Below are 50,154 nucleotides of genomic sequence, written 5' to 3'. Positions count from 1 at the left end.
CGCTTCCTTCGGACCGCCTTCCAGCGGACCCTCCGGGCTTCGTTCTTTCGTGTTTCCAGCTTATCAGATGTTTTCCGCTCCGTTTCCGGGGCTTCGTTCATCCGACTCGCTGGTGTCTTCCGGGGTTTGACGCCCTGTCCGACGTTTCAAACTCTAGCCGATCAGTGCTCCGAAAAGCGAATCGACCGCAATCCGATAAAACGAACACGCCGAATAAGAACCGAGCCGCGACGCAGAAATGCGAACGCAACCCAGCCCGAACCTGGGGAGTGGTGTTTCAGAGGATTGGCCGCCCCGGGACCGTCCGCGCCGATGCGTGTCCGGTGCTCCCTGCCGAGCGACTAGAGAACACTACTCCTACTCCGTGCCCGAGAACAAATGCCCCGGCCCGCGCCGCGCCCGGCCCGTACCGGGGCGCGGCCGGAGGTCGTCCCCTACTTGAAGAGGCGGTCGCCGCTGGTGGCCATGCGGTGGGTGGAGCCGTGGCGGTTCACCCAGTCTCGGACGAGGTTGACGGCGTTGGCGCACTGCCAGCTGTCGTCGTACTCGCGCACTCCGGTGAAGGCGCCGTAGCCGGCGATGATGCCGTCCACCCGGGCGTCACCCAGCAGCTTGTCGACGTACCAGGGGTCGTTGTAGGTGGTCGTCCAGGACAGCGTGGCCGCGAGCTGCCCGGAGGCGCGGTCCGCCGCTCCCTTCCTCAGTTCCGTGCAGGTGTTGTAGGTGGGCTCCGTGCAGTTGCCGAACCCCTTGGTGATGTCGCTGTCGCCGTAGTCCATCGCACGGTGGCCGGCCGGGAAGCCGGAGCCGGAACGCTCGAAGGCGCTGCGGACCGTGTCGCGGCTCCCCGTCGTCGTGATGCCCTCCAGGGGGCCGAGCTTGCCCTCCAGGCTCTTCCAGCCCCGGCCGCCGACGTCCGGGGTGTTGCCGCCGTGGTACTCGTAGAAGCCGTAGAGCACCTGGATCCCGGCGGCCGTCAGCCGCTGGGCCTTGTCCTGCAGCCCGGCGACGCTGCAGGTGCGGTTCGGCTGCTCCCCGCAGTAGTTCGGGTCCTTGATGTCCAGCCAGACCAGGGAGAGCCGGCGCCCCGCGTTGGCGTTGGAGAGAATGCGGTCGATCATGCTGTCGAAGCTGGGGCCCAGACGGTTCTCCCCGGCCGAGGAGCAGTCGTGGTAGGCCCGCCATTCGTTCGGGTTCCACCAGGCGCAGACGTCGATCTCGATGCCGTTGGCGCCATGCTTGAGGGCGGCGTCCACGCCCGCCACGGTGTCGACCCGGTGCGCGATCGCGTAGATCGCGTGCCGCTGGTCGGCTGCCGCTGCCGGGGTCGCGCCGACGGTGGCGACGCCGGCGATCCCGCACAGTGTCGCCATCAGCGCCGGTACCGTGCGCCGGAGGGCGGGACGCCTGAGGTGAGTGGTCACGAGAGATGCTCCTTCACGTCCGAAGTTCCTGAAGTGTGCATGCCAAGCACACCAACTGTACGTCGACGTACGGTAAATGACGGCTAAACAGCACAACTGGTGGTCGATCGTCTCTCCCCGCCCCACCCGGCACCCGGCACCCCACTCCGCACCCCGGAGGCCGTTCGCGGGACTCGAACGGACGGGCGGAGCTCGGACGTGCAGCAGAGTGCCGAGGACCGCCGTCCGCCCGATCGGTCCATGTCCCGGGCGACACGGGCCGGATCGAGGTGTCGGAGGTGCGGGTACGGAAGGCTGGGCCGTTCCCGGTCCGGGCCGCGCGGAAGGCGGTCGCGGTCGGCCGGGCGACCCGACACCGGGATGGTGGCATGACCGTTCAGGAGAGCCCGACCGTCGGCACGGCCCGGCGCGGCGACTTCGCCGAGCTGCGCCGACGCGTCCAGGAGGCCGGACTCCTCCGCAGGCGCCCCCTCTACTACGCCTGCCGGAGCACCGTCCTGCTGGCCGCCCTCGCCCTGCTCCTGGCCTGGTTCACCGCCCTCGGCGCGACCTGGTGGCAGCTCGCCCTCGCACCCCTGCTCGCCTTCGTCCTGGGCCAGCTGGCGCTGCTCGGCCACGACGTGGCGCACCACGCGGTGTTCTCCGGGCGCCGGGCGACCGACCTCGCGGGGATCGTCCTCGGGAACCTCCTGGTCGGCATGAGCTACGGCTGGTGGGTCAGCGACCACAACCGCCACCACGCGCACCCGAACCGCGAGGGCCGCGATCCGGCCGCCGACTCCATCCTCTTCGCCCGGACCGTCGAACAGGCCCGCCGCACACGGGGGCTGCGCAGGACCGTCGCCAGGCACCAGGCCGAGCTGTTCTTCCCGCTGCTCTCCCTCCAGGCGCTCGGCCTCGTCGTCGCGACCTGCCTGACCCTGGTCCGGGGTCAGGTCCGGTACCCGGCTCTGGAGCGGACCCTCGCCGTCCTGCACTACGCCATGGCGGCAGGACTCCTGCTCGTCGTCCTCACGCCACTCCAGGCGCTCGCGTTCGCCGCAGTGTGCGGGGCCGTGCTCGGCGTGTACCTGGGGTGCATCTTCGCGCCCAACCACAAGGGCATGCCGATGAGCGGCGCGGACGAGGCGCACGGCGACTACGTGCGGCGGCAGGTCCTGCCCTCCCGCAATCTCCGTGCGGGGCGGGTCGTGCACTTCGTGTTCGGTGGCCTCGGTTACCAGATCGAGCACCACCTCTTCCCGGCCATGCCGGTGGCATCGCTCGGCGCGGCCTCACACATCGTGCGGGCGTACTGTGCCGAGATCGGTGTGGAGTACTGCGAGGCCGGTCTCGCGGCGTCGTTCCGGGAGATCCTGCGGGATCTGCGGGAGGTCGGCCGCGCGGCGGGGGACGGGGCGGCAGTCGGGGCCCGAGCCGGGATCGCCCCCGCGATCGACCCCGAGGCAGAGGTAGAGGTAGAGGTGGACGCCGAAGCCGCCGCCGGTGCCGCCCGGTGAGCGGGGTCCGGTCCGCGGTACCGACCGGCCGTGCCGTACCGACCGGCCGAACCGCTCGGGCCGCAGGACTCCCGGCCTCCGACGACGGCCGGCTGCGCGTCCTGATCGTCACCGAGTCCTTCGCGCCGCAGCTCAACGGCGTCGCCCACAGCGTGCTGCGAACCGCCGAGCACCTGGCGGCCCGCAGCCACGCCGTGCTGGTACTGGCCCCGGCGGCGCGACCCCGGCGCGGTCGTCCGGGAGAGGCCGGCGAGCGGCCGCACGGCTACCGGGTGGCCCACGTCCCCTCCCTGCCGCTGCCCGGCTACCCGGAGGTGCGGATCGCGCTTCCCGGGCGCCGGGTGGCCGAGGCGATCGAGCGGCACCGGCCCGATGTCGTCCACCTGGCGGGGCCGTTCGTCCTCGGGGCCGTCGGCGCGGCGGCGGCCCGACGGGCCGGCACCCCGGCGGTGGCGGTGTTCCAGACCGACCTGGCCGCCTACGCCCGCACCTACCTGCCGCTGGCCGGAGACGCCGGGGCCCGCACGGCCTGGCGGATCCTGCGGCACATCCACGGCACCGCCGCGCGGACGCTGGCACCGTCCCGGGCCTCGCTCGACGCGCTGGCCGCGCAGGGCGTGCCCCGGCTCCACCTGTGGCCGCGCGGGGTGGACTGCGCGCGCTTCGACCCCCGCCACCGGGACGAGGCCCTGCGCCGCAGGCTGGGCCCGCAGGGCGAGGTGCTGGTGGGGTACGTCGGGCGCCTGGCCGCGGAGAAGCAGGTCGACCGGCTGGCGGAGGTCTCCCGGCTCCCGGGCGTACGGCTGGTGGTCGTCGGCGACGGCCCCTGCCGCAGCCCGCTGGCGGCGGCACTGCCGGACGCGGTCTTCCTGGGCCGCCGCACCGGACACGAACTCGCCCGGCTCTACGCCTCGTTCGACGTGTTCGCGCACACCGGACCGTTCGAGACCTTCGGGCAGACCGTCCAGGAGGCCATGGCCAGCGGACTGCCGGTGGTCGCCCCGGCGGCCGGCGGGCCGCTGGACCTCGTCGTCCCGGGACGGACCGGCTTCCTCGTCCCGCCCGGTGCGGGCGGGGCGTTCCGCACGGCGGTGGAACGCCTGGCCCGCGACGCCGGGCTGAGGGTGGAACTCGGCCGGGCGGGCCGGGCCGCCGTCACCGACCGCAGTTGGGAGGCGGTCGGCGACCGGCTGATCGGGCACTACCGGCACGCCATCGCGGAGACCGCCGGACCCCGGCGACAACGGGCCGGGCGCTGAACCGCCGGGCCCCGCACCGATCCGCCGACACCTACGGGCACCCGGACCACGCCGACCGTCCGACCGTCCGACCCGAGGAATCGAAGAACCGAAGAAGCGAAGCACCGAGGAACCGAGGAACCGAGGAACCGACCGCCGTGCACCCGCCCCTCGCCGCCGAGTACTCCCCCGTCACCGCTGCCGTCGCCGATGCCACCGGCGGCGCCCCCGCCGCCGACACCGCCGTCTTCCTGCACGGCCTCGGCGGCTGGACCCACAACTGGGCCGCCCTGATCGGCCTCCTGCGGACCTCGGTGCACTGCCTGGCCCTCGACCTCCCGGGCTACGGAAGCTCGGCGCCCCCGCCCGACGGCGTCGTCACCGTCTCCCGCCAGGCCGCCGCCGTCGCCGACCACCTGGACCGCGCCGGGCACCGCCGGGTCCACCTCGTCGGCAACTCCCTGGGCGGCCTGGCCGCCCTGCGGCTCGCCGCCCGCCGCCCGGACCTGGTGGCCACCCTGACGCTGGTGTCCCCCGTGCTCCCCGCCCTGCCGCCGGTCCAGGCCCTCCGGGTGTCCCTGCTCGCCCTGCCGGGTGCCCCCCGCCTGTACGCCCGGCTGCTGTCGGCCCAGGACCAGGACCGGCAGCTCGACGACCTCTACCGCCTGATCTACGCCGACCCCGCCCGGGTCGGCCCCGAGCAGCGGGCGACCGAGGCCCGCGAACGCCTGCGCCGAGCCGGGCTCCCCCACACCGCCGGCATGCTGCCGGCGGGCGTACGCGCACTCGTCCGCACCTTCCTGCAGCGGGGCCCGTCCTCGCCCTGGCAGCTGGCCCACCGGATCACCGCCCCCACCCTGCTCGTCTACGGCCGCGAGGACCGCCTCGTCCCCTTCCGGACCGCACCCCGCGCCTACGCGGCCTTCCGCGACGCCCGTCTGCTCACCCTTCCGGACACCGGCCACGTCGCCATGCAGGAGCGCCCGGCGCCCGTGGCCGCCGCACTCCGCGCACTGATCACCGAGGCGCGGCGAACGCCTCGGTGACCAGGTCGCATGGAGCTGAGCATCCCGACGACCGACTTCCGGTACGTCGGGAAGCGGAAGAGAAGAGCGGACACACCGGCCGCCGAGCAGGCGGGTAGGCGGGTAACCGGGCTCAGGTGCGCTTGAAGAACTCCACCTCCGCCAGGGCGATCGCCCGGCCGGGGCCGGTTCCGGCGGCCTCGCGGACGGTGAGCTTCACCTGGACGACGTCGCTGATCCCGGTCACCACGGTCTGCGGGCCCGGCTGGTCGTTGAGCGAGATCTGCTTCCGGTGCAGCTCCCCGTCCTTGGACGTGACCTCCAGGGACAGGACGATGGGACGGGCCTGCTGCCGGAAGCGCTCCGGGTCGGTGGAGTCGCCCGTGTGGACGATCAGGTCCACGAGCCGGAACGGGGTACGGAAGTCGAAGCTGATCGAGTCCCCGACCGCGGGTGCTCCCCAGGAGGTGTTGGTCAGGCCGTCGTCGGCGGCGCTCGCGGGACGTCCCTCCACGGCGGCGCTCGCCGAGGTCTGGGAGGGCGTGATCGGCGCGGTGCTGCCGAGCTTGTCCAGCACGTCCTGGAAGGCCTTCTTCCCGGCCGGGTACAGCAGGATCCCCGCCACCACCACCGCGACCAGCACGAGCAGGGCGATGGTGCGGCGCAGCGCGTTGCCCGAACCGCCCATGCGCACCCGGCGCCGGAACGGCCATCGGGTGCGCCACCACGGCAGCCTGGGCGCGGCCGCGGTGACGGTCAGCGGGGCCGCGCAGCGGCGGCAGAACTTCCGCTCGGGCAGGTTGGGCGTGCCGCAGCGGGGGCAGGGTGGGCCGTCCTGGGCGGCGTCGGCCGCCGCCGTTCTGACGACGGGGCGGGGCGCGACGGGCTTGGCGGGTTGCACGGCCACCGGGTCGGCCTGCACGGCCCGGGCCGGAGTCGCGGGCGCTTCGGGCGTCCGCGCCGGAACCGGGTCGGGTGTCGGTGCCGGGGGCGGTTCGGGCGTCCGCGCCGGAGCCGGGTCGGGCGTCCGCGGAGGGGCGGCGGCCGGGGCGGGGTCCGAAGCAGGGTCCGGGGCAGGGGCCGAGCCCGGGTCCGGGTCCGGCGACGGAACCGAAGCCGGCCGTACCCGGGTGGAGCTCTCGTGCGGGGGCTCGGTGGCCGACGGGGCCGGCGTCTCAACCGCGGGCGGAGTCGGCGTCTCGGTGTCCGCGGCGGGCGGCTGCTCCCTCCTGCCGCGCGTCACCCGTCGTGACACGTTCCGCCACGTGGACCCGGTGCGCGCGGTCTCGGGCCCGGGCGGCGCAGAGGGCGCAGCGGACGCAGGAGATGCAGCGGACTCAGAAGGCGCAGCGGACGCGGCCGGGTCGGCGGGCACGGCGGACGCCGCAGCAGGCGCCGGGGGCTCGGCAGGCGTCTCGGGCGCGGCCCCGGCCCCTGGCCCGGCAGCAGCCGCAGCCGCAGCCGCCGGAGCAGCGGTACTGTGCGACCACCCCAGGTAGGCGCCGCAGTTGCCGCAGAAGTCGTCCCCCTCCGCGTTGGCCGTCCCGCATTCGGGGCACACCGGCATCCGTCAGCCCTCCGCTCGCCCGGGTGGGCCGGGCAGGATCTCCACCCGGCAGGTCAGGTGGACCGGGCAGCCCGCCCTGACGACGGACAGCACCTGGTCCTCGTCCGGCGCCGGGCCGTGCAAGGGCCAGACCCGGACCAGTACGTCACCGCTCGTGGCGGGCGGCGGGGCGGCGTCGGGGGCGGTGGACCAGGTGGTGCCGCCGCCGTCCACGATCTCGGCGCCGGCGCCCAGTACCAGCCGCAGCCGCTCGGTGAGTCCGCGTCGGGTGCCGCGCCAGCGGTGCAGTTCCACGGCGCGCTCGACCACCGCCCGGCGCACCTCCATCGGCCAGGTCGGGTCGATGTCCACCGCGACCCAGGACGCCAGCCAGTCGACGAAGTCGGCCGGCGCGAGCCGGGGTTCGAAGTAGGCGGGCAGGCTGTCCAGGGTGGCGAAGACCGGGGCGAGGACGGTGTCCAGGCCGGCCGTGAACCGCTGGGCGAAGTCGTCGTCGGCGAAGAGCGCCGGAAGCAGCTCGCCGATCGGGTGCGGGCTGGGCAGGCCCGGGACGGCGGCCCTCATGACCTGCCGTCCTCGGCGGCCGCGGTGACCACGACCTGGTGCTGGTGCGAGAAGACCAGGGCGTCCGGCGGGACCTCGACGCGCTCGGCGGGCGCGCCCCGGCGGCCGGTGATCGGGTCGGCCGGGAACAGCCGCAGTTCCTCGACGCCGGCGACGGCGGCGACCCGCTGGAGGACGGCGAACACCTCGCCGTACTGGACGGCCCGGCCGAACGGCCAGCCCGCGCCGTCGGCGCCGCCGCGCAGCGGGTTGAGGTACCCGTACAGGGCGGCGAGCACCTCCTCGCGGACGCGGTCGGGGTCGGCGGCGCGGGTGGTGAGCCGGGCGACCACCGTCACGCCCTGGTAGGCGGGCGGTTGTACGACGATCCGGGTGCCGATCAGCCGTCGCTCGTCGAGGGCCGTGGCGACGGTGGCCAACACCTGCTCGTCGGGGATCAGTTGCTCGAACCGCAGCCGCTCGCCGTCGTCCGGGACGGCGTCGGGGACGACCAGCACCCGTACCGCGCCGGCCTCTCCGCCGGTGGCGGGCACGCAGCTGATCCGGGCGGCGGACGGCGCGGCCTGCCGGGCGATCAGTTCGAAGTCGCCGGCGGTGACGGCGCGTTCCTGCAGCCTCAGCTGGTGCGGGGCGCGCTGCTTGGCGTTCTCCACGGTCTCGCCGTCGACCCCGCCCCTGGCCGCCTCGCGGTTGTCGACCCGGGCGATGTACGGGACGGAGCTGCGCAGCACCGTGATGGTGCTGCGGGCGACGTTGCCCGCGGTGCCGCCGCCGGTGCGGTAGTGCGGGACGCGCAGCCGGGCGCCCTTGGGCGGCACCGCACCGAAGGCGCGCAGGCTGCCGTCGGGCTCCCGCACCGCGGGCGGGAAGAGGAACTCGCCGGTGGTCGCGTCGAGCACGACGTGCCGGTCGACGGGCGAGGACTCGCCGAAGTGCTCGACGACCGTCCAGGGCTCCCAGCCCTCGCCGGCCGCGACCTCGACCACCGGGGGTTCGCCGTCGAGCAGCACCGGTGGCCGGGAGAGCCCGAAGCGTTGGCCCGCGACGCCCTCCGAGGTGCCGAGCGGCGCGTCGGTGACGGTCTGCGCGTGGACGACCGTGGCGGTGCCGCCGACCGTGAAGACCTCGGCCCGGCGGATGGTCGGGGACTCCGAGTAGAACGGCTGGCCCGGCTGCGGTTCGGTGACCCGGCAGCGCAGCCAGCCGGCGCGTCGGCCGGCGACCACCGAGGCGGTGTGCCCGGCGGGCACGAACACCACGACCTCGCCGGGCCGGTTGAGGCCGCCCGTGGTGTCGCTGCCGGTCTCGCAGACGGTCCAGCGCGCGCCGTCCCACACCTCCCAGGCCAGCGGCGGCTGGCGCGGGTCGACGCCGACGCCCTCCACCCGGCTGTCCAGCCGGACGACCAGGATGCAGCGCGGCACCACGGCCGGCAGCGCGAAGAGCATGGCGTCCCCGACCACCGGGTGCGGTTGGAAGCACCGGACGTCCGCGCCGTCGGCCAGTCGGCCCGTGCAGTCGGTCTGCTCCCCGGAGGCACTGACGGTGAGCAGCCGGTCCAGCGAGCTGGGGACGATCGGGAGGTCGTCGGCGGTCGAGAAGACCACCGCGTCGTCGGTCTCGGTGCGCAGCGTGGAGACCTCGGTGCCCGCCCGCAGCAGGACCGTCTCGGGTTGCGGGGCGGAGAGCCAGAAGTCGATGTCGGCCCGGGCCGCGGCGGGCGGGAAGAGCCGGATGCCCAGCAGGTCGAGGAAGGCGGAGTAGTTCTTCTCCGGTACCCGGTTCAGCCGGTAGAGCAGCTGGTCGACCAGGTAGGCGAAGGTTTCGATGAGGGTGACGCCGGGGTCGGAGACGTTGTGGTCGGTCCATTCCGGCGCGCGTTGCTGGACGTACCGCTTGGCCTCGTCGACGAGTTGCTGGAAGCGGCGGTCGTCCAGGTTCGGGGAGGGCAGGGCCATCAGTTCTCGCCCCCGTTCACCGCGGCCGGGGACTCCGGGATGGTGTAGAAGGGGAAGACCAGGTTGCGGCGGTCGTTGGTGGCGCGCACGGTGTAGTGGACGTCGATGTAGAGCGTGCCCTCGTCGACGCTGTCGAAGGCGATCACCACGTCGTCGACCTCGATCCTCGGCTCCCAGCGTTCCAGTGCGATGCGCACCTCGCGAGCGATCCGTCCGGCGGTGGTGAAGTCGCCCGGCGCGAAGACGTACTCGTGGATGCCGCAGCCGAACTCCGGGCGCATCGGCCGCTCGCCGGGGGCGGTGCCGAGGATCAGCCGGACGGCCTCCGCGATCTCCCGGTCCCGGTCCACCATGCCGATGCCGCCGGTGGCGTTGACCCGCAGCGGGAAGGCCCAGCCCCGGCCGATGAAGCTGCTGGTCATGCGACGCCTCCGATCAGCACGTTGAACGCGCCGCTCGTGATTGTGGCGCCGCAGGTCGTCTTGTCGCCCATGCGGGCCGCGGGGAGGCCGCCGATCAGAACCACTCCCCTGGTCGCCGTGCCCAGGCCGGGCTCGACGAGGTTGGCGGGGCCCATCTCCACGTGCGGGACGCAGGCGTGGATGCTGCCGACCACCGCGGCGGGGCGGCCGCCGATCAGCACGGTCGCCACCCTGAGGGCGCCCGGCGGCGGGGTGGTGAGGGCGCCGCCGTGATCGGTGAGGTCGCCGGTCCGGGCTGCGGGGGGCATGTACGGTCTCCATTTCCGGTGGTGCCGGTGGGCGCGTGGCCGCCGGCTTCTCGCTGCTTGCTGGTTGCTGCTTGCTGGTTGCTGCTTGCTGGTTGCTGCTTGCTGGTAACTGGGTTACTGGTTGCCGCTGACTGCTGACTGTCGACCCGTGACTGACGTTCCGTCAATTGATGCGCACGAGCGCTCCCTTGACCACGGCCTCGGCGCCGCCGTCCACGGTGACCGCGGTCGTGCCCCGCAGGGTGACCGAGCCGCCGCGCACGTTCACGGTCCCGGTGCCGGCGTCGAGGGTGATGCCGGAGGAGTCGAGGCGCACCGTGCTCCCCGCCGCGCCGCCCACGCCGTGGACGGTCAGGACGATCTCCCCGTTCTGCTGGTCGAGCTTGACCTCCAGCTTCTTGTCCCCGCTCGCCAGCCGGACGCCGGAGGCGCCGCCCGGCACGTCCAGCAGCTCCAGGCGGTGGCCCGAACGGGACACCACGGAGCGGCGGTTGACCTTGCCGGAGCCCGCGTCGACCAGCGGTACGTCGTGCGGCGAGGGCCGGTCGACGCCGTTGTAGAGCCCGCCGAGCACGTACGGGCTGTCCAGGTCGCCCTGCTCGAAGCCGACCAGCACCTCGTCGTTGACCTCGGGGCTGACCACGCCGCCGCCCCCGTGTCCGCCCAACTGCACGGTGCGCACCCAGTCGGAGACGTACGTGTCGTCCAGCCAGGGGAACTTCAGCTTCACCCAGCCGCGCTGCCCGCCGCCCGGCTCCCGGACGTCGGTGACCACGGCGACGGCCAGGCCCGGCATCCGAGGACCGCGTGGCGGCGCGTTGCCGCCGGTGACCAGCCCGGCCAGGGAGCGGTCGGGCGACGCGCTGACCACCACGGTGGTCCGGTAGCCGCGGAACGGTTCGAGCAGGTGGCGCACCCCGGTGGCGGTGTAGCGACCCGAGAAGGCGGCGCCGACGTTCCCCAGGGCGACGGCGGTGCCCGCCCGCAGCCGCGGGTTGCCCTCGACGACGGCCTCCAGCTCGCCGAAGCCGGAGGCCACCGAGGCGGCCAGCGACCGCGCGACGGCGGTCGTCTCCGCCTGGGTGCGGTACGGGGTGTCGGCGACGGTCAGCCGGGCCCGGCCGGGGAACGCGGAGGCCACCTGCGCGGGACTCATCCCCGGCAGCACCGTCCGGGAGGTCACCGACGGCTCGGTGGCGACCAGGGCGCTCTTGGTGGTGACGTTCCAGCCGCGGGCCTCGACCGTGTCCGCGCCGGCGGCGCCGGTCAGCACGCCGCGCAGCTCCAGCAGGTTGCGGCCGTACTCCAGGACCATCGGGTTCTGCGGCGCGGGCGTGGAGGGCGCCGGCGCCCCGGAGGCGGGCTCGGGCCGGACGAACTCCAGCCGGCCGTCGTCGTCCACCCGCACCTGGGCCCCGCTCTCCTGCGCCAGGAACTGCAGGAACTCCCAGTCCGGGACGTTCGCCTGGGAGAGCTGCTGGTGGACGACCGGGAAGGAGTCGATCCGGCCGCAGGGCAGGCCCGCGCCCGAGGCGACCTCCCGGACGATGTCGGCCGTCGTCATGTTGCGGAACGCCTTCACCCGGCGCCCGCGCATCAGGCGGTGGGTGACCGCCGACGCCCGCACCACGGTGTACGAGCCGGTGGTGTCCACCTCCAGCTCCAGCGCGGTCACCTCGCCGGTGAACAGCCGCACCCGGGTGTTCCCCTGCACCGTCACCACGGACACCCGCAGCTTGGTCCCGATGGTGATCCCGGTCGCGGCGAGGAAGCTGTGGTCCGCGTCCCGGAAGCTCAGGACGGCGGTGTCCGGGAGGCCGACGCTCTCCTCGATGTCGCAGGACACCAGCTGGGTCGCCCAGATCGGCGGCAGCGGGCCCGGCGCCTCGACGACCGGATCCGCGGCGAAGGAGCGGCCGCCCCGGGCCTCGGGGGTGGTCATGACTGCCCGACCCGGGTGAGCTCGTCGATCCCCGGCACGATCAGCTCCGAGCCCGGCACCAGGGCCAGCGGGTCGTCGATGTCGTTGGCCTCCGCGATGGTGCGCCACGCCGTCGCGTCCCCGTACGCGCGCCAGGCGAGCAACGGCAGGCTGTCGCCCGCGATCACCCGGTGGGTGCTGCGGGCCTCGGGCGAGCCGGAGGTCGGGTTCTGGCCGGCCGGGTCGACGCTGGCCTCGTCGATGGTGAGCGAGCAGACCGCCCGCAGCGGACTGCCGTTGACGTCGAAGAGCGTGTAGGTGACCGAGAGGCCGGTCATCACCCCGTTGAACGAGGTCGTCTTCAGGGTGCCCCAGTCCAGCCGGATCCACGGGCTGGCCGGCGTCTTGCGGGCCAGGCTGGCCGCCGTGGGCACGCACGCCGTCATCAGCTTCTCCACCGCCCGCTCCACCGAGTTGTCGTGGGTCGCGGTCGAGTCCAGGAACACGTCGAGGGAGAGCGAGCGCGGACCGCTGCCGACGAACTCCGGCAGCGCCGACTCGCCCGCCATCCGGGACGGCGTGCGCCGCCACTCGGTGGTCTTGCGCAGCACCAGGGTCGCCGGGTTGAACTGGAGCCGCAGCTGCGCGAGCGTTCCGCCGGGCTGGGCGCCGACCGTCGACGGGGGCTCCATGATGGTCAGTTGGGCCCGGGTGACGCTCGCGGGGACCGCCGAGGACATCCTGGTGCTCCTTACGTGGGTGGGGCGGCTGGGTGGGGGGCAGCTGGGCCGGAACGGCTGTGCTGTGCGGGGCGCGGCCGAGTGCGGTCGGGTGGGACCCGCAGGATGGGGCCGCGGCGTCCTCAGGAGGGGCGCAGGCCGACGTGGGCGATCTCCAGGGTCTCCATCGCGGCCTGGGAGTTGGAGGGGTCGAAGGACGGCCCCTCCCAGCGCACCGGGACGATCCCGAGCACCTGCCAGCCGACGATCCGGCTCAGGTCGGGCCGCAGCGCGACGATCTCGCCGTCCTTCGGCTCGACCTTCCGGACGATCTCGCCCAGCCAGCGGGCGATCTTGGCGGTGTCCGCGGTGACCGCGCGGGTGAGCGTGATGTTCGACCAGGTGATGCGGCCCGGCAGCTGCCAGGCGAAGCCGTTGTTGCCGCCCTCCGCGTACTGCTCGATCTCGACCTGGGCACCGAGCCCCGAGCAGGTGGTGAACTCCCCCAGGTCGTTGCCGCCGATGGTCAGGCTGAAGAACACACTGGTCGCGAAGATGTTGTCGGTCATGGGTTCCGCATCCTGATTCCTGTTTCCCGTTCCTGTTCCTGCTTCGGGTTCTCGTTCCGGCTGGTGCCGGAGTCGGTCGGCCGCCGCTCGCGGTCCGCGCTCAGCGGCGCCCGTCGTACGGTCGCCCGCCGCGCTCCCTTCCCCTGCGCAGTTCGGTGCGCAGCAGCCGCCCGACCGGTTCGACCAGGCGCCGGGCCAGTTCGTCGAGGTCGGCCGGCCCGTGGCCGCCCGTCTCGACCGGCGGTCCGCCCGTCTCGGGCGGGGACGCCGACCGGGCGGGCCGGGCGGAGTGGGTGGGCTGGGTGGACTGCGGGGCGGGCTGCAGTGTGGTCGTCGGCGTACGGGCCGGCACGGCGGTCAACGGCACCCCGGTCAGGCCCGCCTGCTCCGCCACCCGCTGCAACACCCGCGCCGTACCGGGCGACGGCGGTGCGAACGCCCCCGGCACGGACGGTACGGACGGAGCAGATGGAGCCGACGGAGCGCTGAGGGCGCGCAGCGCCACGGGCGAGGACGAGGATGCCGAGGGAAGCTGCGAGGAGAACTGCGGGGCGGGCTGCCCGGGCCGGGAGGGCGCCGGAAGCCGTTGGAGCGACGCCGCCGTCGGCGGTGCGAGCCGGACCACGGGCGGGCGCGGCGCACGCGCCACGGCCGACGGCGCAGCGGAGCCACCGGGCGCCGGGCTCCCCGCGGACGCCGGTGCGACGGCACGCTGCACGGCCGGGAGATCGGCGCCCGGGCCGCCGGCCTGCGGCTGCGGTGTCGCCGACGGCACCGGGCCACCCGTGTGCGGCACGGCCGTGTCGGGGCGGCCCGGCCGGACACGCGGCGCGTCCGTCGGCCCGACGGCGCCGACCGGCGAGACGGAAGTGCCGTGCCCCGAGGAGGAACCGGACCCCACCCGACCGTCCCTCCGGCCCGACGAACGCCACAAACGCTCGCGACTGGGCATGGGCTCGGGCATGGGTATGGGCTGCGCCGCCGAACCCCCGTGCGCCGAAGGGGAATCGGAGGCAGCCACCGTCCCGTCTCCGCCGCGCGCCGACGGACGCCGCGCCCGCGAACGCTGCACCGCAGCCACGAGCCCGCGCACCACGCCCGGTCCGGACGACCGGCCCGGCACCGAACTCCCCTGCACAGAAGGGGAACCGGCCACGGCCTGTCCGCCGACGTGCGCCGCCGAACGCTGCGCCGCGCCGGCGACCCCGCGCGGCGCGCCCGCAGCGGACGGCCGGCCCGGCACCGGTGCGGCGCCCGAAACGCCGGACGGTGCCGGACCTCCCGGCACCACCGACCGCCCCGGCACAGTGCCGCCGTCGCGCGGGCCGGGCGTGTGCCGCGAGCGCGGCGCGGCGGCCGAGGATCCACGCCTCCGGCCGTCGCGCGGCGCCGACTCGGTGGCCGAACCGGCAGCCGGTTCACCGTCCGTACGCGGCTGGAGCGCCCTGGGCCAGACGGCCGGCACCACGGGCGGTGCGGGCGCGGGCGGCTTCGGGCCGCTGCGCGCGCCGGGAGCGGGCGGATTCGACGGGGTGGCGAGGGCGAACCTCATCGGGCGCTCGCCGATCAGTCCGCGCCTCGGGCCGCTGAGTGCCACGGCACGCTGGACGCCCCAACCCGCGGTCACCGGCCGCGCGGCCACCACCCGACCGGTTCCCGTTCCGACTCCGGCTCCGGCTCCGCTGGGAGCGTCACCCTGGCCGGGGACTCCGGCCGGGCGGGTCGGGGCCGCGGGGCCGACGGGCTGTGGCGAAGCGCCGGCTCGGTGCGCGTGACCGGTGCCGGACGGCGGCACGTCGGACCGTCCCGCTCCCCCGGCCGCCGGTCCACTCCCGCCGGGTCGGGAACTCGTGCGCGCGTCGGAACCCGCGCCGACCGAACCGCTCCGGGCAGGGGCGGTCGGCCCTCCCGGGGCATCGCCACCGGGCCGGGTGGCGCGCTGCACACGCGGCCCCTCGCCGGCCGCCGGCCCGCTGCCGGTGGCGGAGGCGGAGCCGGCGGGCATAGCCGAGCTCCCACCGGAACGCCGAACGGTCGGCGCTGCCGGCACCGCCGTACCACCGTCAACAGGGCGCCCCTGAGGCAGAGTTCGCCCACCGCCGCTGCCCCGAGGCCCAGCGATCGGCTCCGCAGAGCCGTCACCGGAAGCCCGAACGGCACGTTGCACCGGCATCGCCTCACCGGCCGGGGGCGTCGTGGCAGGCGCGGCCAGCGTGGCAGGTGTGCCCTGTTCGGTCGCTCGCCCGCTGGTGCCGCCGGTGGCAGCGCCCGCCGTCGGGCCGGTGATCCGTCGGACCGGTGCCCGCCCGCCGAGCAGCGGGGCGGTGCGGCCCGGCGCGGTGGCCGTCGGCGGCAGCGCGTCGAGGGGCGCACCCAGGCCCCCACGAGTGCGGGCGGGGGCCGGGTCCGGAGGGCTCTGGCCGACGCGCTCGGTGGTCGACGAGGACGACCCGGACGCCGGTGGTGCCTGCGAGGAGGAACCGGCCCCGGACGGCGCGCGCTGGACGGGTGCCGCGCCGGCCGCCCCGCGCTCGGGGCGCGACGGTGCCGTACCGCCCGGCTCGGCGGCCGTACGGGTGCTCCGGTCGGGGGTGGTGTCGGGCCGGCCTTGTTCGGCGCCGCCGCTCGCCGTGCCGAGCACACCGGCCGACACGGCCGGCACGACCGGCATGGCCGGCGCACCCGACGCGGCGTCGCGGTCCTGCGGTCCGGTGGCGATCACGGGCGAAGACGAAGCCGAAGGAGAAGGAGAAGGCGTACGCGAAGGTGAAGCGCTCGCGGGGAGGGAGGTCAGGGGCGCACCGAGGACCGGACGGGCGGGCCCGGCGGCGGCCGCCCGCTGGACGGCCCCTCCGGCCCGATCGTTCCGCGCGGACGCGGACTCAGGCGCAGACGCGGGCTCAGGCGCGAACGCAGGCGCAGGCGCAGGCGCAGCAGTGCGGTCCGCCCCCGTGGCCGTTCGTGCGGCCGTTGGTGCGGCAACGCCGCCCTGCTCGGACGAGCCCACCCCGACGGTCCGATCCGTGGCACGGTTCGGCGGTTCGGTGTCGGCACCCGCCGTCCGGTCCCGGCTCGGGTGTGCCGTCACCGGACGCGCGGACAGGGTCCGGGGACGCCGCGCCACGACCAGCGATCCACCGACGCGACGGGGCCGTACCGGGCGGGCCTGGCCCACCGCGTCACGCGACGGCGACGTCACGGCACCCTCGGCGGGCGTCGGCGCGCCAGCGCCGGCATCGCCACCACCGACGCCACCGTCCCGACCGTCCGCCCGAGCGCCGTCCTGACTGCCCGCCCGAGCGCCGGCCTGAGCCGTCGGCCGGCCGGCCCCGTCCGGGCGGGCCGCTCGCGCCGCCGACCGCACGGGAAGCCGCCGGACCGGGGCGGACCGTTGGACCGCCCGCGCCCGCCCGGTTCCCCCCGACGCACCCGACGCAGCCGATGCACCCGGTTCGCCCGGGTCCGTCGTCGGCTGCGCTTCGCCGGCCCCGGGCGCATCCGCGACCACCGGCATGGCGAGTCCGTCCCCGCCCCCGACGGCGGCGGGCGGCGCGATCGGTCGCGCCATCGCCCGCAGGATCCCCGCCGGGGCGGACGGGAGGACCGCGTGGCCGAGCGGGCCGCTCAGCGAGGGGTCCTGCCACGAGGCGAGCCGGGACCGGAAGCGCAGGCCGTCGCTGACGCCGTGCGCCGGCCCGGCCAGGGTGGGGACGAGCGACCGTACCGCGCGCCACCCCCCGTCGCCCGCCGTCGGGGCACGCCGAACGGCGCCGCCGTCAGCGCCGTGGCGGGAGCCGGCGTCCACGCCCGCGGCGCCGTCGGCAGCACTGCCGGCTGCAGCACCGCCCGCACCGCCGCCCGCCGCCTCACCGGTACCCCGGCGGCCGATCCAGTCCCGAAGCCCCATCCGACTCACCCGCCTTCGCTGACACGGGTGTTGATCAGCGCGATCTCGCGCACCCACTGCCCGCGTTCACGGTGGGTCAGGTCGAGGATGTCCTCCCGCTGCCAGTGGAAGTGGTAGGCGATGTACGCGATCTCCTCGTACAGCCGAGCAGGCGCGTACGTCACGATTCCCCCAGGCGCCCACCGGCGAGGTCGACCTCGAAGGCGCCGTCACAGTGCGGGCAGGTCACCGCGGCGCGCGTGTGGCCCTCGCTGTTGATCCGCTGGTAGAGGTCCTGGAGGAACGCCACGTCGGTGGCGTACATCCGCTCGACGATCCCGGTGTGCACGTCGGTGACGTCGCCCAGCCTGGTGATCACGTGGCTGAGCAGCACCACGCTCAGGTAGGCCGGGTTCTCCTTGACCCGCAGGTCGATCTGCGGCATCAGTTCGTCGCGGGCGGTGGCCAGGCGCATGGTGCCGTGCCGGTGGACGGTGCCCTCGTCGTCGACGTAGCCGAGCGGCAGCTCGAACTCGAACTCGGTGTGCGGCGCCCGCCGTTGGGGGCCGGACGGCCCGGAGAGCCCCGACGGCCCCGCGGGTTGCTGTGCCGGCGGCGCGGCGTGCTGCGCGGCCGGGGCCCGTTCGAGGAGTTCCTCCAGGCCGATCTTCCGCCTCACTCTACGCTGATCTCCTCGAACACGATGGTCACGGTCTCCGACGCGGCGCTGGACTCGCCGGCGGTGAGCGTGGGGCCCTCCCAGCGGCTCGCCCAGGCGTTGGTCAGCTGGATGCGCCGCAGGGTGGCACCGGTGGTGTCCTTGACCTCGATGGTGAGGTTCTGCCGCGCGGTGTTGATCGCCCCGTTGTTGAGGGTCTCCTTGATCCAGTTCGAGAACGCGCTGCTCTTGTCGAGGCCGCGGGTGATCGTCACCTCGCCGGGCATGCGGGCGCCCGGCTGCTTGCGGACGATCAGTTTCCCTTCCTGGGTCACCTGCTTGTACTCGACGACCTCCTGGTCGACCGTCAGGTTGCTGATCTCCTTGACGGACTCGACGTTGTAGCCGCCGAGTTGGACGCCGAAGATGTGTGTGGAGAGCGGATCGCCTTCAGCCATGGCTAGTTGTCACCTTCCGATGGGGTCCGACCGGGTACCGGGTGCGGGTGCCGGTCACTCGTTGACGAGGCTCGTGCTGTCGGAGAACTGGGACAGCCGGAACACCACGAACTCCGCCGGCTTCACCGGAGAGACCCCGATCTCGCAGATCACCTGGCCGAGGTCGATGGACTCCGGCGGGTTGTTGTCGCGGTCGCACTTGACGTAGAAGGCCTCGGCCGCGGTCTGGCCGAACAGCGCCCCGCGCCGCCACTCCTCGGTGAGGAACGCGGTGATGTTCCGGCGGATGCTGGACCACAGCCGGTCGTCGTTGGGCTCGAAGACGACCCACTGGGTCCCCAGGAGGATGGACTCCTCCAGGTAGTTGAAGAGCCGGCGCACGTTGAGGTAGCGCCAGGCCGGGTCGGAGGAGAGGGTGCGCGCGCCCCAGATCCGGATGCCGCGTCCGGGGAAGGCCCGCACGCAGTTGACGCCGATCGGGTTCAGCAGGTCCTGTTCGCCCTTGCTGAGGCGGATCTCCAGGTCCACCGCCCCGCGGATGACCTCGTTGGCCGGCGCCTTGTGCACGCCGCGCTCGGCGTCGCTGCGCGCCCACACCCCGGCGGCGTGCCCGCTCGGCGGGACCATCACGTTGCGGCCGCTCGCCGGGTCGAAGACCTTGATCCACGGGTAGTACAGGGCGGCGTAGCGGGAGTCGAAGCCCGCCTCGTCGTTGCGCCAGGTGCGCATCTGCTGGGCGTTGAGGCCGGGCGGCGGGTCCAGGACGGCGATCCGGTCGCCCATCTGCTCGCAGTGCGACATCACGGCCAGCTGGACGGTGCGCAGGCCCTCGGCGTCGATGTCGCCGCGCTGGTAGGCGCTCATCAGGTCGGGCACCGCGACCATGGTGATCTCGTCGATCGCCTCCAGGCCCGAGAAGCCGGTCCGGGCGGCGGCGTCGCCGACGTACTCGGCCGGGTCGAGGCGGGCGGCGGCCGCGACCGGCCCGGTGGCGGGCGCGGCGGCGGCGGCGAGGGCGTGGGTCCGGCGCTCGGGGCGGCTCGGCGCGGTGCCGGGCTGCTCGGCGACGGCGACCAGCTTGGACTCCCGCAGCTGGGTGACGACGTAGCCCTTGGTGCTCTTGCGGGTCGAGACGTCGTAGGTCTCGACGACTTCGGCGCCCCGGCGGACCAGGAGGCGGAAGCGGTCCTCGGGGACGTTCTCGCCCTCCACGTCGGCGACCTCGACGGACACCTCGCCGCTGGCGCCGGGCAGCGCCGAGAAGAGGAAGCCCGAGATCGCGACGGGCGCGGGCGCGCTCACGGCGGGGGCGGCGGCGCCGGGCGCCTGCCGGGCCGGGTCGCCGACCCGCACGACGTAGGCGGAGCCGCCGCCGTTGGCGAAGAAGCCGTACACCGCGTGGGCGAGGTAGGTGCCCTCGGTGAACCCGCCGAACCGTTGGACGTACTGGTCCCAGTTGGTCACCAGCGTGGGCTCGTGGAAGGGGCCGGTCTCGGCGAAGCCGACGAAGGCGGCGACGGCCGTGCCGACGCCCTCGATCGGCCGGGCACCGGACTGGACCTCCTCCACGTACACGCCCGGGGTGAGGTACGACGGCATTCCTGCTCCTTCGGGTGGCCGGTCAGTCGTCCCCGAGTCTGCTGCCCGGGCACCGTCCGGGGACATGTCCGCAGGTCCCGGAGCGAGGGCAAGAACGACTGCCCCCGGCGGGCACCTCCTCGGTACCCGCCGGTAGGGTCAGCCCCGCCCGGGCTCCCCGAGGACGCCCAGCCACGGCCCGAACTCGCTCTCCAGCACCAGCCGGCCGAGCTTGCGGTACTCGCCGACCACCGCGGCGACCAGCTGCGCCATGCCCAGCGGGGTGCCCGTGCCGGCGGCCAGGTAGGCCGCGGAGACCGCGCAGGCCCGGATGGAGCCGCCGGTGAGTTCGAAGTGCCGGGCGCAGAAGTCCAGGTCGAGGTCGTCCCCGCGGGGCAGCCGCGGACCCAGGCAGCGGTCCCAGAGCACCCGCCGCTGTGCCTCGTCGGGCAGCGGGAACTCCGCGATGACGTCGAGCCGGCGGGTGAACGCCTCGTCGAGGTTGGCGCGCAGGTTGGACGTCAGCACCGCGATGCCCTCGAAGGACTCCATCCGCTGCAGCAGGTAGGCCGTCTCCACGTTGGCGTGGCGGTCGTGGGCGTCCTTGACCTGGGAGCGCTTCCCGAACAGCGCGTCCGCCTCGTCGAACAGCAGGACGCCGTTCACCTGCGCGGCCTCGGTGAAGATCCGCTCCAGGTTCTTCTCGGTCTCGCCGATGTACTTGTCCACCACGGTGGAGAGGTCCACGACGTACAACTCCATGCCGAGCTCGGCGGCGACCACCTCGGCCGACATCGTCTTGCCGGTGCCCGACTCCCCCGCGAACAGGGCGATCACGCCGTTCCCGCGACCGCCGCCCGGGCGCATCCGCCACTGCCCGAGCACCTGGTCGCGGTGCCGGGCGCGCAGCACCAGCTCGCGCAGCCGGCCCGCGGTGGGCCCGGGTAGCACCAGGTCGTCCCAGCCGACGGCGGGTTCGATCCGTCGGGCGAGCCGGGCCAGGCCCGCGGCGTTCTGCGCGCGCACGGCGGCCCGTACGTCCTCGGCGCGCACCGGGCGCCGCTCGGCGGCCGCCGTCCTGGCGGCCACGGCGGCGGCCCGTTCCAGCTTGTCCTGGTCCACCCGGTAGGCGGCCACCGCCTCGGCCAGTTCCTCCGTCAGCTCCCCGGCCGGTTCCTCGGTCGGTTCCTCGGTCGGTTCCCCGCCCGGAGGCGTCCCGGTCCCGGCGAGCGCGCGGGCCCAGCGCTCGGCCCGGGCCTGCGCGTCCGGCGGCGGGACGGTGACCACCACCGGGCTCTCCCGCGACCACGCCGGGTCCCACACCTGCGGGCCGTGCACGATCAGCGGCACACCGGCCAGGGCCGCGCACAGTTCGCGCAACAGGGCTGCCCGCTCGGGCCGTTCGGGTTCCAGCCGGTCCAGCGGCCCGAGCACCACACCGCCCCCGCTCAGCCGGGCCTCGCGGGCGAGCACCCGGACGACGCCCGCCGACGGGTGGGCGGCCAGCGCGGCCGCGTCGACGACCAGGGCCGGCCGGCCGCCGGCCGCGAGGGCGGCCGCCGCCGGCGGTCCGGCGTGCCCGTCCCGGTCCAGCAGGTGCACCGGTCCGCCGTCCGCCGCGGCCGCGCGCACCCGGTCGACGAGCTCCGCGAAGGCTCCGCCGCGGGCGACCGCCCCGGGGGCGGCTCGTCGGGCCAGCCCGGTGAGCGCGCCGTCCGGCTCGTCGTCGCCGAGCAGATGGGCCGTCACCCGGTCCGGCACCCGCAGGGTGCGGGAGAGCAGCGGGCGCTCGGGCTCGGCGACCTCCAGCAGGCCGCCGGCGATCAGCGGGGCCCGGGCGGCGAACCGGAAGCGGCCGGCGCCGGCTCCGGACAGCCCGCAGAGTTCGAGCGCCAGCCCGACGGTCGGCCGACGCCTGGTCAGGTCGTCGTTGAGGTAGCCGTAGAACTGTTCGAAGCGGGTGTCGAGGTCGGGGGCGAGGGCCACCAGCAGGAGTTCGAGGTCCACCGGGAGCAGGCCGAAGGCCGCGCAGAGCCGGGCGAGCCGCGAGCCGGGCGGCGGCGCCGGCCGGTCGCCGGGGGCGTCGCCGCCGCGGAGGACCGCGCCGGAGGCCGCGAGGATCCGCTCCACCGCCTCCGGGCTGAGGTACTGGCCGCGGTACGGGTCGTCCGGGTCCGGGTCGTCGGCCCGGCGCTCGCGCACCGCGGTCCGGATCCGTTGCTCGATCCGGTGCAGCCGTGCCCAGAGCTGATCGGGGCCGGCCGACACGTCCGGGCTGTCCGGGCCGGCCGACACATCCGGGCTGTCCGGGACGTCCTGGCCTTCCGGAACCGCCGTGGCCACCGCCGCCGGCGCGGCCGGCGCGGCCGGTCCGAGGTCGAGGCTCATCGCGCCCTGCCCCGTGCCCGGCGGCCAGGCGGCAGCTCGCGGTCCCGGGGCGCGGCGAAGCCGTCCGGTCCGGGGTCCGTACCGCCGTGGTAGCGCAGTCGGCGGCCGGGTCCGTCCGCGGGTGCGGTGCCCTCCCGGGGGCCGGCCCCGGCCTCCCGGCCGGTGTCCTCGACGTGCACCACCAGGCCCTCGGTGACCGGCGGCCCCGCGGGGCTGTACCCGCCGGGCAGCGGGGCGAGCGCCCTGAGGTCGATCGACGGCCGCAGCTCCCCGCCGAGCGCGGACCAGACGTCCGAGACCGACGGCAGGCCGGTGTCGCGCCCGGCGATGTCGAGCCCGACGGTGAGTCCGAGCCGGGCGAGCGCGCCGGTGAGCGTCCGGGCGGGCAGCGCGTCCACGGCAGTCAGGCACTGCAGCACCTCGGCCAGCAGGCGGTGCTCGTCCTGCGGCCGGTTGGTCCAGACGGTGACCAGGTAGGCCAGCTCGAACCACCGGGGCGCGGCCCGGTGGCCGACGACCAGGCCGTCCTCGTCGTACTCCGCGACGGCGCCGGCCTGCCGCCGGTCGGTCTCCTCGCGGATCCCGTAGAGGAAGACGCTGACCGTCGGCGCGGTGCGCCGGGCGGCGAAGTCCCGGGTGGGCGCGTCGAAGACCACCTCGACCCCGCGTTCGGGCAGCCCGGCCTCGGCGAGCAGCAGCCGCAGCGCCTCGTCGACCTCGTGGATCACCGTCGCTCCACCTCCCCCGGCGGGCCGATATTGCCCTCCACCACGAGGAAGGGCGTGGTGACCGGCGAGAATCCGGGGCCGTCGGCGGTGATGGTCCGCGGGCCGGTCTCGTCCTTGGGGAGGATGAGCAGCTGGCCGGCGAAGGTCCCGTCGGCCCGCGGGTAGGTGGGCGCGGCGGCGGCGGTGATGCCGGGCTGCCAGGTGAACCGCACCGGCACGCCGGGCGGGAAGTCCACGCCGCGCACGGAGGTGACGAAGCCGGGCTTGCCGATCGGCGGCACCGCGACGATGCGGGGCTGCAGGATGCGCAGCGGGGTGCTCGCCCGGTGCGGTCCGGGGGTGGCGTCGGTGCCGGTGGTGGTCAGCTCCGCGGTGATGGTGGTCTGCAGCGGCGCCTCGGGTGACAGCACCACCCGGACCACCTGGCTGCCGCCGGGCGCCAGGTCGGCCAGGGCGCAGCCTCCGGCACGGCAGCCGGGCGGCAGTGCCTCGGTGGGCACTGCGGCGGGCAGGCCGAGGGTCAGGCGCAGCCCCGTCGCGAGGGCCTGGCCGGTGTTGCGCACGGTGTAGCTGACGGTCACGTGGCCGCCGACGTAGCCGGGGTTCGGCTGGGCGTCGACCGATACGCCGGGGCCGGCCTGCGGCGGTGCCGGGGCGGGCGCAGGTGGTGGCGGCGGCGGTGCGGGCGCAGGTGTGGTGGACGGTGTCGGGGCCGGGGTGGGCGTCGGGGTCGGGGTCGGGGTCGGTGAGGCGGACGGCGACGGCGTGGGCGAGGGGGTCGGCGGGTCGAGCACCGGCAGGAAGGTCCGGGCGGAGTCGTCCCCGGGGTTCGGGTCGGCCACCGTCCCGGTGACGGTCCAGCCGAACTCCTGCGTGCCGGTGCGGGTGCCGATCAGCCGGGCGGTGACCCGGACCACCGCGCCCGGTGCCAGGGTGCCGAGGTCGCAGCGCAGAGCGCCCGCGTCGCACTGCCCGACCGGGGTGGTCAGCGTGCCGAGCCGGGCGCCGGTGGGCACCGAGGCCGTGAGGACGGTGCCGGGTGAGGGCGCCGGGCCCTTGTTGGTGACGGTGATCGTCACGTCGGTGCCGCCGTCGACGGGGACGGCGGGGGTCCGCTCGGGTGCGCTCAGTGCCAGGTCGACGGACTGCTGGACGGCCGGTTCCTTCTGGCGTCCCGGCAGCCGCCGGTCGAGCGGGGTGAGCGTGCCGGCCGCGAGGTCGTAGACGGCCAGCCCCTCCGGCGAGTTGGGCGGCAGGGCGCGGCGGGAGGTGAGCACCAGCTGCGCGCCGTTCGCCGTCCAGGCGACGTCGCGGGGCTGGAAGGGGCCGGCGTCGGAGGTCTCCGGCAGCGGCCGGGTGCAGGCGTCCTTCTGCCCGCGCAGCGCGGCGGGCAGGAGCACGGTGCAGTCGCCGCCGGTGGGCGAGACGACCAGCACGCCGTCCCGATGGTTGTTCCCGCCGTCGCCGGCCTTGCGGTTGAAGGCGATGCGCCGGCCGTCGGGCGAGAACGCGGGGCTGTCGTCGATGACGTTGCAGCTGCCCGGGCAGGCCGTCCGGCTCAGGTCGGACTGCCGGGCGAGGTCGTCGGCGGGCACGGTCCACAGGTGCAGGTTGCCCGGGTTGCCGTTGATCACCTCGCTCCGGGAGAAGACGATCAGCTTGCCGTCGGGGGACCAGAAGGGCTGGCCGTCCGAGGCGCCCGGCTCGCCGGCCGGCGGCTCGACGGTGCCGACGATCGCCCCGGTGGACACCTGGGCGATCAGGATCCGGCCCGGGCGGGCCGGTTCCTGGCCGCCGCCCGGGGAGCTGCGGCTGAACACGATCAGCCGGCCGTCCGGTGAGACGGACGGGTCGGTGTCCCGGTCCAGCGGGCGGCGTCCGGCCAGGTTCATCGGGTGCGGGTTCGCGCCGTCGGCGTCGGCCAGCCAGATCCGCTGGATCCGCCCGGCCGGCGAGTCCTCGTAGCGGGTGACCACGATCTGCCGGCCGTCGGGCGTGTAGGCCTGCCGCTCGAACCACGGGTCGTAGCTGGGGCGGGGGTGGAAGAGCGGGTCGGCGCCCGGGGCGGGGTCGGTGTTGGTGTCGGCGGCCGGGTCCTCCCTGAGCACGCTGATGCCCAGGTCGCGCGGGTCGGCCCCGTCGGGGCGGACGTCCTGCAGGTCGGCGACGTTGGCGGCGGAGGCGCTGGTCTGCTCCACCACCGGCCCGCCGTCCTTCTGGTTGCCGAGCCAGGTCGGCGCGGCGATCAGCCGGTCGGTGCTGTAGAGCGGCTTGGGGTCGTCGCAGGAGCACGTGGGTGCGCGGTACAGGTTGACCACGGGCGGCGGCGGCGGGTCGGCCGGGGGGTTCTGGGGGAGGCGGTCGGCGCTGAGGAAGAGCACCCCGGTGCCGTCGGCCAGCCAGGCGGCGGAGCCGGTCTTCCAGGTGGAGCCGGTGCGGAGGAAGAACGCCTTGTCCCCGCCGGTGGGCGAGGTGAGCCTGAGGGTCCGGCCCTGGGCGCCCTGGTCCCAGGTGTAGACGATCTGGTTGCGGTGCTCGTCGTCGTTCAGCGGGTTCCAGGTCGGGTCGACGGCGTCGCCGTCGGTCACGTCGGTGATCTTGACGGGCGCACCGCCGGCGAACGGCCGCAGGTAGATCTGGCGGTGCGCCGGGTCGCCGGTGCAGGAGTACGCGACCCACTTGCCGTCGGGCGAGACGGTCGGGTGCGTCTCGTCGGCCGCGCCGTCGGTCAGCCGGCGCAGCCCGCTGCCGTCCCGGTTGACCACCCACAGGACGCTCTGGGACCTGCCGGGTGTCGCGGTGGGCTCCAGGGAGACGAAGACGACGGCCTTGCCGTCCGGGGCGAGCGCGGGCTGGGAGGTGTCCATGCCGGTGGTGAGCTTGTGCACCGCGCCGGCCGCGTCGCGCAGGTAGACCTGGGGCAGTTGGCCGTCCCGCAGGCTGGTGAAGACCAGCTCGTCGCCGCGGGCCGAGGGGTCCCGGTCGAAGTGGATCGGGCCGGGCCCGAACAGCGGGGTGCTGGCGTCGGCACCGGTCACCCGGCCGAGGCCGCGGTGGTTGGTGCCGGCGTAGACGATCCGTCCGGCGGCCGGATCGACCGCTGCGGCCGGGGCCGCGGGGACGTTCCGCCCTTCGGGGGCGGAGCCCAGGGTCAGCACGGCCGCCGCCAGGGCTAGCAGGAGCGCGACGGCGGCCCGGGCCGGCCGCCGGATGGAGCGGGGAGTGCCGGTGGCGCCGATCACGCTCGACCTCTCAGGATGGCAGGGGCGGTCTGGCCGTCAGTCTCCCCGGCCCGGGCACCCGGGAACAGAGCCCGGACACCCGAGCCGGGGGTAACGACCGGTGTCCCCGAAGGGCAGGCCGCCACGGCTCTCGGCCCCTCAGATCAGGCCGCGCCGCATGGCGTACCCCACCGCGTGCGCCCGGTTGCGCAGTCCCAGCCGCGTGATGATCTCGTGCAGAACGTTCTTGACGGTGCGTTCGGAGTAGGAGGTCTTGGCGGCGATCTCACTCGTGTCGAAGCCCTCGGCGACCAGCCGGAGCATCTCCGCCTCCCGGGCGGTCAGGGTCGACAGGGTCAGGCCCCGGCCGTCGAGCATGGTCCGTTGGAGCATCCCGATCCGGTCGAGCAGTTCGCCGAGCAGGTCCCCGGGCATCACCCCCTCGCCGTTGGCCAGGGCGGTGATGAGGTGCACCAGCCGGTCCTGGTCCGCCTCCGAGCGGCGCAGCACGGCGGCGACCCCGCACTCGACGATCGTCTGCAGCCCGCCGGCCTCGAACTGCCCCACCACCAGGCCTATCGCGCCCGAGGTGGCGAGCCGCAGCCGACGCAGGTGCTCGGCCACCGTCTCGGTCATGGCGTCGACGACCAGCAGGGAGACCTCGGCCTGCGCCGCCTCGCTCTCGCTCAGCAGCTCCACCTCGGGCCGCTGGCGCAGCTGTTGGACCACGCCGGTCTGCAGGATGAGGTCCTCGGCGTACACCGCGACGCGCACCTGGGCCGGCTTGCCGCGGGGGTGGGAGGCGGCCCCGCCGGCCCCGGAGGTACGGGCGGTGCCGAAGGGCCGGGGGCCGCCGGTCGAACGCAGGCCACCGGTGGACCGGCCGGCGGCGGAGGGCTGCGGCGGCACGGTCCGGCGGGCGGCAACGGTTTCCTCACGGCATGGACGGGCGGTGTCGGTCGACGTCATCGAACTGCTCCAAATCTCAAGGGTGACTGCGCTGGTGACGGCCGCTCGCGGCGGGGCGGGGCCGTCGTCGGTCCGGAGGGGCGGGCGGCCGGCTGCCGCGGGGCGGAGCCGACCGCGGGTCTTCGCGGTCCGTACTCCGCCCGGGCCGGCCGGGTCGACGGGTGCGTCCGGACGGTGCCGGGCAAGGACGGTCGGTCCGTGCGGGCAAGGGGTGTGCCCACAGCTTGCCCGCACGGACCTCTCCTCGGAGCGTGACGCGGCCCTACCGTCACGCTATGACCACATCCGCCGAACTCGGCCTGCCCGCACTGACGGTGGTGCCCGGTGGCGTGGCCACCACGACCCTGACGGTACGCAACGATCTCGACATCGTTGAGGCGTACACGCTGGAGGTGGTCGGCGACTGTGCCGCGTGGACGACCGTGGAGCCGGCCCGGGTCTCGCTGTTCCCGGGGACGTCCGAGACGGTGACGGTGCGCCTGGCCCCGCCGCGTTCGCCCGCAGCGCGGGCCGGCGACTTCCCGCTCGGCATCCGGGTACTGCCGGCCGAACGCCCCGAGCTGGTGACGGTCCCGGAGGCCACCGTCACCGTGACCCCGTTCCACGAGCTGCAGGCCGCCCTCGCACCACGCCGCCGTCGCGGCTGGCTGCGCGGACGCTACCGGACCTCGGTGCGCAACCTGGGGAACACCCCCGACACCGTGGCGCTGACCCCCGGGCAGGACGGCGAGGACCTGAGGTTCCGGGTCACCCCGGAACGGCTCAGCCTGCAGCCCGGTGAGTCCGGCGAGCTGCGCCTGCAGGCGCGCGCCCGCAAGCTGATCTGGTTCGGCAAGCCGACGTCCTGGCCCTTCGAGGTCACGGTCGGCCCGGAGGAGCCCGCGGCCGGCAAGGGCCCGGACGGCGCGGGCACCGGCGGCCAGGGCACCGGCGGCCGGGGCACGGACGGCAGGGCGGCGAACGGCCAGGGTGCGGACGGCAACGCCACGAGCGGCAGGGACGCCGCCGGGAACGGCCCGGCCGGGGCCGTCGCCCCTCCGGATCATCCGACTGTCACTCAGAAGCCGTTGTTGGACGGCGAGTTCATTCAACTGCCGATCCTCCCCAAGTGGCTGCTCGCTCTCCTGGCAGCGCTGATCGCGCTGCTGCTGGCCTGGTTCGCCCTGGTCCGCCCGGCGGTGCGCAGCTCCGCCAAGCAGGCCGCCGAGAAGGCCGTCGCCCAGCAGAGCGCCGCCCCCGCCCCGGCGCCGTCCGCCGGTGGCCCGGGCGGCGGCGCACCGACGGCCCCCTCCGCCGGGAACCCCTCCGCCGGCAGTCCGGGCGGCCAGGCCAAGCCGGGCGGCGGGCAGCCGGCCCCCGGCTCCCGCGGCGGTCCGGGCCTGGCGGTGCCGGGGACGGGACTGCAGAGCTCCGCCACGATCGACGTGCAGACCGCGAACGCCGCGAACGCCGTGGGCACTTACCAGGTGCCGCACGGCAAGGTCTTCGACATCACGGACATCGTGGCCGCCAACTTCCAGGGTGACCAAGGTCTATTGACCATCACGGCGGGCAATCAGACGATCACCACCATCGCGTTGGAGACCTTCCGCAACCAGGACTACCACTGGGTGACTCCCATCCAGGTCCCCGAGGACCAGACCGTGACGGCGAACGTGACCTGCGAGTCCCCGGGCACTCCGGCCTCGGGCAAGCAGGCGTCCACCTGCCACGAACTCCTCAACCTCAGCGGCACGCTGAGCGACATCAGGCAGGGGAACTGATTCGGTGTGCAGGACTACCTTCCCTTCCCGGGCGTCCGGCCCGGGAAGGGCGCGCCGGACGACCCAACGATGTCGACGAATCCCTCACGGCCCGTTCGTCCCCGATCTCTCCCCCTCCCGTATCTCCTCCCACATCCCGTGACCATGTCAACACCCAGCGGGTTCCGTCGCTGGTCCGGGCACCCGCCGACGACCCGCTCGGGCCGCACCAGCTCTGCCCGCCTGTCCCGGTAGGGCAACCGCGCCTGCCCCCGAGGGCAACCGGTCCGTCCCCCGCGGACGGCGAAGTCTGCCCCCGTGCAACGCTGACGGCCCGTCGGGCCGACCGTGGCGTGGTGCCCTTCCCGCACCGGGCGTCACCGGCGGCCGCACCCGGGCCGACCGGCAACCGCCGTAACCGCCGTAACCGCCGCCAGGAGGAAGGAACCCGATCGCCGTGCGCGCTCACGAACCCGACCGACGGGCCACCCGGGCCCCCTCCCCCGCCGCCACCCGCGCCGTCCGGTCCGGCGCCGGGGCCGGCGCGGCCCTCGCCCTGCAACGGACCATCGGGAACGCCGCGGTGACCCGCCTGGTCCAGCAGCGGCGCGCCACCGGCGGCAACGCCGACCAGGACGAACTGCCGCTCCAGCGCTCCCTGGTGCACCAGGTGCTGCGGACCGCCGGACGCCCGCTGGACGGGAGCACCCGCCGCGACATGGAGTCCCGCCTCGGCGCGGACTTCTCCGACGTACGGCTGCACACGGGCAGCACGGCCGACGCCTCCGCGGCCGAGATCGGCGCCCGCGCCTTCACCTCGGGCAACCACGTGGTCCTCGGCGCGGGCGGCGGCGACCGCCACACCCTGGCGCACGAACTCACCCACGTCATCCAGCAGCGCCGGGGGCCGGTCGCCGGCACCGACCGCGGCGACGGCCTGCGGGTCTCCGACCCGTCCGACCGCTACGAGCGCGAGGCCGAGGCCAACGCCGTCCGCGCCCTGTCGGCGCCGCCCGCCCGCAGCGACGGGCCGGCGGCGGAGAGCGTGACCGGCACGAGCCCGGCCGCCCAGGCCCGGGAGGCGGTGCAGCGGATGCCGCCGAAGCGCAAGAGCGGCACCACCGACACCGCCGTCGGGGAGGCCGAGCCCTCCGGCGGCGGCCGCCGCACCCGGGCCAAGATCCGCGCGGAGAACCTCGACCTCAACCGGCCCACCCTGGAGTTCAGGTCGAACTACGAGGGGCCGGCGACCCAGAAGCTGCACTCCTCCCAGGAGATCGGGTTCCAGCAGGTCGCACGCTTGAAGAACCCGCCGGGCGCCCCGCAGCGGGTCTCCAGCAACTACCACTTCTGGCAGGAGGTCTCCGACTCCAACGTGCAGATCATCGAATCGGAGTCCGGGTACGGCGAGCACCCCTCCGCCCGCGGGTGGGTCCAGGACGGCCCCTACCGGCCCACCTACACCGACGCGGTCATCACCGACAACCAGGACAAGATCGAGTTCAACGACAACCCCGGCTTCTCCACCACGGCGAGGATGACGTCCGGGTACTGGCTGAAGGCCTACAGCGTCTCGTTCCGCTGGAAGGTCGCCCTGAACACGGGCGGCCGCTGGAACAGGAACCTGCCGGCCTGGACCAGCCCCGAGGTCACCCACACCCTGGTCTCGGAGTTCGACCCCGAGAACCCCGACAAGGAAGCACCCATCAACGCCGTCCGGGCCGGGGACTTCGACTGGAACGTCGACCTGTCCGCGCTGGGCGACGGGTCCTAGGAGCTCGGCGACGGGCCCTGGGACGGTTCCGGCCCCGCCGCGGGCGATGGGGCCGGAACCGGCGTCGGGGTCAGAGGAACTGCTCGGCCCAGATGATCTTTCCGGCGGGGGTGTAGCGGACGCCCCAGCGTTCGGTGAGCCGGGCGACGAGGAACAGGCCGCGGCCGCCCTCGTCGTCCTCGACCGCGTAGCGCAGGTGCGGAGCGGTGCTGCTGCTGTCGGAGACCTCGCAGATCAGCGTGCGGTCGTACAGCAGCCGGACCGTGACCGGCTCGGTGCCGTAGCGGATGGCGTTGGTCACCAGCTCGCTGAGCACCAGTTCCGTGACGAAGCCGGCCTCGTCCAGACCCCACGCGGCGAGCTGCCGGGTGGCCTCGGCCCGGACCCGGGCCACCGCCTCCGGAGCCGATTCCACCGCCCACTCGGCGGTCCGGTCCGGCTCCAGCACGCGGGTGCGGGCGGCGAGGAGGGCGATGTCGTCGCTCTGCCGGGCGGGCAGCAGGGCGTCGAGCACGGCGTCGCAGAGTTCCTCGGGGGACCGCTCGGAGCCGCTCAGGACGCCCGTGAGGAGGTCCAGCCCGGCCCCGATGTCGCGGGTGCGGTCCTCGACGAGGCCGTCGGTGTAGAGGATCAGGCTGCTGCCCGGCGGCAGTCGCAGTTCCACGGCCTCGAAGGGCATTCCGCCCAGGCCGAGCGGCGGACCGGCGGGGAGGCCGAGCAGTTCCACCGTGCCGTCCGGGTGGACGAGCGCGGGCGGGGGATGGCCCGCCCGGGCCAGCGCACAGGTCGCGGTGCTGGGGTCGTAGATCGCGTAGAGGCAGGTGGCGCCGGTGATCGCGAGCTCGCCGCCGGCCGCGGCCGCCTCCTGGTCCAGGTGGGCGACCAGTTCGTCCAGGTGTCCGAGGAGCTCGTCCGGCGGGAGGTCGAGCGTGGAGAAGTTCTGGACGGCGGTGCGCAGCCGGCCCATGGTGGCGGCCGCGTGCATGCCGTGGCCGACCACGTCGCCCACGACGAGGGCGACCCTGGCGCCCGGCAACGGGATGACGTCGAACCAGTCACCGCCGACCCCGGCCTGGGCGGGCAGGTAGCGGTAGGCGACGTCCAGGGCGCTCTGCTCGGGCAGCGCGCGCGGCAGCAGGCTGTGCTGCAGGGTGACGGCCATGGTGTGCTCGCGGGTGAAGCGGCGGGCGTTGTCGATGGACACGGCGGCCCGGGCGGCCAGCTCCTCGGCCAGCGAGAGCTCGTCCTCCTCGAACCGGACCCGGTCCCGGCCGCGCCAGAAGCAGGCGACGCCCATCAGCACGCCGCGCGCCGTCAGCGGAACGGCGATCATCGACACCAGGCCGAAGTCCAGGACGGCCTGCGTGCGCTCGGCGTCCTGTCGGCGCCACCCGGCGTCGGTCTCCACGTCGGGAACCAGCGCGGAGTGTCCGCTGACGAACCCGGCCGCGTGCGGGGTGCTCCCGGCCCAGGTGACCAGCTCCCCCGGGCGGTACAGCGGCGAGTCCTCGCGGATGCCCGCGACGGCCACGCGCTGCAGCTCCACCGGGGTGCCGACCGTCAGGGTCCGCGGCTCCTCGCCGACCAGGACCTCCTCGGCGAGGTCGACGGTGGCGTAGTCGCAGAACTCCCGGGAGGCCAGTTCGGCGAGCTCCTCGGCGGTGCGCCGGACGTCCAGGGTGGTGCCGATGGCCATGCTCGCGTCGTACAGCAGGCTCAGCCGGCCGCGGGCGACCTCGGCCTTCCCCGCCAGGACGCGCAGCTCGGTGGAGTCCCGCAGGGTGGTGACGCTGCCGGGCGGGCCTCCCCCGCTGTCGGTGGGGCGGTTGTTGACGGCCAGCAGGCGGTCACCGACGGGCAGCACCTCGTCGGTGACCGCGCTGTCCGACAGCAGCAGCTCGGTCGTCCGGGGATCGAGGCCGAGGTCGGTGACGGCCCGCCCCTCCGCGTCCTCCGGCAGGTCCAGCAGCCGGCGCGCCTCGTCGTTGGCGAGCAGGACCCGGCCGTCGCCGCCGACGATGGCCACGCCCTCGCGCACCGCGTGCAGCACCGCGTCGTGGTGGTCGTACATCCTGGTCATTTCCTCCGGCCCCAGGCCGTGGGTCTGCCGCAGGAGACGTCTGCCCACCAGCGCCGTCCCGGCCGTGGCCAGGCCCAGCGCGAGGGTGCCCGCGCCCAGGACGACGGGCAGCTGGCGGTCGATCGCGCTGCTCACGTTGGCGACCTTCATCCCGGCGGACACGATGCCCACGACCCCGCCGTGGCCGTCCTCCACCGGGACGACCACCTGGTACTCCAGGCCGAGCGGGCCGTGCACCTGCTCGACGGTGACCAGGCCGTGCAGCGAGGGCCCGATGGTGCCGACGAACTTCTTGCCGATCTGCTCCGGCTCGGGGTGGGTGTAGCGGATGCCGTTCCGGTCGGTCACCACGATGAAGTCGACGTTGGCGTCCTTGCGGGCCGCCTCGGTGAGCGGCTGCAGCACCGCACTGGGGTCGGGCCCCTGCATGGTCGCCACCAGGCCGGGGCTGTGGGCGAACGCCTCGGCCGCGGCGAGCGAGCGGTCGCGCGCCGCCGCGAACCGGTCGCTGCGGGACTCCACCAGGAGCGCCACGACCGCCGCCACCACGAGCAGCAGCACGATCGTCACCTGCAGGAGGAACATCTGACCGGCGACACTGCGGATGCTCAGCACCGACCGCAGACGCCGTACCGAAGGGTCCCCCGGGACCGGGCGTGGATGCTGCCGCCCGCGACGACCAGTCGCGGCGCCCGGAGCCCGGGGGTCGGGATCCGTGTCTTTCGCCATACACCCATGGTCCCGCCCCGGCCGGAACCGGACACGGCTAGCGGGGCACGGCCCGGATCAGCAGCAACGCGACGTCGTCCGTGCGGTACTCGCCGTGACCGGCCCGGTCGACGAGGGCGTCGGCGAGCCGGTCGAGCGGTTCGCCGCCGTGCCGGGCCAGCGTGGCGGTCAGGTCGGCCAGCGCCCGGTCGAGGTCCGCCCCGGGCGTGTCGATGAGGCCGTCGGTGTACAGGGCCAGGGTGGTGCCGATCGGCAGGCCGATCCGGATCTGCGGGTAGTCGGCGGCGGGGTCGACGTTCAGCACCATGCCGACGAGCGGCTCCAGTGCGCGCGCCCGCCCGTTCGGGCCGTACAGCAGGGGCACGGGGTGGCCGGCGTCGGCCAGCCAGGCCTCGCGGCGGGCGAGGTCGACGCGCAGGTAGGCGCAGCTGGCCAGCAGCGAGGTGTCCAGGTCGGCCACCAGCCGGTTGGTGCGGGAGAGCACCGTGCTCGGATCGGCGTCGGCGGTGGCGAAGGCGCGGACGGCGGTGCGGACCTGGCCCATCAGCGCGGCGGCGTTGACGTTGTGGCCCTGGACGTCGCCGATCACGACGGCGACGCTGTCGGGCCCGACCCGGATGAGGTCGTAGAAGTCGCCGCCGATGTCCATGCCCTCGGTGGCGGGCAGGTAGCGGGCGCTGACCTCCAGGCCCGGGACGTCCGGCAGCGCGCGGGGCAGCAGGCTCTCCTGGAGGCCCTGGGCGAGGCCGAGCTTGGTGTCGTACAGCCGGGCGCGGTCCAGGGCCTGGGCGATCAGCCCGCCGAGCGAGGTGAGGACGGCGCGTTCCTCCAGGTCGAAGTGGTGCGGCTCGGCGAAGGCCAGCACGCAGGTGCCGATCAGCCGGCCCGAGGTCACCAGCGGCAGGTAGGCCCAGGCGGCCATCCCGTCCTGCGTCTCCTCGCGGCCCGGGTAGAGCCGTTCCAGGTCCTCGCGGGTCTCGAAGTAGGCCGGCACCGGGTTGGTGGACGCCTGGACACCGGGGGTGGACTCGGTCAGCGGGGTGCCGTCGAACCGGTCGACCAGCCCGGGCGGGTAGCCGCGGTGGCCCACGATGCGAAGGCGGCCCCCCTCGGCCAGCAGCACCGCCACGGCCTGGCCGCCGAAGGCCGGCACGATCTGCTCGGAGACCATGGTCACCACGTCCTGCACGCTGACGGCCTCGGTGAGCGCGCCGGCCAGGTGGAGGAGGTGGTACAGCGCTCCGGGCCGGGTGTGCGTCGCCCGCTCGGGCGGGGTGCCGGCGGGCCGGGAGCGGCCGGCGGCGTCGGCGGGGACGATCCGCGCGGTCAGTCCGGACGGGTCCGGGTAGAGCTCGAACGAGAGCCAGCGGTCCGGTGGGCGCAGCGCGACGAAGGAGGTGGCCTGCCCGCTGATCACCGCGGCCCGGTAGTGGTACTCGTACACCGGGTCCCGCAGCCACGGCAGGACCGTCCACGGCCGCGCGCCCACCAGCCGCTCGACCGGTTCGCCCAGCAGCTCGGCGGCGGTCGGGGTGACCGCGGCCAGCCTGCCGTCCAGGTCGATGCCGCACACGCCCTCCGGGAGCCGCGCCGCCATCGCGGTCAGCGGGGCGGTGGTGCCGCGTTCGGCCGGTTCGGGGCGCGGCCCGGCCCGGGCCGGGCGGCCGGCGGCGGCCTCGTCCGCCAGCACGTCGGCCAGGCGCCCGGCGAACGCGGCGAACCGCTTCCGTTCACCGGGCGACATCTCCGGTGGGTGCGTGGCCGGCCAGAGCACGAAGACGACCCCGTACACCGTCCCGCGCGAGACGACCGGAGCGGCCGCGAGGCAGAACGCGTACGGCATGGCGACCGCGACCCTCGGGTACCTGCGCGCCATGTGCGCCGTGCCGCCCACCCAGACGATCCGGCCGCTGCGCGCCGCGTCGGCCACCGGTACGGGCGCGGTCAGGCCGACGCGCTGCCACGGCCTGGTGAACTGCCGGGCGGACCCCAGCGTCACGGCGAGTTCGAGCAGCTGCCCGTCCTCCGACAGCAGGTAGAGCCCGCCGCTGTGCGCGTCGAGCCGGGCCGGCGCCGACCGCAGGACCTCCGCGGCCGCGTCCAGACCGCGTCCGGCCGGTGCCCCGGTGGCCAGGTGTCCGGTCCCCGGCGACCGATCCCGCGGCACGCCCATCACGAGCACCCCATTCGAGCCGACCAGTGGGCCCGTAGGCCCCCTCCCATAGTGGCCCGGCCCGCACCGTACGTCCCGTCGTGCCCGCCGCGTGATGACCGGAGCGGGCGGCTCCGGGCGGGTCAGCCCAGGAGGACCGGGTCCTCGGCGAGCTCGGCGAGCAGGGCGTCCAGCTTGGCGCGGTCGACCGAGGGCATCACGAACACGTGCACGTAGCTGCGCCGGGTCGACTCGTCGCCGGGGACGAGCAGCACGTCCTGCGAGGACAGCGACCACTTCGCGACCAGTTCGGCGCTCGGCTTGCGGAAGCGCACGGTGACGGCGCCCGGGGTGCGGGCCGGCCAGAGCTCGACGCCGAGCTCCTGCTCCATGGCCTGCAGGCGCCGCTCCAGGTAGTCGGCGAGTTCCTGCGCGGTCCGGATCCGGTCGACCTGGTCCTGGTAGGAGTGGCGGGACAGGTGGTCCCAGAGGATCAGCGGCGAGAAGCCGTTGCGGGAGCCGGCGAAGGTGGTGTCGGGCGCGCCCGTGTAGTCCGGCTGGGACGGCGGCGAGATCTGGTACTTCACCTTGGTCATGTAGATGCCGCACGGCCACGGCGCGCCGGCCCACTTGTGGCCGCTCATCGCGATCGAGGAGACCATGTCGACCTCGCCGTGTCCGGCGGTGGGCAGGGCGAGCCCGAAGTCGAACTCGGGCAGCTCGGTCTCCGGCGTCCAGCCGTACGCCGGGTCCTGGGAGGCCATCCGCAGGAACGGTGCGTAGCCCGCGCCGAGCGCGCCGTCCACGTGGATCCAGAAGCCGCGGCGCACGTCGACCAGCGGCTCGCCGGTCAGCTCGTCCGTTCCGTACACCACCTCGCGCCGCACCAGGCCGTACTTCTCGAAGATCGGCAGCAGGCGCTCGCAGACCGCCCGGACGTCGTCGTGCGCGCCCTTGAAGGTGCTGCCGAGGTTGAGGTTGACGAAGACCGGGTGCCCCTTGGCGGCGAAGAACTCGACCAGCAGGGTGAGCGCGTCGACGTCGATCTCACCGGTGCCGTCCCACGCGAACCCGGACGGGCCGGGGCGGGACGGCACCTCGGCCGGCCACTCGCGGCGCCCGGTGGCCGGGTCGACCAGCGGGCACTCGTCCGGGTACAGCTCCAGGCCGACGGCCTGGAAGGTCTCGACGGCCAGCACGCGGACGGCCTTGGCGAAGGAGTAGTGGGTGTCCTCGGAGTAGAACGCGACCGGACGGTGCGCGTTCGGGTTGTGCCGGTCCGGCGCGGCCTGGACGTAGCGCAGCTCGTCCCGGGGGGCGGTCGGCGGGTGGATGAGCGCCTTGCCGCTGAGGTAGTCGCGGGCGTTCCAGAGCGCGTACATGTTGCCCTCGGTCGAGCCCATGGACAGCATGTAGCCCCAGTACGACTCGGGGTCGGCCGGGTCGTGCGGGCGCTCCGCGTGCCACAGCTTCGCGTAGTAGTCCAGGACGGCGCACTCGATGACCTTGGTGTTCGGCTTGTAGCCGCCGCTCTGGAACGGGTCTCCCAGGTTGTTGATGTTGTTCGGCATGAACCGGGCCAGGTCCAGCGCGGTGCCCTGCATGTCCTGGGTGGCCTGGTAGCCGACCAGGTGCTTGCGCTTGCGCGTCAGGTACTCGTCCACCGTGTCCAGGGCACGCAGCCGCCGCTCGTCGTCCAGCCCGGTCGCGGGGAGCACGAAGTCACCGCAGTCCAGCTCCGGGCCCGGGTCGACGGCGGTCGCCGCGGCGGTCCCGGCGGCGGTGTCGGTGTCGGGTGCGGCGAAGGTGGCGGTCGGGCTCATGGGCGGGGCACTCCGGGCGTGGTGGGAGATCGAGGAGCGGTCGCCGCTCGCGCCCAGGATGGAACTTTCCGGCGAATCCCGGAAGCTCTCCCGAAGAAGATTCGGTCGAAGCCCGAACAGGTTTGCTCATCGACGGAACCGGCTGGAATCCTGGCGGGTATGCCGAACAATCCGCAGCGCGGGCGGACCCCCATCGACGACACCGACCGGGCGATCATCCGTGCCCTGGCCGACAACGCCCGCCTCCCCAACAACGCCCTCGCCGAGCAGGTGGGCATCGCCCCGTCCACCTGCCTGGCCCGCGTCCGCGCCCTCCAGGAGCGCGACGTCATCCGCGGCTACCGCGCCGAGATCGACCCGGCGGCCATCGGCCTGCCGCTCCAGGCGATGATCTCGGTCCGGCTGCGCGCCCACACCCGCGAGCAGAACGAGAGCTTCCGCGGCACCGCCCCCGACCTGCCCGGCGTCCTGGCCGTCTTCCACATGGCCGGCTCCGACGACTACCTCCTGCACGTCGGCGTCGCCGGCCCCGAGGCCCTGCGCGACTTCGTCGTCGACCACCTCACCACCCACCCGGCGGTGGCCCAGACCCGCACCAACCTGATCTTCGAGCAGATACCGGGGCGCCGCTACCTGGAGCGCGCCTGACCACGGGGGCGCCGTCCGCGGCGGTGCTCCGCCGGGTCCGGACCTCGCCGGCGGCCGCTGAACCGGCCGGGACCGCGGCCCGTCAGGCGCCGGCCGCCAGCCGGCGGCCCTCGTCCAGGAACGCCGTGACGCCCGCCACGCCGCCGAGTTCACGGATCGTCCGGGCCGCACCGAACGGCGCGTTCCAGAACCCGCCCTGCCGTGGGGTGTGCGGGCCGACGTACGCGTACGGCTCCGGCCGGGACGCGTCGCCGGGCGAGACGCCGTAGTTCACGCCGTCGACGGTCACCCCGATGTCGAAGTGCTCGGGCCAGATGACCGGGTCCACACCGGGGAACAGCCCGTTCATGGCGGCGTCGCCGAGCGCGAAGCAGTGCGCGAGCCACCGGGCGGCGGTCGGGTCCACCTCGATCGTGTGGCCGCCGGCGCCGCCCGACCCCTCCCCGTACAGCCCCGCGGGCGCCCCGACCGTGATCCCGAGGGCCGCGCCGATGACGCTGCAGGTAGTCCGTTCGAGTGAAATGACCTGACCCGACGCGACCAGCTCCGCGCCGACCACCCGCAGCCTCGGCTCGACCGTGGTGGCGAAGCCGCCCGCGCAGGCGCGCAGCCGGATCGTGCCGCCGGCCCGGTACTGCGGCCCGGCCAGCACCAGCTCGGCCACCGCGTGCAGGGCGCGGCGGGTACGTACGACCGTCTCGGTGTCCATGGGGGCCATGCTCCCCCAGGAAGCCGGTCCGGTCACGGACGCCACGTCGGCGCTCCGCCGGCACCGTGCCGGACGGAAAACGCGTGGACTCCTCCGGCGCTCCCGCGGGAGACTGCGAACCCTTCCCTCTCCGAGTCTTCCTGACGAGCAGTCACGGATGCACTCGTGAGGGGAAGTTGATGGCCTTCCGTACGACACCATGGAGTCGGGATGGGATCGTCCGAATCACTCCGGGGAGCGCCGGGCAAGCGCTCGGTCCTCCTCGCACTCCGCTACTACGGCCGGGAGCTGTTCCGGCGCCCGGGCGTGACGCTGCCCGGCATGCTGCTGCCGGCCCTGGGCAACATCGGCATCAACTACCTCGCGCCCCTGGCCGTGGCGAAGCTCGTCGGCCGGATCTCCGGCCGGAGCGGGACGGACCTCGGCTCGATGCTGCCGTACGTCCTGGGCTTCGCCGCCGCCCTGCTGGCCGGGGAGGCGCTGTGGCGCGTCGGCCTGCACTACCTGAACCGCCTCGACGCCCTCGGGATCGAGCACCTGTACGTGACCGGCATGGACGAACTGCTCGCCAAGGACGCGGCGTTCTTCCACGACAACTTCGCCGGGTCGCTGACCAAACGGGTGCTGAGCTTCGCCTCCCGGTTCGAGGAGTTCGTCGACACGCTGACGTTCTCGGTCGTGGGCAGCCTCGTGCCGCTGCTGTTCGGCTCGGTGGTGCTGTGGCGCTACGAACCGCTCCTCGTGGTCGGGCTGCTGGCGATGATCACGCTGACGGCGCTGGTCGTGGCGCCGCTCGTCCGCCGCCGCCAGGCGCTGGTCGACCAGCGCGAGGAGTCGATCGCCAGGGTCTCCGGCCACGTCGCCGACAGCCTGATGAACATGGACACCGTCCGGGCGTTCGCGGCCGAGGAGGGCGAGGCCGCCGAGCACCGGGCCCGCGTCGCGGAGTCGCGCCGGCTCTCCCTGCGCTCGTGGGACTACGGCAACCTGCGCATCGACACCCTGGTCGCGCCGTTGTCGGTGCTCACCAACGCCCTCGGCCTCCTGCTCGCGGTGGCGCTCGGCGGGGGCGGGCACGGCGTCGAGGCGGTGGTCGTCGCCTTCACCTACTACAGCAACGCGACGCGGATCATGTTCGAGTTCAACCAGATCTACCGGCGACTGGAGCGATCGCTCACGGAGGCCGCGCAGTTCACCGAGCTGCTGCTGACTCCGCCCACCGTGCTCGACCCGGCCTCGCCGGAACCGCTGCTGCACCGGGACTCGGGCATCCGCTTCGAGCAGGTGGACTTCGCCCACGCGGGCGCGAACCCGATCTTCCGGGGCCTCGACCTCACGGTGCCGGGCGGGGCGAAGTTCGGGCTCGTCGGCCGCTCCGGCGGCGGGAAGACGACCCTCACCAGGCTGCTGCTGCGGATGACGGACATCGACGGCGGCCGGATCCTGATCGGGGGTCAGGACATCAGCCGCCTGCGGCAGGCCGACCTGCGCAGCCTGATCGCCTACGTCCCGCAGGACCCGGCCATGTTCCACCGGACGCTGCGGGACAACATCGCGTTCGCCCGGCCGGACGCCACCGACGCCGAGGTCCGCCGGGCCGCCGAGGCCGCACACGTCACGGAGTTCACCGACGCCCTGCCGCACGGCTTCGACACCATGGTCGGCGAGCGCGGCATCAAGCTCTCCGGCGGGCAGCGGCAGCGGGTCGCCCTCGCCCGGGCCATCCTGCGCGACGCGCCCATCCTGCTGCTCGACGAGGCGACCAGCGCGCTGGACTCGGAGAGCGAACTCCTCGTCCAGGAGGCGCTCTGGGAGCTGATGAAGGGGCGCACCGCGCTCGTGGTGGCGCACCGGCTGAGCACGGTCGCCAGGATGGACCGGCTCGTCGTCCTCGACCGCGGGCGCATCGTCGAGCAGGGCACCCACGAGGAGCTGCTCGCCTCGGAGGGCGCCTACGCCAAGCTCTGGCAGCACCAGTCGGGCGGCTTCCTCGACGACACCCGGGCGCAGGCCGACCTGCACTGACGCGCGCTCCCCGGCGGCGGCCGACCGCACCGTAGGGCGTCGACTCCCCGCAGGGCCGGTCGGCGCCGTACGGCCGTGTCGTGCTTGACTCGTGTGGTCGGCGCCAGCACAGTGCGGATCCATGACCACCGACGCGATCTTCCTGGGTCTGGGGCTGACCGTCGTGCTCGCGGTCGGCTCCCAGCTGCTGGCGAGATGGCTGCGCGTTCCCGCACTGATCGTCCTGCTGCCGGTCGGGTTCACCGCGGGCGCGCTCACCGACGACATCGACCCCGAGCGGCTGCTGGGCGCCACGTTCTCCCCCCTGGTGTCGCTCTCCGTGGCGTTGATCCTCTACGACGCGGGGCTCGGTCTGGACCTGAGGCACCTCCGGGGGCACGACCGGCGCGTCGTGGTCAGGCTGCTCCTGCTCGGCGTGGTGCTCACCGGGATCCCGGCCGCCCTGCTCGCGGCGCAGTTCCTGGGGATGTCCTCCCGTGCCGCGCTGATGCTCGGCGCGATCCTCGTGGTGAGCGGTCCGACGGTGGTCGGGCCGCTGCTCAACTTCGTGCGGCCGGTGGAACGGCTCCAGCGGATCCTCACCTGGGAGGGTTCGCTGATCGACCCGATCGGCGCGATCCTGGGCGCCCTGGTCTTCCACTCGATCGTCGCGAGCACCCATGACCACTTCGGCGAACGGACCGGCCAGCTGCTGCTGAGCCTGGCGGTCGGGTTCGCCGGCGGCCTGGTCGGATCGGTGGTGCTGTGGCTGCTGCTGGGCAGGTTCCGGATCCCCGAGCCGCTCGGTACGTCGGTGCAGCTGGCCACGGTGATCGGCACCGCGGCGGTCTGCGACACCCTCCGTGACGACACCGGACTCATCGCGGCCGTGGTGATGGGCATGGCCGTCGTCAACGTCCCGTCCTTCGACGTCCCTTCCCGCAACCCGTTCTTCGAGACGCTCGTCCAGCTGATCATCGGACTGCTGTTCATCTCCATCTCGGCGACGATCACCCCCGACACGCTCGTCGACGTCGTGCTCCCGACGCTCGGCCTGGTCGCCGTGCTGGTCGTCGTCGTCAGACCGCTGGTGGCGGCGCTGTCCACGCTCGGAACGGACCTCCCGCAGGGCCAGCGCGCGTTCATCGGCTGGATGGCCCCGCGCGGCATCGTCGCGGCCGCCACGGCCTCGACGTTCTCCACGACGCTGGTCGCGGACGGCGTCGGCGGGGCCGCGAAGATCCTTCCGGCGACCTTCCTGGTCATCGTCACCACGGTGGCGGTCTACGGGTTCACCGCGGTGCCGGCCGCGCGGTTGCTGGACGTCAGGCGTTCCGCCCGCTCCCGGCCGTTGCTGGTCGGCGGCGCGCAGTGGGTGGTGGAACTCGGCCGGGTGCTCCGGTCGGCGGGCCTGGACGTGCTGATGTGGGCCGGCCTCGAACCGGAGCGCGAACGGATCAGGGAGTCCGGCCTCCAGCTGGCGCCGGGTGAGCTGCTGGCGGCGGCCACCGGGCAGGGCGCGGAACTGGAGGGCATCACGGCCGTCCTGCTGCTGACCGACGAGGACGACTTCAACGCGCTCGCCTCGACGATCCTGCAGGGCAGCGTCGAGGGCCCCGTCTACCGCCTGGGGCCGCCGCACGGCAGCCATGGGGTGGTGGCCCCGTACACCGGCGGCGAGATCCTGTTCGGCGAAGCCCTGGTCCGGCCGGCGCTGGACCGCCGGTACGCCGACGGGGCGCCGGTGGTGGCGAGGTCCGCCGGCGGGACCGTCCCCGCCGGGTACGACCTGCTGTTCCGGATCCGCTCCGACGGCTCGCTCGCCCCGGTCGTCGGGGGCCGCGCGCCGGCCGAGGAGGCCGGGGACGTCCTGGTCCTGCTCGGCCCGGCCCGGCCTGCCGGGGCCGGGTCGGGCTGAGCCGGGCTGAGCCGGGCTGGGCTGAGCAGGGCTGGGCCGGGCGTCAGGCGATCGGGTCGTACCAGGCGTCGCCCGCGGGCAGCAGCGCGTCCGCGGCCCCGGGGCCCCAGCTGCCCCGGGCGTACGGGTGCACCGGGGTGGCGTCCCCCAGCACCGGGTCGACGATCCGCCAGGCGGCCTCCACGGTGTCCTGCCTGGCGAACAGCCAGCGGTCCCCGTCGAGGGCGGCGCCGATGAGCCGGTCGTAGGGGCGCATGTCGGATCCCGGCTGCTGCGCGAAGGAGAGCTCCTCGTGCTGGGCCGCCCAGGCCGCACCGGGGCGCTTCCCGGCGAGGGTGAGCGCCACCTGGGTCTCCGGCCAGACCCGGAACCTCAGGGCGTTGGCGGCCGGCCCGGGCCGCAGCCCGAAGACGTCGTGGGGCGCGGCACGGAACTTGACGCGGACCTCGGTGGCGGTGACCGGCAGGCACTTGCCGGCCCGGATGACGATCGGCACGTCCGCCCAGCGCCAGGAGTCGGACGCGAGCCGGACGGCGGCGAAGGTCTCCACGGTCGACCCCGGTTCGACCCCGGGCACCTGCTGGTAGCCCTCGTACTGGCCGCGCACGGTGGTCGCGGGGCTGAGCGGGCGCAGTGAGGACACCAGCTGGGCCTTCGCGTCCCGCCACGAGGACAGCCCCGACCCGGAGGGCGGGTCGGCCAGGACGCTCGCCAGGACCTGGAGCATGTGGTTCTGCACCACGTCGCGGATCGCGCCGGTGCGGTCGTAGAACCGGCCGCGGTCGGAGACGTCGAAGGCCTCGGCCATGGTGATCTGGACGCTCTCCACGTGGGTGCGGTTGAGCAGCGGCTCGACCACCGAGTTGGCGAACCGGGCGAACAGCACGTTCTCCACCGGGTCGAGCCCGAGCCAGTGGTCGACCCGGTAGATCGCGTCCTCCGGGAAGTACTCGTGCATGGTGGCGTTGAGCCGCCCGGCGCTCTCCAGGTCCGTCCCGAACGGCTTCTCGACCATCACCCGGGCGCCCTTGGCGCGGCCGGCGGTCGCGATGCCCCGGGCGATGCGCCCGAACAGCGGGGGCGGCACCTCCAGGTAGTACAGGGCGCTGCCGCCGGGGCCCATGGCCTCGGACATCGCCGCGTAGGTGGCGTCGTCGTCGAGGTCGCCGTCGACGTACCGCAGCAGTCCCAGCATCTTCTGCGCGGCTGCGGTGTCCGGGTCCATGCCGTTGAGGCGCAGCGAGGCCGCCGCGTAGTCGCGGAACTGCTCCAGGCCCCAGCCGCTCTTGGCCACCCCGACGACGGGGACGTCGAGCACGCCGCGCTCGACCAGGCCGACGAGGGCCGGGAAGGTCTCCAGCTTGGCCAGGTCTCCGGTCGCACCGAAGATCACCAGCGCGTCCATCCGATCGGTCGCCATCTCGGTCTCTCCTGCTCTACTTCAGTCGGGCGGCGATGAGGTCGCCGACCCGGAGGGCGTTGGCGATGGCGGTCAGTGACGGGTTCACCGCGCCGATGCTGGGGAAGAAGCTGGTGTCCACGACGTAGAGGTTGTCGAGGTCGTGGGCCTTGCAGTCCACGTCGAGGGCGGAGCTGCGGGGGTCGTCGCCGAAGCGCACGGTGCCGGCCTGGTGGGCGGTGGCGCCGATGGGCATGCCCTTGTGCAGGTAGATGCTGTGCGGCAGCAGGTGGTGCTCGTGCATGCCGAGGTGGCCGAGCATGCCCTGGAGCTTGTGCCGGAGCCGTTCCAGCCCGGCGGTGTTGTTCTTCTCGTCGAGGGCGAGGTGGATGTCGCCGTCGCGGTCGAGGGTGACCCGGCTCCCGGGCAGCGGGAGGTCCTCCCCGCACAGCCAGAAGTCCACCGAGTGGTGCGCCAGCACCTCGAACGGCAGGTCGGGCGTGACCGTGCCCGCCCAGCGCGGCGCCTCGCCGTGGATCTGGTCGGTGTCGGACTTGCCGAGCATCTGGATGCCGCCGAGCGGGTAGTCCCAGTCGTCGGCGCCCAGGTACCAGTCGTGCAGGGCGAGGGTCTTCTGGAAGCGGGTGGGGTTGGGCTCCCTGGAGACCGCCATCAGCGCCAGGTTGTTGTGCCGCATGTAGTGGCGGCCCACCACGTCCGAGCTGTTGGCCAGCCCGCCCGGATGCCGGTCGTTGGCCGAACGCAGCAGCAGGGCGGCGGAGTTGACGGCTCCGCAGGCGACCACCACGATGTCCGCGCGGAAGGTCGTCACCGTCCCGTCCGTCAGCTCGGCGACGACCCCGGTGACGGTGCGTCCGGTCGGGTCGGTCTCCAGCCGCCGTACGTTCGCGCCGGTCACCATCGACACGTTGCCGTGCTCCAGGGCGGGGTCGACGCAGATGACCTGGGCGTCGGACTTGGCGTCGAGCAGGCACGGGAAGCCGTCCACCCGGTCGCAGCGGATGCAGGCGCTGGTGCGGGTGGCGTTGCCGTCGCCGTCCTGGGTGAGGTTCACCCCGATCGGCAGGTGGAACGGGTGCAGGCCCTTCTTCTCCAGGTCGTCGCTGAGCTGCTGGATGCGGGGCTCGTGCTCCACCGGCGGGTGGGCGTACTGGGCGCTGAACGGGCCCTCGGTCGGGTCCTCACCGTGTCGCCCGTGGACCAGGTAGAGGTGCTCGGCCTGCGTGTAGTACGGCTCCAGGTCCTCGTAGCGGATCGGCCAGGCGGGTGAGATCCCGCCGTGGTGGCGGAGCTCGCCGAAGTCCTCGGGCCGCAGCCGGAACAGCGCGGCGCCGTAGAACTTGGTGTTGCCGCCGACGTAGTAGTTCACCTCGGGCGGGAACCGGTCGCCGTGCTTGTCGTACCAGAACTCGGGGGCGCGGTAGCGGCCCTGGACGAAGACGGCGGTGGAGTCCCAGTTGTCCCGTTCCCGCGGCAGGTAGTCACCGCGTTCCAGGATCAGGACGCGCTTGCCGGTGGGGGCGAGCCGGTGGGCGAGCGTGCCGCCGCCCGCGCCGGTGCCGATCACGATGACGTCGTAGTGCTGGTCGTCGGCCACGCGGGCCCGCCCTTCGCGCCGGTGGGGATATCGGACATTCACTGCAAGACCGGAAGGTAACGGGCGGCCGCGCGGGGCAGGGCGCGACGGGCCCCGCGGGCGGCCGCGTTCACCTGATCGCCCCGGCGCGGGCTCCGGATCCGGCCCGCGACCGGGCCCGTGGCCGCGCCCGCACCGCGCCCGTACCTCCGACCGCGGGCAGCCGGCTGCGCGGGGCCGGCTGCGCCATCCGGTGGGCGGGCCGCCGGAGCTCGCCGTGTCACCGCGCGCCTCCCGCCCCGGGCTGCTTGCCTGGGACGATGAGTCAGCTCGACCTCGCCCGGCTGCAGTTCGCGATGACGTCGATCTACCACTTCCTCTTCGTCCCGGTGACGATCGGCCTCGCGTTCCTGATCGCCCTGCTGCAGACCGTCTGGTACCGCACCGGGCGGCCCGACTACCTGCGGCTGACCCGCTTCTTCGGGACGCTCCTGGTGATCAACGTCGCGGTCGGCGTGGTGACCGGCCTGGTCCAGGAGTTCCAGTTCGGCATGGACTGGTCGGGCTACTCGCGCACGGTCGGGGACGTCTTCGGCGCACCGCTGGCGATGGAGGGGCTCGCGGCCTTCTTCCTGGAGTCGACGTTCCTCGGGCTGTGGATCTTCGGGTGGGACAAGCTGCCGAAGCGGGTGCACCTGGCAACGGTCTGGGCGGTGGCGGCCGGCAGCGCGCTGTCGGCGGCGTTCATCATGGCGGCCAACTCCTGGATGCAGCACCCGGTCGGCTACACGATCGACCCGTCCACCGGCCGGCCGCAGCTGAGCGACGTCTGGGCGCTGTTCACCAACCCGGTGTTCCTGCGGGGCTATCTGCACGCCCTGCTGGCCTCCCTGGTGACCGGGGCCATGGTCATGCTCGCCGTCTCGGCCTGGCAGCTGCGCAAGGGGGCCGACCCCGGGCTGTTCCGGCCCTCCGCCCGGCTCGCCCTGGTCGCGCTGACGCCCGCCCTGCTGTTCGCCATGCTCGTCGGCAGCGAGCTGGGCGTCACCGAGGGCAAGTACCAGCCGATGAAGATCGCCGCCGCCGAGGCGCAGTGGGACACCTGCCAGCCGTGCGCGTTCTCGGTCTTCCAGATCGGCGGCGGCAAGAACGACCAGGACCCGACGAAGTTCATCGCCATCCCGCACCTGCTCTCGCTGCTGGCCACCAACAGCTGGAACGGCCAGGTGCTCGGGCTCAACACCGTCCAGAGCCAGTACGAGCAGGAGTACGGTCCGGGCGACTACGTGCCCAACGTCTTCATCCAGTACTGGTCCATGCGCGTCATGGCCTACCTCGCCACGCTGGCCCTCCTGGTCGGCCTCTGGGGGCTGTGGCTGCTCAGACGCGGACGACTGGGCTCGTCCCGTCTCTTCCTGCGGGTCGCCCAGTGGGCGGTCGTGCTGCCGTTCCTCATGAACACCGCGGGCTGGCTGCTGACCGAGAGCGGCCGCCAGCCGTGGATCGTGCAGGGCATGCAGCTCACCAGGAACGCCGTCTCCCCGTCCGTCGACACGACCGACGTCGTGATCAGCATCCTGGTGTTCTTCCTGCTCTACGCCGCGCTGGCCGCCGTCGCCGGCGTGCTGCTGGCGCGGTACGCCCGCAAGGAGGCCGCTGCGGCTCCGAACGAGGACCAGCCCGTCCCCGCCGTGACCTACTGAGGTCCCGACTCACCCCGAGGTCGTGATGGACGCACTCGCCGTCTTCTGGTTCATCCTGGTCGCCGCGCTGTGGACGGGTTTCTTCGTCCTGGAGGGCTTCGACCTCGGCGTCGGCATGCTGCACGCGCTGCTGGCGCGGGACGAGGCCGGGCGCCGGGCCGCGATCAACACGATCGGGCCGCTGTGGGACGGCAACGAGGTGTGGCTGATCACCGCCGGGGCGGCGATGTTCGCGGCCTTCCCGAGCTGGTACGCGACCATGTTCTCCGGCTTCTACCTGGCCATGGTCCTGCTGCTGGTCGGGCTGATCGTCCGCGGGGTCTCGTTCGAGTTCCGGGGCAAGGTCGACAGCGCCCGCTGGCACTCCACCTGGGACGTCCTGCTGACCGCCGGCAGCCTGATCGTGCCGCTGGTGATCGGGATCGCGCTGGGCGGCCTGCTGTACGGCCTGCCGATCGGGGCCGACCAGGAGTACACCGGCTCGTTCGCCGACCTGTTCACGGGCTACGGGGTCTTCACCGGCATCACCCTGGTCGCGCTGTGCGTCCTGCACGGGGCGACGTTCATCGCGCTCAAGAGCACCGACGACCTCCGCCGCCGGGCCAACCTGCTGGCCCGGCGGTCCGCCCCCGTCGTCGGCCTGGTGGTGCTGGCGTTCGTCACCTGGACGCACTCCACCGCCGGCCGCGGCGTCCTGATCAACCTCGCCGAACTCGCCGCGGTCCTGGCCGTGTTCGCCGCCGCCTGGCTGGTCGGCGCCGGACACGAGGGCTGGGCCTTCGCCGCCACCACGGTCGGGATGGCCACCACGGTGATCTCGCTCTTCGTCGAGCTCTACCCCCGGGTCATGGTGTCGAGCACCGACTCCGCGTTCGACCTGACCGTGCAGAACACCGCGTCCGGTCACTACGCGCTCAAGGTGATGACCGTGGTGGTGGCCGTCCTGCTGCCGGTCGTCCTGGCCTACCAGGGCTGGACGTACCACGTGTTCCGGCTGCGGCTGACCACCGCGCACTTCCGGACGTCGGCGGAGTAGCCTCACGGCCCTCACAGCCCCTCACGGCTCTCACAACCCTCACGGCCCTCACAGGACGGCGACCGGGTTGACCGGGGAGCCGGTGGCGCCCGGCAGCCGGAGCGGGGCCACCACGCAGAGGAACGCCCACCGCCCCTCCCGCGCGCAGAGCGGCGCCAGCTCCTCGAAGCACAGGTAGTCCAGCAGGTGCAGCCCCATCGCGTGCACGGCCAGGACGTGCACCGGGAAGTCGACGCCCTCCGTCGGGCTCGGGGCGGTGTCGTTGTTCCCGTCGCCGCCGAGCACGCAGACCCGACGGTCCGCCAGGAACTCCAGCGCGGACGGGTGGAGCCCGGCCCGCGCCCGCGCGGAGGGCCAGGCCCCGAGCTCGGCGCGGCGCTTGCGGTGGCCGACCCGGACGAGGAGCAGGTCGCCCTCGCCCACCCGGACGCCCTGGGCGGCCTCGGCCGCGGCGAGGTCCTCCGCGCCGACGTGGTCGCCCGGCTCCAGCCACGGCACGCCACGCAGCCGCGGGACGTCGAGCAGGACACCGCGGCCGACGATCCCGTCCCGGGCCGCCTCGACGGACAGCGCCGCGGCCCCGGACGCCGTGACGACGTCCGCCGGCACGCCGCCGTGCAGCGTGCCGTCGTAGACCACGTGGCACAGGGCGTCGAGGTGGCTGTCGGCGTCGCCGTGCACGTTCATGGCGAAACGGTCCATCGCGAAGTCGAGCCCGCCCGTCCGGCCGTCCGGCACCGCCGTCATGCTGTGCTGCGCCGGCTCGGGGTCGTCCGGTCCCGGCCGGGTCTGCACGGGCGCGGCGAGGCCGACCGTACGGCCGGTCCGCACCTCGGCGGCGGCGGCCGCCACGCGCGCGGGGGTGAGCGCCACCAGCGCGCCGCGCTCGCCGGCGGCCCACGCCGTCCGCGAGCGCAGCGCCCGGTACAGCTCGCCGAAGTCGGCTGCGCTCTGCGCTGCCTGTCCGGCGGTCATCCGCGCCGCTGTTGCTTGTCGAGCGCCTCGTCCAGCGTGGTGGCGGCCATGATCAGCGCGAGGTGGGTGAACGCCTGGGGGAAGTTGCCCAGTTGCTCGCCGCTGGGCCCGATCTCCTCGGCGAACAGACCGACGTGGTTGGCGTAGGTGTGCATCTTCTCGAAGGTGTAGCGCGCCTGGCGCAGCCGCCCGGCCCTGGCCAGCGCGTCCACGTACAGGAACGTGCACAGGCTGAAGGTGCCCTCCGAGCCGCGCAGGCCGTCCGGCGAGGCGGCCGGGTCGTAGCGGTAGACCAGACTGTCGGAGACCAGCTTGCGCTCCATGGCGTCCAGCGTGTTCAGCCAGCCCGGACTCCTCGGGGCGATGAACCGCAACCGGGGAATGAGCAGCAGCGAGGCGTCCAGGACGTCGCCGTCGTAGTGCTGGACGAGCGCCTGTTCGGTCTGGCTCCACCCGTGTTCCATGACCTGTTCGAGGATGGCGTCGCGGGCCGCCGTCCAGCGCACGGTGTCGGCGGGCCTGCTGTACTGCTGGGCCAGGTGCAGGGCCCGGTCGAACGCGACCCAGCACATCACCCGGCTGTAGGTGAAGTTCTGGCGCCCGCCGCGGGTCTCCCAGATGCCCTCGTCGGGCCGGTCCCAGGTCTCGGCCAGCCAGTCCACCGTGCGGGCGAGCCCCTTCCAGCCGTGGTAGCCCGACTGCGCGCCGAGCTCATGACCCTCCGCCAGCGCGTACAGCGCCTCGCCGTAGATGTCGAGCTGCAGC

At 74.2% G+C, this 50,154-nt stretch carries 36 protein-coding genes (1 of these 36 cut by a window edge); 10 read left to right on the top strand and 26 right to left on the bottom strand.

Translation table 11 applies throughout. The annotated features are described in order from the left end of the window. Window positions 1-434 precede the first annotated feature (434 nt). Window positions 435-1,424: a PI-PLC domain-containing protein gene (locus tag ABT048_RS28840; protein ID WP_350524455.1), complete on the bottom strand. Its 990-nt coding sequence runs from the start codon at window positions 1,422-1,424 to the stop codon at window positions 435-437. Window positions 1,425-1,792: 368 nt separating this feature from the next. Here ABT048_RS28840 and ABT048_RS28835 point away from each other — a divergent pair, with 368 nt between their 5' ends. From ABT048_RS28835 to ABT048_RS28825, 3 genes are all read left to right on the top strand, one after another. Then, window positions 1,793-2,923 carry a fatty acid desaturase family protein gene (locus tag ABT048_RS28835; protein WP_350524454.1) on the top strand — a complete coding sequence of 377 codons (1,131 nt, stop codon included), beginning with the start codon at window positions 1,793-1,795 and terminating at the stop codon, window positions 2,921-2,923. A gap of 92 nt (window positions 2,924-3,015) precedes the next feature. Next, complete coding sequence (locus ABT048_RS28830) at window positions 3,016-4,182, top strand: glycosyltransferase family 4 protein (RefSeq protein WP_350524462.1); 1,167 nt, start codon at window positions 3,016-3,018, stop codon at window positions 4,180-4,182. A gap of 137 nt (window positions 4,183-4,319) precedes the next feature. Then, the gene (locus tag ABT048_RS28825; protein ID WP_350524453.1) at window positions 4,320-5,207 is read left to right on the top strand and encodes an alpha/beta fold hydrolase; all 888 of its coding nucleotides are present in this window, start codon (window positions 4,320-4,322) and stop codon (window positions 5,205-5,207) included. A gap of 112 nt (window positions 5,208-5,319) precedes the next feature. Here ABT048_RS28825 and ABT048_RS41720 read toward each other — a convergent pair whose 3' ends face one another. From ABT048_RS41720 to ABT048_RS28735, 17 genes are all read right to left on the bottom strand, one after another. Further along, window positions 5,320-6,753 (bottom strand): zinc ribbon domain-containing protein, encoded by a 1,434-nt coding sequence (locus ABT048_RS41720; protein ID WP_502894090.1) that lies wholly within the window; start codon window positions 6,751-6,753, stop codon window positions 5,320-5,322. 3 nt (window positions 6,754-6,756) lie between these two features. Next, window positions 6,757-7,317, bottom strand: coding sequence for a phage tail protein I (locus ABT048_RS28810; RefSeq protein WP_350524452.1), 561 nt, complete (start codon window positions 7,315-7,317; stop codon window positions 6,757-6,759). Next, window positions 7,314-9,275, bottom strand: a complete 1,962-nt coding sequence (locus ABT048_RS28805; protein WP_350524451.1) for a putative baseplate assembly protein — start codon at window positions 9,273-9,275, stop codon at window positions 7,314-7,316. The genes ABT048_RS28810 and ABT048_RS28805 overlap by 4 nt, the downstream gene beginning before the upstream one ends. Next, window positions 9,275-9,697, bottom strand: a complete 423-nt coding sequence (locus ABT048_RS28800; protein WP_350524450.1) for a GPW/gp25 family protein — start codon at window positions 9,695-9,697, stop codon at window positions 9,275-9,277. Before ABT048_RS28800 ends, ABT048_RS28805 begins: the two co-directional genes overlap by 1 nt. Further along, window positions 9,694-10,005 (bottom strand): PAAR domain-containing protein, encoded by a 312-nt coding sequence (locus tag ABT048_RS28795; protein WP_350524449.1) that lies wholly within the window; start codon window positions 10,003-10,005, stop codon window positions 9,694-9,696. The genes ABT048_RS28800 and ABT048_RS28795 overlap by 4 nt, the downstream gene beginning before the upstream one ends. 163 nt (window positions 10,006-10,168) lie before the next feature. Further along, window positions 10,169-11,947, bottom strand: a complete 1,779-nt coding sequence (locus ABT048_RS28790; RefSeq protein ID WP_350524448.1) for a VgrG-related protein — start codon at window positions 11,945-11,947, stop codon at window positions 10,169-10,171. Beyond that, complete coding sequence (locus ABT048_RS28785) at window positions 11,944-12,666, bottom strand: CIS tube protein (protein WP_350524447.1); 723 nt, start codon at window positions 12,664-12,666, stop codon at window positions 11,944-11,946. The genes ABT048_RS28790 and ABT048_RS28785 overlap by 4 nt, the downstream gene beginning before the upstream one ends. A 122-nt stretch (window positions 12,667-12,788) precedes the next feature. Next, the gene (locus ABT048_RS28780; protein ID WP_350524446.1) at window positions 12,789-13,214 is read right to left on the bottom strand and encodes a phage tail protein; all 426 of its coding nucleotides are present in this window, start codon (window positions 13,212-13,214) and stop codon (window positions 12,789-12,791) included. Window positions 13,215-13,314: 100 nt separating this feature from the next. Then, on the bottom strand, window positions 13,315-13,608 hold the full coding sequence (locus ABT048_RS28775) for a hypothetical protein (RefSeq protein WP_350524445.1): 294 nt from the start codon (window positions 13,606-13,608) through the stop codon (window positions 13,315-13,317). Between the two features lie 3,518 nt (window positions 13,609-17,126). Continuing rightward, window positions 17,127-17,285: a DUF6760 family protein gene (locus ABT048_RS28770; RefSeq protein WP_350524444.1), complete on the bottom strand. Its 159-nt coding sequence runs from the start codon at window positions 17,283-17,285 to the stop codon at window positions 17,127-17,129. Then, window positions 17,282-17,779: a hypothetical protein gene (locus tag ABT048_RS28765; RefSeq protein WP_350524443.1), complete on the bottom strand. Its 498-nt coding sequence runs from the start codon at window positions 17,777-17,779 to the stop codon at window positions 17,282-17,284. The genes ABT048_RS28770 and ABT048_RS28765 overlap by 4 nt, the downstream gene beginning before the upstream one ends. Beyond that, entirely contained in the window at window positions 17,776-18,216 is a 441-nt protein-coding gene (locus tag ABT048_RS28760; protein WP_350524442.1) for a phage tail protein, read from the bottom strand. The genes ABT048_RS28765 and ABT048_RS28760 overlap by 4 nt, the downstream gene beginning before the upstream one ends. A 54-nt stretch (window positions 18,217-18,270) precedes the next feature. Continuing rightward, window positions 18,271-19,815, bottom strand: a complete 1,545-nt coding sequence (locus tag ABT048_RS28755; protein WP_350524441.1) for a phage tail sheath family protein — start codon at window positions 19,813-19,815, stop codon at window positions 18,271-18,273. A 138-nt stretch (window positions 19,816-19,953) separates the two neighbouring features. Further along, window positions 19,954-22,182: an ATP-binding protein gene (locus ABT048_RS28750; protein WP_350524440.1), complete on the bottom strand. Its 2,229-nt coding sequence runs from the start codon at window positions 22,180-22,182 to the stop codon at window positions 19,954-19,956. Continuing rightward, window positions 22,179-22,910 carry a Pvc16 family protein gene (locus ABT048_RS28745; protein ID WP_350524439.1) on the bottom strand — a complete coding sequence of 244 codons (732 nt, stop codon included), beginning with the start codon at window positions 22,908-22,910 and terminating at the stop codon, window positions 22,179-22,181. The genes ABT048_RS28750 and ABT048_RS28745 overlap by 4 nt, the downstream gene beginning before the upstream one ends. Continuing rightward, the gene (locus tag ABT048_RS28740) at window positions 22,907-26,152 is read right to left on the bottom strand and encodes a hypothetical protein (protein ID WP_350524438.1); all 3,246 of its coding nucleotides are present in this window, start codon (window positions 26,150-26,152) and stop codon (window positions 22,907-22,909) included. Before ABT048_RS28740 ends, ABT048_RS28745 begins: the two co-directional genes overlap by 4 nt. Window positions 26,153-26,290: 138 nt before the next feature. Further along, window positions 26,291-27,100, bottom strand: coding sequence for a helix-turn-helix transcriptional regulator (locus tag ABT048_RS28735; protein WP_350524437.1), 810 nt, complete (start codon window positions 27,098-27,100; stop codon window positions 26,291-26,293). Between the two features lie 275 nt (window positions 27,101-27,375). Here ABT048_RS28735 and ABT048_RS28730 point away from each other — a divergent pair, with 275 nt between their 5' ends. Further along, window positions 27,376-28,863 (top strand): COG1470 family protein, encoded by a 1,488-nt coding sequence (locus ABT048_RS28730; protein ID WP_350524436.1) that lies wholly within the window; start codon window positions 27,376-27,378, stop codon window positions 28,861-28,863. Between the two features lie 436 nt (window positions 28,864-29,299). Next, window positions 29,300-30,616 carry an eCIS core domain-containing protein gene (locus ABT048_RS28725; RefSeq protein ID WP_502894089.1) on the top strand — a complete coding sequence of 439 codons (1,317 nt, stop codon included), beginning with the start codon at window positions 29,300-29,302 and terminating at the stop codon, window positions 30,614-30,616. Window positions 30,617-30,686: 70 nt separating this feature from the next. On the opposite strand, the gene ABT048_RS28720 is transcribed toward ABT048_RS28725, so the two are convergent. The 3 genes from ABT048_RS28720 to ABT048_RS28710 form a co-directional block, all read right to left on the bottom strand. Beyond that, window positions 30,687-33,281 carry a SpoIIE family protein phosphatase gene (locus ABT048_RS28720; RefSeq protein ID WP_350524435.1) on the bottom strand — a complete coding sequence of 865 codons (2,595 nt, stop codon included), beginning with the start codon at window positions 33,279-33,281 and terminating at the stop codon, window positions 30,687-30,689. Window positions 33,282-33,462: 181 nt separating this feature from the next. Beyond that, on the bottom strand, window positions 33,463-35,598 hold the full coding sequence (locus tag ABT048_RS28715) for a SpoIIE family protein phosphatase (protein WP_350524434.1): 2,136 nt from the start codon (window positions 35,596-35,598) through the stop codon (window positions 33,463-33,465). Window positions 35,599-35,720: 122 nt separating this feature from the next. Continuing rightward, window positions 35,721-37,400: a PLP-dependent aminotransferase family protein gene (locus ABT048_RS28710; protein ID WP_350524433.1), complete on the bottom strand. Its 1,680-nt coding sequence runs from the start codon at window positions 37,398-37,400 to the stop codon at window positions 35,721-35,723. Between the two features lie 159 nt (window positions 37,401-37,559). On the opposite strand from ABT048_RS28710, the gene ABT048_RS28705 reads away from it, so the two are divergent. After that, on the top strand, window positions 37,560-38,048 hold the full coding sequence (locus tag ABT048_RS28705; protein WP_350524432.1) for an Lrp/AsnC family transcriptional regulator: 489 nt from the start codon (window positions 37,560-37,562) through the stop codon (window positions 38,046-38,048). An 82-nt stretch (window positions 38,049-38,130) separates the two neighbouring features. Here ABT048_RS28705 and ABT048_RS28700 read toward each other — a convergent pair whose 3' ends face one another. Next, on the bottom strand, window positions 38,131-38,757 hold the full coding sequence (locus ABT048_RS28700) for a hypothetical protein (RefSeq protein ID WP_350524431.1): 627 nt from the start codon (window positions 38,755-38,757) through the stop codon (window positions 38,131-38,133). A gap of 210 nt (window positions 38,758-38,967) precedes the next feature. On the opposite strand from ABT048_RS28700, the gene ABT048_RS28695 reads away from it, so the two are divergent. Beyond that, the gene (locus ABT048_RS28695; protein WP_350524430.1) at window positions 38,968-40,782 is read left to right on the top strand and encodes an ABC transporter ATP-binding protein; all 1,815 of its coding nucleotides are present in this window, start codon (window positions 38,968-38,970) and stop codon (window positions 40,780-40,782) included. Window positions 40,783-40,903: 121 nt separating this feature from the next. Continuing rightward, entirely contained in the window at window positions 40,904-42,679 is a 1,776-nt protein-coding gene (locus ABT048_RS28690; RefSeq protein ID WP_350524429.1) for a cation:proton antiporter, read from the top strand. 43 nt (window positions 42,680-42,722) lie between these two features. Here ABT048_RS28690 and zwf read toward each other — a convergent pair whose 3' ends face one another. Together zwf and ABT048_RS28680 are read right to left on the bottom strand one after the other, a co-directional pair. Continuing rightward, window positions 42,723-44,099, bottom strand: coding sequence for a glucose-6-phosphate dehydrogenase (gene zwf / locus ABT048_RS28685; RefSeq protein ID WP_350524428.1), 1,377 nt, complete (start codon window positions 44,097-44,099; stop codon window positions 42,723-42,725). Window positions 44,100-44,115: 16 nt separating this feature from the next. Next, on the bottom strand, window positions 44,116-45,696 hold the full coding sequence (locus ABT048_RS28680; RefSeq protein ID WP_350524427.1) for a GMC oxidoreductase: 1,581 nt from the start codon (window positions 45,694-45,696) through the stop codon (window positions 44,116-44,118). A 299-nt stretch (window positions 45,697-45,995) separates the two neighbouring features. On the opposite strand from ABT048_RS28680, the gene ABT048_RS28675 reads away from it, so the two are divergent. Then, the gene (locus tag ABT048_RS28675) at window positions 45,996-47,378 is read left to right on the top strand and encodes a cytochrome ubiquinol oxidase subunit I (protein ID WP_350524426.1); all 1,383 of its coding nucleotides are present in this window, start codon (window positions 45,996-45,998) and stop codon (window positions 47,376-47,378) included. 25 nt (window positions 47,379-47,403) lie between these two features. Continuing rightward, window positions 47,404-48,414 carry a cytochrome d ubiquinol oxidase subunit II gene (gene cydB / locus ABT048_RS28670; RefSeq protein WP_350524459.1) on the top strand — a complete coding sequence of 337 codons (1,011 nt, stop codon included), beginning with the start codon at window positions 47,404-47,406 and terminating at the stop codon, window positions 48,412-48,414. Between the two features lie 48 nt (window positions 48,415-48,462). Here cydB and ABT048_RS28665 read toward each other — a convergent pair whose 3' ends face one another. Beyond that, window positions 48,463-49,389 carry a cyclase family protein gene (locus tag ABT048_RS28665; RefSeq protein ID WP_350524425.1) on the bottom strand — a complete coding sequence of 309 codons (927 nt, stop codon included), beginning with the start codon at window positions 49,387-49,389 and terminating at the stop codon, window positions 48,463-48,465. Beyond that, window positions 49,386-50,154: the 3' portion of a glycoside hydrolase family 15 protein gene (locus ABT048_RS28660; protein ID WP_350524424.1), read on the bottom strand. The gene runs 1,055 nt beyond the window's last position; 769 of the gene's 1,824 nt are visible here — the last part of the coding sequence; its start codon lies off the right edge, out of view — the gene reads right to left on this strand; the stop codon is at window positions 49,386-49,388. Before ABT048_RS28660 ends, ABT048_RS28665 begins: the two co-directional genes overlap by 4 nt.

It is taken from the genome of Kitasatospora sp. NPDC096140 (assembly GCF_040303045.1).
In the GTDB taxonomy this organism is placed as follows: domain Bacteria; phylum Actinomycetota; class Actinomycetes; order Streptomycetales; family Streptomycetaceae; genus Kitasatospora.
This window is presented reverse-complemented; position numbering and strand designations above follow the sequence as displayed.

What these genes read in the sequence shown, in the direction of transcription:
- ABT048_RS28805 (WP_350524451.1), bottom strand. Translation starts at nt 9,275, where the DNA reads ATGGCCCTGCCCTCCCCGAACCTGGACGACCGCCGCTTCCAGCAACTC.
- ABT048_RS28800 (WP_350524450.1), bottom strand. Translation starts at nt 9,697, where the DNA reads ATGACCAGCAGCTTCATCGGCCGGGGCTGGGCCTTCCCGCTGCGGGTC.
- ABT048_RS28790 (WP_350524448.1), bottom strand. Translation starts at nt 11,947, where the DNA reads ATGACCACCCCCGAGGCCCGGGGCGGCCGCTCCTTCGCCGCGGATCCG.
- ABT048_RS28750 (WP_350524440.1), bottom strand. Translation starts at nt 22,182, where the DNA reads ATGAGCCTCGACCTCGGACCGGCCGCGCCGGCCGCGCCGGCGGCGGTG.
- ABT048_RS28795 (WP_350524449.1), bottom strand. Translation starts at nt 10,005, where the DNA reads ATGCCCCCCGCAGCCCGGACCGGCGACCTCACCGATCACGGCGGCGCC.
- ABT048_RS28705 (WP_350524432.1), top strand. Translation starts at nt 37,560, where the DNA reads ATGCCGAACAATCCGCAGCGCGGGCGGACCCCCATCGACGACACCGAC.
- zwf (WP_350524428.1), bottom strand. Translation starts at nt 44,099, where the DNA reads ATGGCGACCGATCGGATGGACGCGCTGGTGATCTTCGGTGCGACCGGA.
- ABT048_RS28710 (WP_350524433.1), bottom strand. Translation starts at nt 37,400, where the DNA reads ATGAGCCCGACCGCCACCTTCGCCGCACCCGACACCGACACCGCCGCC.
- ABT048_RS28780 (WP_350524446.1), bottom strand. Translation starts at nt 13,214, where the DNA reads ATGACCGACAACATCTTCGCGACCAGTGTGTTCTTCAGCCTGACCATC.
- ABT048_RS28675 (WP_350524426.1), top strand. Translation starts at nt 45,996, where the DNA reads ATGAGTCAGCTCGACCTCGCCCGGCTGCAGTTCGCGATGACGTCGATC.
- ABT048_RS28735 (WP_350524437.1), bottom strand. Translation starts at nt 27,100, where the DNA reads ATGACGTCGACCGACACCGCCCGTCCATGCCGTGAGGAAACCGTTGCC.
- cydB (WP_350524459.1), top strand. Translation starts at nt 47,404, where the DNA reads ATGGACGCACTCGCCGTCTTCTGGTTCATCCTGGTCGCCGCGCTGTGG.
- ABT048_RS28755 (WP_350524441.1), bottom strand. Translation starts at nt 19,815, where the DNA reads ATGCCGTCGTACCTCACCCCGGGCGTGTACGTGGAGGAGGTCCAGTCC.
- ABT048_RS28700 (WP_350524431.1), bottom strand. Translation starts at nt 38,757, where the DNA reads ATGGACACCGAGACGGTCGTACGTACCCGCCGCGCCCTGCACGCGGTG.
- ABT048_RS28730 (WP_350524436.1), top strand. Translation starts at nt 27,376, where the DNA reads ATGACCACATCCGCCGAACTCGGCCTGCCCGCACTGACGGTGGTGCCC.
- ABT048_RS28715 (WP_350524434.1), bottom strand. Translation starts at nt 35,598, where the DNA reads ATGGGCGTGCCGCGGGATCGGTCGCCGGGGACCGGACACCTGGCCACC.
- ABT048_RS28835 (WP_350524454.1), top strand. Translation starts at nt 1,793, where the DNA reads ATGACCGTTCAGGAGAGCCCGACCGTCGGCACGGCCCGGCGCGGCGAC.
- ABT048_RS41720 (WP_502894090.1), bottom strand. Translation starts at nt 6,753, where the DNA reads ATGCCGGTGTGCCCCGAATGCGGGACGGCCAACGCGGAGGGGGACGAC.
- ABT048_RS28810 (WP_350524452.1), bottom strand. Translation starts at nt 7,317, where the DNA reads ATGAGGGCCGCCGTCCCGGGCCTGCCCAGCCCGCACCCGATCGGCGAG.
- ABT048_RS28720 (WP_350524435.1), bottom strand. Translation starts at nt 33,281, where the DNA reads ATGTTCCTCCTGCAGGTGACGATCGTGCTGCTGCTCGTGGTGGCGGCG.
- ABT048_RS28695 (WP_350524430.1), top strand. Translation starts at nt 38,968, where the DNA reads ATGGGATCGTCCGAATCACTCCGGGGAGCGCCGGGCAAGCGCTCGGTC.
- ABT048_RS28665 (WP_350524425.1), bottom strand. Translation starts at nt 49,389, where the DNA reads ATGACCGCCGGACAGGCAGCGCAGAGCGCAGCCGACTTCGGCGAGCTG.
- ABT048_RS28760 (WP_350524442.1), bottom strand. Translation starts at nt 18,216, where the DNA reads ATGGCTGAAGGCGATCCGCTCTCCACACACATCTTCGGCGTCCAACTC.
- ABT048_RS28690 (WP_350524429.1), top strand. Translation starts at nt 40,904, where the DNA reads ATGACCACCGACGCGATCTTCCTGGGTCTGGGGCTGACCGTCGTGCTC.
- ABT048_RS28785 (WP_350524447.1), bottom strand. Translation starts at nt 12,666, where the DNA reads ATGTCCTCGGCGGTCCCCGCGAGCGTCACCCGGGCCCAACTGACCATC.